Source organism: Shewanella sp. OMA3-2, from assembly GCF_021513195.1.
Classification (GTDB): Bacteria; Pseudomonadota; Gammaproteobacteria; order Enterobacterales; family Shewanellaceae; genus Shewanella.
On the sequence record NZ_CP090974.1, the window covers coordinates 2,047,813 to 2,105,483 of the forward strand.

Annotated in this window: 50 protein-coding genes and 2 pseudogenes (2 of these 52 only partly in view); 35 read left to right on the forward strand and 17 right to left on the reverse strand. The window is 40.3% G+C overall.

Annotation, left to right across the window (positions count from 1 at the left end; translation table 11 throughout):
• The 10 genes and pseudogenes from L0B17_RS09040 to L0B17_RS09085 all read left to right on the forward strand — a co-directional run.
• A pseudogene (locus L0B17_RS09040) lies at positions 1–1,168 on the forward strand (HD-GYP domain-containing protein); it begins 31 nt to the left of the window's first position.
• An 8-nt stretch (positions 1,169–1,176) separates the two neighbouring features.
• The gene (locus L0B17_RS09045; protein ID WP_235084222.1) at positions 1,177–1,983 is read left to right on the forward strand and encodes an SDR family oxidoreductase; all 807 of its coding nucleotides are present in this window, start codon (positions 1,177–1,179) and stop codon (positions 1,981–1,983) included.
• 61 nt (positions 1,984–2,044) lie between these two features.
• The gene (locus L0B17_RS09050) at positions 2,045–2,266 is read left to right on the forward strand and encodes an RNA-binding S4 domain-containing protein (protein WP_226414945.1); all 222 of its coding nucleotides are present in this window, start codon (positions 2,045–2,047) and stop codon (positions 2,264–2,266) included.
• Between the two features lie 10 nt (positions 2,267–2,276).
• Positions 2,277–2,663, forward strand: a complete 387-nt coding sequence (locus L0B17_RS09055; RefSeq protein ID WP_235084224.1) for a ribonuclease E inhibitor RraB — start codon at positions 2,277–2,279, stop codon at positions 2,661–2,663.
• A 311-nt stretch (positions 2,664–2,974) separates the two neighbouring features.
• Positions 2,975–3,736 carry a TSUP family transporter gene (locus L0B17_RS09060; RefSeq protein WP_235084229.1) on the forward strand — a complete coding sequence of 254 codons (762 nt, stop codon included), beginning with the start codon at positions 2,975–2,977 and terminating at the stop codon, positions 3,734–3,736.
• An 81-nt stretch (positions 3,737–3,817) separates the two neighbouring features.
• On the forward strand, positions 3,818–5,110 hold the full coding sequence (gene sbcD / locus L0B17_RS09065; RefSeq protein ID WP_235084231.1) for an exonuclease subunit SbcD: 1,293 nt from the start codon (positions 3,818–3,820) through the stop codon (positions 5,108–5,110).
• Positions 5,110–8,805 (forward strand): AAA family ATPase, encoded by a 3,696-nt coding sequence (locus tag L0B17_RS09070; RefSeq protein WP_235084234.1) that lies wholly within the window; start codon positions 5,110–5,112, stop codon positions 8,803–8,805. Before sbcD ends, L0B17_RS09070 begins: the two co-directional genes overlap by 1 nt.
• 308 nt (positions 8,806–9,113) lie before the next feature.
• Positions 9,114–10,388: a peptidoglycan DD-metalloendopeptidase family protein gene (locus L0B17_RS09075; RefSeq protein WP_235084237.1), complete on the forward strand. Its 1,275-nt coding sequence runs from the start codon at positions 9,114–9,116 to the stop codon at positions 10,386–10,388.
• A gap of 118 nt (positions 10,389–10,506) precedes the next feature.
• Positions 10,507–10,881 carry a VOC family protein gene (locus tag L0B17_RS09080; RefSeq protein ID WP_235084239.1) on the forward strand — a complete coding sequence of 125 codons (375 nt, stop codon included), beginning with the start codon at positions 10,507–10,509 and terminating at the stop codon, positions 10,879–10,881.
• A gap of 128 nt (positions 10,882–11,009) precedes the next feature.
• Positions 11,010–12,131, forward strand: coding sequence for a DUF481 domain-containing protein (locus L0B17_RS09085; protein ID WP_235084241.1), 1,122 nt, complete (start codon positions 11,010–11,012; stop codon positions 12,129–12,131).
• Positions 12,132–12,160: 29 nt separating this feature from the next.
• On the opposite strand, the gene L0B17_RS09090 is transcribed toward L0B17_RS09085, so the two are convergent.
• The 3 genes from L0B17_RS09090 to L0B17_RS09100 all read right to left on the reverse strand — a co-directional run bounded on the left by L0B17_RS09090 (position 12,161) and on the right by L0B17_RS09100 (position 14,750).
• On the reverse strand, positions 12,161–12,760 hold the full coding sequence (locus L0B17_RS09090; protein ID WP_235089702.1) for a YgjP-like metallopeptidase domain-containing protein: 600 nt from the start codon (positions 12,758–12,760) through the stop codon (positions 12,161–12,163).
• Between the two features lie 132 nt (positions 12,761–12,892).
• Entirely contained in the window at positions 12,893–13,330 is a 438-nt protein-coding gene (locus L0B17_RS09095; RefSeq protein WP_235084242.1) for a DUF3010 family protein, read from the reverse strand.
• 64 nt (positions 13,331–13,394) lie between these two features.
• Positions 13,395–14,750, reverse strand: a complete 1,356-nt coding sequence (locus tag L0B17_RS09100) for a DEAD/DEAH box helicase (protein WP_235084243.1) — start codon at positions 14,748–14,750, stop codon at positions 13,395–13,397.
• 148 nt (positions 14,751–14,898) lie between these two features.
• On the opposite strand from L0B17_RS09100, the gene rssA reads away from it, so the two are divergent.
• The 3 genes from rssA to nrdG all read left to right on the forward strand — a co-directional run bounded on the left by rssA (position 14,899) and on the right by nrdG (position 18,687).
• Positions 14,899–15,867: a patatin-like phospholipase RssA gene (gene rssA / locus L0B17_RS09105; protein WP_235084245.1), complete on the forward strand. Its 969-nt coding sequence runs from the start codon at positions 14,899–14,901 to the stop codon at positions 15,865–15,867.
• A 226-nt stretch (positions 15,868–16,093) separates the two neighbouring features.
• On the forward strand, positions 16,094–18,211 hold the full coding sequence (nrdD, locus tag L0B17_RS09110; protein WP_235084247.1) for an anaerobic ribonucleoside-triphosphate reductase: 2,118 nt from the start codon (positions 16,094–16,096) through the stop codon (positions 18,209–18,211).
• A complete protein-coding gene (nrdG, locus tag L0B17_RS09115) occupies positions 18,211–18,687 on the forward strand; it encodes an anaerobic ribonucleoside-triphosphate reductase-activating protein (protein WP_235084249.1) in 477 nt (158 codons plus the stop codon). Before nrdD ends, nrdG begins: the two co-directional genes overlap by 1 nt.
• On the opposite strand, the gene L0B17_RS18210 is transcribed toward nrdG, so the two are convergent.
• A complete protein-coding gene (locus tag L0B17_RS18210; RefSeq protein WP_336246463.1) occupies positions 18,684–19,097 on the reverse strand; it encodes a GGDEF domain-containing protein in 414 nt (137 codons plus the stop codon). The genes nrdG and L0B17_RS18210 overlap by 4 nt on opposite strands.
• The gene (locus L0B17_RS18215; RefSeq protein ID WP_336246464.1) at positions 19,055–19,573 is read right to left on the reverse strand and encodes a PAS domain-containing protein; all 519 of its coding nucleotides are present in this window, start codon (positions 19,571–19,573) and stop codon (positions 19,055–19,057) included. Before L0B17_RS18215 ends, L0B17_RS18210 begins: the two co-directional genes overlap by 43 nt.
• A gap of 813 nt (positions 19,574–20,386) precedes the next feature.
• Between L0B17_RS18215 and L0B17_RS09125 the strand changes: the two genes are divergently transcribed.
• The 6 genes from L0B17_RS09125 to L0B17_RS09150 all read left to right on the forward strand — a co-directional run bounded on the left by L0B17_RS09125 (position 20,387) and on the right by L0B17_RS09150 (position 29,808).
• Positions 20,387–23,530, forward strand: coding sequence for a glycosyl hydrolase family 18 protein (locus L0B17_RS09125; protein ID WP_235084250.1), 3,144 nt, complete (start codon positions 20,387–20,389; stop codon positions 23,528–23,530).
• A 73-nt stretch (positions 23,531–23,603) separates the two neighbouring features.
• The gene (locus L0B17_RS09130) at positions 23,604–25,211 is read left to right on the forward strand and encodes a lytic polysaccharide monooxygenase (RefSeq protein ID WP_235084251.1); all 1,608 of its coding nucleotides are present in this window, start codon (positions 23,604–23,606) and stop codon (positions 25,209–25,211) included.
• A 51-nt stretch (positions 25,212–25,262) separates the two neighbouring features.
• The gene (locus tag L0B17_RS09135) at positions 25,263–27,878 is read left to right on the forward strand and encodes a glycosyl hydrolase family 18 protein (protein WP_235084253.1); all 2,616 of its coding nucleotides are present in this window, start codon (positions 25,263–25,265) and stop codon (positions 27,876–27,878) included.
• 464 nt (positions 27,879–28,342) lie between these two features.
• Complete coding sequence (locus L0B17_RS09140; RefSeq protein WP_235084254.1) at positions 28,343–28,687, forward strand: septal ring lytic transglycosylase RlpA family protein; 345 nt, start codon at positions 28,343–28,345, stop codon at positions 28,685–28,687.
• Positions 28,688–29,105: 418 nt separating this feature from the next.
• Positions 29,106–29,420, forward strand: a complete 315-nt coding sequence (locus L0B17_RS09145; RefSeq protein ID WP_235084255.1) for a GlsB/YeaQ/YmgE family stress response membrane protein — start codon at positions 29,106–29,108, stop codon at positions 29,418–29,420.
• Positions 29,421–29,541: 121 nt separating this feature from the next.
• Positions 29,542–29,808 (forward strand): hypothetical protein, encoded by a 267-nt coding sequence (locus L0B17_RS09150; protein ID WP_235084256.1) that lies wholly within the window; start codon positions 29,542–29,544, stop codon positions 29,806–29,808.
• Between the two features lie 273 nt (positions 29,809–30,081).
• Here L0B17_RS09150 and L0B17_RS09155 read toward each other — a convergent pair whose 3' ends face one another.
• Complete coding sequence (locus L0B17_RS09155) at positions 30,082–30,249, reverse strand: hypothetical protein (protein WP_235084257.1); 168 nt, start codon at positions 30,247–30,249, stop codon at positions 30,082–30,084.
• 631 nt (positions 30,250–30,880) lie between these two features.
• Here L0B17_RS09155 and L0B17_RS09160 point away from each other — a divergent pair.
• On the forward strand, positions 30,881–31,072 hold the full coding sequence (locus tag L0B17_RS09160; RefSeq protein ID WP_235084258.1) for a DUF3185 family protein: 192 nt from the start codon (positions 30,881–30,883) through the stop codon (positions 31,070–31,072).
• A 121-nt stretch (positions 31,073–31,193) separates the two neighbouring features.
• Here L0B17_RS09160 and adhE read toward each other — a convergent pair whose 3' ends face one another.
• Complete coding sequence (gene adhE, locus L0B17_RS09165) at positions 31,194–33,806, reverse strand: bifunctional acetaldehyde-CoA/alcohol dehydrogenase (protein WP_235084260.1); 2,613 nt, start codon at positions 33,804–33,806, stop codon at positions 31,194–31,196.
• 290 nt (positions 33,807–34,096) lie between these two features.
• Positions 34,097–35,353 carry an NADH:flavin oxidoreductase/NADH oxidase family protein gene (locus L0B17_RS09170; RefSeq protein ID WP_235084262.1) on the reverse strand — a complete coding sequence of 419 codons (1,257 nt, stop codon included), beginning with the start codon at positions 35,351–35,353 and terminating at the stop codon, positions 34,097–34,099.
• 232 nt (positions 35,354–35,585) lie between these two features.
• Here L0B17_RS09170 and L0B17_RS09175 point away from each other — a divergent pair, with 232 nt between their 5' ends.
• The 3 genes from L0B17_RS09175 to L0B17_RS09185 all read left to right on the forward strand — a co-directional run bounded on the left by L0B17_RS09175 (position 35,586) and on the right by L0B17_RS09185 (position 37,616).
• Positions 35,586–35,942 (forward strand): YibL family ribosome-associated protein, encoded by a 357-nt coding sequence (locus L0B17_RS09175; RefSeq protein WP_235084265.1) that lies wholly within the window; start codon positions 35,586–35,588, stop codon positions 35,940–35,942.
• 170 nt (positions 35,943–36,112) lie between these two features.
• Positions 36,113–36,727, forward strand: a complete 615-nt coding sequence (gene ribA, locus L0B17_RS09180; protein ID WP_235084267.1) for a GTP cyclohydrolase II — start codon at positions 36,113–36,115, stop codon at positions 36,725–36,727.
• A gap of 34 nt (positions 36,728–36,761) precedes the next feature.
• Positions 36,762–37,616, forward strand: coding sequence for a hypothetical protein (locus tag L0B17_RS09185; RefSeq protein WP_235084269.1), 855 nt, complete (start codon positions 36,762–36,764; stop codon positions 37,614–37,616).
• A 59-nt stretch (positions 37,617–37,675) separates the two neighbouring features.
• On the opposite strand, the gene L0B17_RS09190 is transcribed toward L0B17_RS09185, so the two are convergent.
• From L0B17_RS09190 to suhB, 6 genes are all read right to left on the reverse strand, one after another.
• Positions 37,676–38,077 (reverse strand): VF530 family DNA-binding protein, encoded by a 402-nt coding sequence (locus tag L0B17_RS09190; protein WP_235084270.1) that lies wholly within the window; start codon positions 38,075–38,077, stop codon positions 37,676–37,678.
• Positions 38,078–38,155: 78 nt separating this feature from the next.
• Positions 38,156–38,497, reverse strand: coding sequence for a replication protein RepA (locus L0B17_RS09195; RefSeq protein WP_235084271.1), 342 nt, complete (start codon positions 38,495–38,497; stop codon positions 38,156–38,158).
• On the reverse strand, positions 38,484–39,152 hold the full coding sequence (locus tag L0B17_RS09200; protein WP_235084272.1) for an AAA family ATPase: 669 nt from the start codon (positions 39,150–39,152) through the stop codon (positions 38,484–38,486). Before L0B17_RS09200 ends, L0B17_RS09195 begins: the two co-directional genes overlap by 14 nt.
• A gap of 119 nt (positions 39,153–39,271) precedes the next feature.
• Positions 39,272–39,574 (reverse strand): PilZ domain-containing protein, encoded by a 303-nt coding sequence (locus L0B17_RS09205; protein WP_235084273.1) that lies wholly within the window; start codon positions 39,572–39,574, stop codon positions 39,272–39,274.
• Between the two features lie 123 nt (positions 39,575–39,697).
• Complete coding sequence (locus L0B17_RS09210) at positions 39,698–40,102, reverse strand: phosphate-starvation-inducible protein PsiE (protein WP_235084275.1); 405 nt, start codon at positions 40,100–40,102, stop codon at positions 39,698–39,700.
• 140 nt (positions 40,103–40,242) lie between these two features.
• A complete protein-coding gene (gene suhB, locus L0B17_RS09215; RefSeq protein ID WP_235084281.1) occupies positions 40,243–41,046 on the reverse strand; it encodes an inositol-1-monophosphatase in 804 nt (267 codons plus the stop codon).
• 148 nt (positions 41,047–41,194) lie between these two features.
• Here suhB and trmJ point away from each other — a divergent pair, with 148 nt between their 5' ends.
• The 11 genes from trmJ (at position 41,195) to L0B17_RS09270 (ending at position 52,689) form a co-directional block, all read left to right on the forward strand.
• On the forward strand, positions 41,195–41,914 hold the full coding sequence (gene trmJ, locus L0B17_RS09220; RefSeq protein WP_235084283.1) for a tRNA (cytosine(32)/uridine(32)-2'-O)-methyltransferase TrmJ: 720 nt from the start codon (positions 41,195–41,197) through the stop codon (positions 41,912–41,914).
• Between the two features lie 19 nt (positions 41,915–41,933).
• Positions 41,934–42,755, forward strand: coding sequence for a serine O-acetyltransferase (gene cysE, locus L0B17_RS09225; protein WP_235084285.1), 822 nt, complete (start codon positions 41,934–41,936; stop codon positions 42,753–42,755).
• Between the two features lie 284 nt (positions 42,756–43,039).
• Positions 43,040–43,501 (forward strand): Fe-S cluster assembly transcriptional regulator IscR, encoded by a 462-nt coding sequence (gene iscR / locus L0B17_RS09230; RefSeq protein WP_235084287.1) that lies wholly within the window; start codon positions 43,040–43,042, stop codon positions 43,499–43,501.
• A gap of 96 nt (positions 43,502–43,597) precedes the next feature.
• Positions 43,598–44,812, forward strand: coding sequence for an IscS subfamily cysteine desulfurase (locus L0B17_RS09235; protein ID WP_235084288.1), 1,215 nt, complete (start codon positions 43,598–43,600; stop codon positions 44,810–44,812).
• Positions 44,813–44,871: 59 nt separating this feature from the next.
• Positions 44,872–45,255: a Fe-S cluster assembly scaffold IscU gene (gene iscU / locus L0B17_RS09240; protein ID WP_226415036.1), complete on the forward strand. Its 384-nt coding sequence runs from the start codon at positions 44,872–44,874 to the stop codon at positions 45,253–45,255.
• Positions 45,256–45,270: 15 nt separating this feature from the next.
• Positions 45,271–45,594, forward strand: coding sequence for an iron-sulfur cluster assembly protein IscA (gene iscA / locus L0B17_RS09245; protein ID WP_235084289.1), 324 nt, complete (start codon positions 45,271–45,273; stop codon positions 45,592–45,594).
• A 47-nt stretch (positions 45,595–45,641) separates the two neighbouring features.
• Positions 45,642–46,166 carry a co-chaperone HscB gene (gene hscB / locus L0B17_RS09250; RefSeq protein WP_235084290.1) on the forward strand — a complete coding sequence of 175 codons (525 nt, stop codon included), beginning with the start codon at positions 45,642–45,644 and terminating at the stop codon, positions 46,164–46,166.
• A gap of 103 nt (positions 46,167–46,269) precedes the next feature.
• Positions 46,270–48,129 (forward strand): Fe-S protein assembly chaperone HscA, encoded by a 1,860-nt coding sequence (gene hscA, locus L0B17_RS09255; protein ID WP_235084291.1) that lies wholly within the window; start codon positions 46,270–46,272, stop codon positions 48,127–48,129.
• A gap of 8 nt (positions 48,130–48,137) precedes the next feature.
• Complete coding sequence (fdx, locus tag L0B17_RS09260; protein ID WP_226415044.1) at positions 48,138–48,473, forward strand: ISC system 2Fe-2S type ferredoxin; 336 nt, start codon at positions 48,138–48,140, stop codon at positions 48,471–48,473.
• Between the two features lie 250 nt (positions 48,474–48,723).
• On the forward strand, positions 48,724–49,155 hold the full coding sequence (gene ndk / locus L0B17_RS09265) for a nucleoside-diphosphate kinase (protein WP_226415046.1): 432 nt from the start codon (positions 48,724–48,726) through the stop codon (positions 49,153–49,155).
• A 777-nt stretch (positions 49,156–49,932) separates the two neighbouring features.
• A complete protein-coding gene (locus tag L0B17_RS09270; protein WP_235084292.1) occupies positions 49,933–52,689 on the forward strand; it encodes a TonB-dependent receptor in 2,757 nt (918 codons plus the stop codon).
• Between the two features lie 125 nt (positions 52,690–52,814).
• Here L0B17_RS09270 and L0B17_RS09275 read toward each other — a convergent pair whose 3' ends face one another.
• From L0B17_RS09275 to L0B17_RS09285, 3 genes are all read right to left on the reverse strand, one after another.
• Positions 52,815–53,636: a DUF2797 domain-containing protein gene (locus tag L0B17_RS09275; protein ID WP_235084293.1), complete on the reverse strand. Its 822-nt coding sequence runs from the start codon at positions 53,634–53,636 to the stop codon at positions 52,815–52,817.
• 130 nt (positions 53,637–53,766) lie between these two features.
• Positions 53,767–55,632 (reverse strand): GGDEF domain-containing protein, encoded by a 1,866-nt coding sequence (locus L0B17_RS09280; protein ID WP_235084294.1) that lies wholly within the window; start codon positions 55,630–55,632, stop codon positions 53,767–53,769.
• 417 nt (positions 55,633–56,049) lie between these two features.
• Complete coding sequence (locus L0B17_RS09285) at positions 56,050–56,556, reverse strand: glycine cleavage system protein R (protein ID WP_235084295.1); 507 nt, start codon at positions 56,554–56,556, stop codon at positions 56,050–56,052.
• Positions 56,557–56,749: 193 nt separating this feature from the next.
• On the opposite strand from L0B17_RS09285, the pseudogene L0B17_RS09290 reads away from it, so the two are divergent.
• Positions 56,750–57,671 (forward strand): annotated as a pseudogene (locus tag L0B17_RS09290) (ABC transporter permease subunit); it runs 1,330 nt beyond the window's last position.

The following is a 57,671-nucleotide window of genomic DNA, read 5'->3' on the forward strand; positions in this document are numbered from 1 at the left end:
TGTCTGAACTCATGTTAGGGCTGACTATTAAGCTGCCGTTACCGTGGACACAAAACCCTTTCTTTATTAATAAAATTAAGCTTGAACAACAAGCTCAAATCGAAATGATTAAAGAACTGGATATAGATTTTGTATACGTATTGGCCGGCCATGACTTGCTGCCCGCTGTTAGTGAAGTAGAAGAAGTACAAGAAAAAGTAGAAGAGGAGGTAGTTGAAGTTGATTATAAAGCGCTAGCCAAAAAGTCGATGCGTATTGGGCAAAAACGATTTATTAAAGCGATTAATGATAGCCATAATATATTTGGTCAAGTGGTCAGTGATCCTGAAGGCATGTACCGTGAATCAGCCACTTTAGTTGAAGATTTATTAGCACACTTGCTTGAAAGTGAAACTGTGTATTTGTCCTTGGTTGATCACGGCACAAAAGAAACCAGCCTGACTTCCCATGGTATTTCAATTGCCGTGCTGTCGATGGCGATTGCGCATTTAAATAACATGGATAAGTCAAAATTAAGGGATATTGCTTTAGGCAGTGTATTACATGATATAGGTAAGCTTAAAGTACCAGATGCTATTCGGCGCAAGCATGGTGATTTAACGCCTCACGAAGTTAACTTCATGAAAACCCACCCTAATTTAGGGTATGATCTAGTGAGTCGTTGTGGGCTATTTCCTGAAGCTGTGCTGGATATTATTTTACATCACCACGAGTTTATAGATGGATCAGGCTATCCAAATCATCTTACTGAGAAAAGCATTGCCGAAACTACGCAAATTGTTGCTTTGGCCAATGATTATCAAATGCTAATGCATCAGTACTATTCACCTCAGCTAGCGTTAGGCATATTGTTTAAGCAGCGCGCCGGTCAACATTCAGCACATTTAGTGTCACTATTGGTCAAAGTGTTGGGTATTTACCCCCTGGTACATTAGTTAAATTGTCTGATGATCAAGTCGCTAAGGTGATGATGACCACCCGTGAAGTTAAAAAGCCCCATGTTTGGTCGTGTAATATTAGTGGTGGCAATCCCAGCTTTCGTTTTTTAATTGACGGCGAAGTGGAAATTGTTGAAGTCATCAAAAAAGACAGTTTAAGTGATGGCGCGATAAAAACCTTACAAGCAGATAATCTTATTAATTTTTATTTTAATCACTTTTCCTACTAAGGTATTTTATGGCTTCAATTACCATCATTGGTTGTGGCTGGTTTGGCTTTCCATTGGCTCAATCACTTATAACGCAAGGGCACCAGGTTAAAGCGAATAAACGCAAACAATCAGATTTAATTGCCTTATCACAAGCTGGCATAGCGGCATATCAATTAGATCTTAGCGCTGAAATCGATTTAACGTCAACTAGCGAGTTACTTGATAGTGATATGCTTGTGGTTAATATTCCACCAGGTCTTAGGCGTGGTGAAACAGATTACATGGCCAATCTTAATGCGCTAAAGTCAGTTATAGGGGATAAACAATACCAACGAGTTATTTTTATCAGTACTTCAGGAGTTTACCCCAATGAAGATAACATGATGACTGAACAAGACGCCGCATCGCATAATTCAGTTAGTGATGTTTTGTTACAAGCTGAATCACTTTTTTCCTGTATGAGCAATGCTTGCATAGTGCGATTTTCAGGGCTGGTAGGACCCAAAAGACATCCAGGACGTTTTTTGGCTGGCAAAGATAATGTTAGTGGTGGCAATGCAGCGGTTAATTTGGTTCATCTTGATGATTGTGTCGCAGCAGTAAGCCTTATTCTTAATTCAGCTACAGTAGGTGCTGTTTATAATCTGTGCGCGCCAGACCATCCGACAAAGCACGCTTTTTATACTCAGGCTGCGCTTCATGCGGGAATGAGTGTACCAACATTTAATCAACAAATTGCACCAAGTAAAGTAATCGATGGTAACCTTATTTGTCAGCAGCTTGGCTTTACTTATCAGCAGCCGTATCTGTTAAAAATGCTTGATGCTTGCTAGGCCGCCATAGGGTATAATTTTCGTTTGATCTTATGAATTAGATAATCAAGGTGAAATCCCCATGGTAGATTTTCCATTATTACCTGGCGATGAGTTCGTTGAACTTTATAAAGTGCTCAAAGTACAAGGTTTAGTGAACGGCGGTGGTGAGGCAAAACATGTTATCACTGAAGGTCAAGTTACCGTTAATGGTGATGTTGACACCCGCAAACGTAAAAAATGTGTCGTTGATGATGTAATTTCATTCAACGGTCAAATGATTAAAATAGTGCCAACTGTTTAAGGAATATTCCATGCAATTCCCTGATGATGATAATGGACAAATGCTGGCTGCAATGGCTGAGTCTGGTATTGATCTAACCCTTGAGTTAGAAGTTGATTTCTTCCTTGTTTTTGAAGACAAACGTGATGCTGAATCAGCGCTTGAGGCGTTAAGCCAACAAGATGAAGAAGGTGAGTTAGAACTTAATTTTGATGAAGATACCAGTAAGTGGGAAGTCATTATCTGTACCAATATGGTGCCTGAGTATGATGCATTAGTGGCTAAAGAAATCCAATTAAATGACTTTGCTAAAGAGTTTGATGGCGTTTCAGATGGTTGGGGCGTAATGCAGCATCAAGATGGTGACGGTGATTTTGCCGATGACGATCATGTTCATGATGAGCATTGTCATCACTAAGACTGCATCCATATTTGTCAGTATAAGCGGTAGTTAGTTTAGATATAACTAACGATTAGAAACCACCTTAAATAGGTGGTTTTTTTATACCCGATGAAATGAACAAACTGCGACAGCACAAGGTTTTATTAATTGGTATGAGTCGCATTAAGCTTGTAAATAATGTGAACAATATCCATCGGAACTGTGTTTGCCTAATAGCCAATATCACTTGTTATTAAGGTTATTGTATTTTCTTGCCTTGATACTTTGTAATTCTGTTTTAAAGCGGGTTTAATACTGCCCTTCGTTAACATATTAATGAGTGATCTATGTTTGAATTAACCTTACAACTCGGGCTTATTCTTTTTGCCGTCGCAATGCTTGCTGGTTTTATTGATTCTATTGCCGGAGGCGGAGGGTTAATTACCATTCCAGCGTTAATGTGGGTGGGTTTACCTCCCGCAGCGGCACTCGGAACCAATAAGCTACAGGCCTGTGGTGGGAGTTTTTTTGCTAGCTTATATTTTATTCGTAAAGGTATGGTTGATCTAAAGGCCATCAAACTTTCATTAATATGCGCTTTTTTAGGCGCCGCAGCAGGCACCATTTTAGTTCAAATGATTGATGTTGAGGTGTTACAACTGGTACTGCCATTCTTAATTTTAGCCATTGGCTGTTATTTTTTATTCTCGAAAAAAATCGCCGAAGATGATCGTCATCAAGTGCTCACCCCAACTGTGTTTGCTTTTACGGCTGCGTTGAGCGTCGGTTTTTATGATGGTTTTTTTGGCCCAGGCACTGGAAGCTTTTTTGCACTGGCTTTTGTGTCATTAATGGGCTTTGGTTTAGCTAAAGCGACAGCACATGCGAAAGTACTGAATTTTTCAACCAATATTGCATCGTTAATATTTTTTGTCATTGGTGGGCAGGTTGTTGTGGTACTTGGCCTTATTATGTTGGTCGGCCAAGCTATAGGTGCCACCTTAGGTTCAAGGTTGGTGGTGACTAAAGGCGTGAAAATCATTAAACCCTTAGTTGTCGTTATGTCTTTTGCAATGAGTATAAAACTGCTGTGGTCGCAATATATGTAACTTCATATGTGATTTGTAACATCCGCATCCAGTACTTATTTCAATGAGTCGTATTGAAACCGAATTAGATTAAAGGTCATTATGCGCATTATTCATACTTCAGATTGGCATTTAGGCCAGCATTTTTTTGGCAAAAACCGTGCAGCAGAACATCAAGCTTTTATGACTTGGTTACTGGAGCAAATAGCACTACATCAAGTGGACGCCTTAATTATTGCCGGTGATATTTTTGATACTGGCACGCCGCCAAGTTATGCCCGAACCCTGTACAATCAATTTATTGTTCAGATGCAGCAATCTGGCTGTCAGTTGATTATTTTGGGGGGGAATCATGACTCTGTATCAATGCTTGGCGAGTCGAAAGAACTGCTCGCATGCCTCAATTCCTTAGTGATCCCAGGCGCATTATCTTCGCCTGAAGAACATGTTTTTGTGATTAACAATCGTCAAGGTCTGCCGGGCGCCATTATGTGTGGTTTGCCTTTTTTGCGTCCTAGAGAGTTAATTCAAAGCCAAGTAGATGAAAGCGCCAAAGATAAACAATTAAAACTTGGCAATGCCATCGCCCAATATTATCAAGCAAGCTTTGCGCAAGCACTGTGTTTGCAGGCGCAGCATAAAGAGGCGACAAATGAAAATTTACCGATTATCGCCACCGGCCATCTTACTACTGTTGGTGCCAGTACGTCTGAATCGGTGCGGGAGATTTATATCGGCAGTTTAGATGCTTTTAATGCCAATTTATTTCCCCCTGCGGACTACATAGCACTGGGCCATATTCATCGCTCGCAAAAAGTGGCTAAAACAGAGCACATTCGTTATTCAGGCTCGCCATTAGCATTGAGCTTTGACGAGTTAACTAAAGATAATCTAGCCAATAAAAGTGTGTTTTTAGTCCAGTTTCAAGCTCAATCCCCGCTACAGGTTGATGCACTTCATATTCCTATGTTCCAGCCTATGCAGTTTATCCGTGGCAATCTTGCTCACATTCAACAACAAATAGCCTCATTTAGTGACAGTGATGGCGATAACGTTTCTAGCGATTCTGATGTTTCAGGGCCATTAAAACAAACTTGGCTAAGTATCGAAGTCACCGAGCAAGATTACTTGTCTGACTTACAGTCAAGAATTGTTGATATGACTCAACATAAAGCCGTTGAAGTGCTGCAACTTAAACGTGCTCGCGCTAACCGTAAAGCAGCGATGCAAATTAGTCAAAATGAAACCCTGTCAGAATTATCTGTAAAAGAGGTATTTCAACGTCGGTTAATGCAGGAGCAGTTTGACGATCAAGCCGCGAAACAGCGAATTATTAAAAAGTTTGATCAGATACACCAAATGGTTGAGTTAGCCCAGCAAGGGGAAAATCAATAATGAAAATTTTAACGTTGCGATTTAAGAACATCAATTCACTTAAAAATGAGTGGAAGATTGATTTTACCGCCAGCCCATTTGCTGAAAACGGTTTATTTGCCATTATTGGCCCAACGGGGTCGGGAAAAACCACCATTTTAGATGCTATTTGTTTAGCGCTGTATCATCGAACTCCGCGCTTGGCGGTGATCTCAAAGTCAACCAATGAGCTGATGACTCGCGGCACCAGTGAATGTTTAGCTGAAGTTGAATTTGAGGTAAAAGGTGTGGGCTATCGGGCTTTTTGGAGCCAGCGCCGTGCTCGAGATAATGTCGATGGTAATTTACAAGATGCTCAGGTCGAGTTAGCCAAAATAGCTGACGGTAAAATAATTGCCAGTCAAATAAAATTAAAATCAGATGCTATTGAAAAAATCACCGGTTTAGATTTTGCTCGTTTCACTAAATCTATGATGTTATCTCAGGGCGAGTTTGCGGCATTTTTAAACGCCGATGCTAACGTTAGGGCTGAGTTACTTGAAGAGTTAACAGGAACCGAAATTTATGGCCAGATATCTGAGCGAGTGCATCAGGAGTTTAGCCAATCTAAGCAGCAATTACAGTTGCTTGAAGGTCAAATTAACCATGTTCAGGTATTAAGTGACGAACAAGTTGTTGAAAATGAAGCATTACAGCATGCATTAACCAGCGAGTTGACGGTATTGCATGGGAAAATTGAACATAAAAATGTGTTTTTGCAGTGGCATAAACAACTGACGCAATCCACCCAACACCATTTAGTCTGTCAACAAGCATTTGAGCAAGCAAAACAAGCAATTAATGAGCAACAAAGTGCATTGCAAAAACTAGCCAATAGTGAGCCTGCACAGCAGCTTAAACCGATATTTGAACAACAAGCTCAATTGGCTAAAAAACTGACTGATTTAACCGTGCAAATTGACAGTATTGGTCAGCAGTTGCAACAATCAAGTATTAAAGTTGCCCAGAATGAACAGGCTTATAGGGGTCAACAAATAGCAGTCGATGCGGTTAAAACCTTACACAAACAATTGTTGCTATTAATTGACCAGCAAATAATACCGTTAGATCATGATATTAAAGTGCTAAAACAGCAGATTGAGCGTGAACAGCAAATAATCGTCAAACAACAGCAGGATAGCCAGGCTGTTAGTAAATGCCTTGCCGATAGTCAAAACGGCATCGCGAACATTAATCAGAAACAGCATCATTTAACCGCTCTAGTGAGTCAGTTCCACCAGGGACAGGTTATAGGCCAACATATAGCATCCTGGAAAACCCAACATCAGCAATGGTTGTCTCAAGCTAAAAATCAACAGGAATATCGCGCCGAGATTGATGTACATAGTCACGCATCGGCTATGCTGCAACAGAAAATAGAGAAAGTACAAAAAACTCTTGCTGCCAATAGTGAACAAGTTGCCCTTTTGAATGGCGAACAACAAAACCTACGAGCTCGTATAAGCCAGTTGTTAGCGGGTAGAGCCGAAAGCGACTTGCAAAATGAATATCAACAGGTATTAGAACAGCAAAGTTTACGTGAGAAACTGGCACAACTTGTCCATGACTATGTCCAGGGGCGTCAAGCTTTAACTGATGGGCAGCAGGCTATTCATCAGCGCCAACTTGAAATAGCCGAAAAAGACAAGATGCTTACCCAAATACGGGGGCAGTGGAGCGATAAAAACCTGCAACTAAAAGATGTGCAGCAACTGCTCAAGCAAGAGTTACGCATTGCGGATTTAACCAGTGAACGGGCAAAACTGATTGAGGGGGAGCCATGTGCATTATGTGGCTCCACCGAGCACCCTTTAGTTTCCTCATATCAAGCGTTGGACTTATCGCACACAGAGCGTCGAGAAGCTGCACTGCTTGAAGAACTTGAACAATTAAAAAGGCAAGGTGAGCAGTACAAACAAGCGCTGGCTGAGTTGACTTATATGCAACAAAACCAACAAACCGCAGTGCAAGAGTGGCAAGGGAAACTGCAGCAATACCAGCAGCAAGCAATTGATTACTGTCAGGCGCTAGGCGTGAGTTTTGATTTGAATGATACTCAAAGCCAGCAAGCTATTGCTGATTATATTACTACTGTGGATGAACATAAAAAGCAGCTGTCAGATGTGATATTACAGCTTAAAACACTTAACGACTCAACCCGCCAATTGAATGAGCACCAAGCTCAACTGGAACAGATACAACACGCTGAAAATAGTCAGTTACAGTTGGCACAGCTTGAGCTGAAAACAGCTTTACAGTTAATCGATAAGCACACTCATCAAATTAACTTAATTGAGTTGAGCTTAAGCGAGACAAAACAGCAGTTAACCCAGCACATCAGCCAGTGTGATTTAACCTTGCCTGATTGGGCAGATGTTGCTTCATGGTTACACTCACTTGAGGCCGATATCTATCAATGGCTAGAGGCTCATAAAATGCTGGAGAACAACCGCCAGCAATTGGCATTATTGGCACAGGAGTCACAGCAATATCAGCAACAAGTCACTCAAATGACTGAGCAGATTACGCTTGCTCAAGTGGCCTTAAGTCAAACCCAAGATGATTTACAATTAAAGCTGCAGCAAAGAGCCGATTTATTTGCCGATAAGCAAGTCGATGAAGTCAAGCACCAAAGCGAGCATGATCTGATGCAGCAAGAAAGCAATTTGCAGGAAAAGTTTATTCAACTGCAAGATAGCAAGACTCAAACACACACCTTGGCAACTCAAAAGCAGGGATTAAGCCGTCAGTTTGAGTTAGAGAGTCAAGATCACCAACAGCTTGCTGAGCGTTGGCGGCAGGCATTAATGGCCAGTCCATTTGAAAATGAAGATGCTTATCATCAGGCATTGTTAGCACCAGAGGAACATCAAAGATTAACACTATTAAAACGCCAGCTTGATAATCAATTACAAGAGTCGCAGGTGTTGTTCACTCAAGCCGCTAAAAATATGCATGACTTACACCAGCTAGGCGTGTCGGATGGTTTTGATGTGTTGCAAATAGATGAGGTCACTTTAGAGCAGCAAACGCTACTAGAACGGCAGCACCTTCAGCAACAAGCATTATGGCAGAGCCAGCATGCCTTAAAACAAGATCTTGAGTTAAAAGCTCAACAGCAAACCTTGCTAAATCAATTTATGCTTGCCAAGCAAGATTATGATGACATTGCCTATTTACATTCATTGATTGGCTCGCAAAAGGGCGATAAATTCCGCCGTTTTGCGCAAGGTTTAACACTCGACCATTTGGTCGCCTTGGCCAATAGACAATTAGATAGATTACATGGTCGTTATCAACTTGAACGTAAAGATAGCGAAGCATTAGAATTGCAAGTACTCGATACATGGCAAGGCGATGCCATTAGAGATACGCGAACCTTGTCAGGGGGCGAAAGTTTCTTAGTCAGTTTGGCCTTAGCACTGGCGTTGTCCGATTTAGTTAGCCATAAAACCAGCATTGACTCGTTATTTCTTGATGAAGGATTTGGTACTTTAGACAGTCAAACATTAGATATTGCGTTAGATGCGTTAGATAACTTAAATGCATCAGGCAAAATGATCGGTGTGATTAGTCATATAGAAGCGATGAAAGAACGCATAGCGGTACAAATTAAAGTCAATAAAATGAATGGACTTGGTGTAAGTAAACTACAAAGTCAGTTTGCAATAGCTTGAAACAATTCAGAGCTTGATCTGACTCAAGCTCCTACTAAGAGTGTAATCTAGCGCAAAAAATATATTAAATCTGCTCAATATATATTTGTAATATGACAAATATTTGATATAACAGTGCACACGAAATTTATCCTTGCTTGAAAATGCAGCACTTGATGCAAGTAAGTGAAAAGTGTTTAAATCATTATTATTTATTTAACACATTGATAACACGCGATTAAAATTTACGATAAAAGTAAAAATATTAATAACGACAAATAATAACTAAAAACTTTTGGGTGGATTAAAAATTGCTAACGAGTAAATTTATGGGCTTCGAAAAGCCATCAGCAAGTTTATCAAACTTGCCAAACTTGCATAAGAGAGTGTTACTGGCGAGTGTTTTTATTGTAGGAGCGGCTTTATTATGGCCAACACAGCAAGAATTTTCATCTCAACGAATTCCTGTCACATTAGATCTTGAAGCACTTATTCCACATATTAACCAACCTATGAGATCAGGTAAGGTTTTTGAAGAACCGACTCCAATTCTTGAACATGTGATTACTAATGGCGATACCTTAAGTAAATTGTTTGAGATGGCAGGTATTGACCAAAAAACCATGTACAAAGTACTTGAGGCTGATTTAGACGTATTAGCATTAGATACTTTAATGCCGGGTAACCGTATCCAATTTTGGGATGATGGCCAAGGTAATCTAGCCAAGATGGAGTTGTACTTTAATCCTGCTCATCAAGTCGTTTTCAGCCGTTACGAAGATGGTACATACGAAGTCAAAGACATCAATCTTGAAGGGATTTGGCAAAATAGAATTGTCGGTGGTGAAATTAATGGCTCGTTTTATGTGTCGGCCAAAGCGGCTGGCTTAAGTGCTGCTGAAATTGCTAAAGTAGAGAATTTATTAAAAAGTAAATTAAACTTTTCGCGTGAATTACGTGCAGGAGATAGATTTTCAGTATTAATGAATGATCAATTTATTGCAGGGGAAACCACTGGTAATAGCAATCTAGAAGGCATACAAATTCATACCGGTCGTCGTGATATTACCGCGTTTCAACATTTAGATGGTAATTATTATGACGAAAAAGGCCAAAGTTTAGCGCCGGCCTTTCAGCGTGTTCCGTTGAGCAAAAATTACCGTATGACCTCACGCTTCAACCCTACACGTAAGCATCCTATTACCGGTCGAGTGCGACCACATAATGGTACAGACTATGCGACACCAGTTGGTACGCCTGTACTTGCACCAGGTGAAGGTGTTGTTACTTTAGTGGCTAATCATGCGTTTGCAGGCAAATATATCGTTATAGAACATGACAACAAAGTGCGCACTCGATATTTACATCTATCGGCTTTCAAGGTTAAAAAAGGCCAACGAGTTAAGCGAGGTCAGGTCATTGCCTTGTCAGGTAACACTGGGGCATCTACAGGGCCACATTTACACTATGAATTTCATGTGAAAGGTCGTCCAGTTGACTCGATGAAAGCTAATATTGCAGAAGCAAAAGTATTACCGAAGAAAGATTTATCTGAGTTTCAGTCAATTGTTCGCAGTCGTAAAATGATGATGGAACTCGGTTAACTTACTTAAGATCAAGTCAGCCTTACTTAATTAAAAACTGCAGCCAAATGGCTGCAGTTTTGTTTTACATAACCAATCATCATGACGTCATATCTCATTTACGTGATAAGGAAAACGGATGAATCTCAATCAAGTGACCTTACCCGTTATTAATATGCAAGATGCTGTCAGTTTTTACCAAACCTTGGGGTTTAGACTGATTGTTGATACACCTCATTACGCTCGCTTTTCATGTCCGATGGGAGAGAGCACATTTTCATTGTCACTTGAATCAGAATCCGGTATGAAAGGCGTGGTGATTTACTTTGAACATCCTCAACTTGATACCTGGGTAGATGAACTTGTGGTTAAAGGAATCGTTTTTGCTCAAATGCCCACCGATGAGCGATACCTATGGCGGGAGGCGATAGTATTTGATCCTAGTGGTAATAAAATAAAACTTTATTGGGCTGGTGACAGTCGTTTAAATCCTCCCTGGAAAGTGAGTGATTGAGATGAACCTGCTACTTAAGTGATAGCGGTTGTTTTACTTATTGCCAATCTCTAAAATGTTGCGCAGATAATTATTTAACTGTCCGTTTACCAATGTTTGGATAGTATTCTTTAAAGGAACGTTTGAATATGACCCGCTTTTTCAAACAAAAACTCACATTGAGTATGTTAGTTTTTGCTTTATGCCCTGGTTTAATTCGCTCTGCCGCTTTTGCACAAGGTCAATCTGAATCACCCCCTGGAACTGAATTTACCCCCATGCAGGTAAATGTGCCTGTTGGTGATAAATATGATTGGTTGCAGTTAAGTAGTAATGAATTACTTAAGGGGAAAATTAAAAACCTCTATGGTAATAAGCTAGAGTTTAAAAGTTCTCAGCTTAATACGCTCGTTGTAGACTGGGAGGATGTTATTGTATTACAAAGCCGTGGCGCGGTAAGTATTGGTTTTACAAATTTAACCACTCGCACAGGGCGTTTGCTGATCCAAAACGGTAAAGGTTATCTTGATGGCATAGCATTTAATGTTAATGACATTATGACGATTATTGCCGGTGAACAACATGAAGCTAATTACTGGTCGAGTACTGTGTCGTTGGGAGCTAACCTGCGGTCAGGCAATAATGAACAAATTGATTATTCAGCCAAAGCAAGAATGAGCCGCAGAACCACAGAGTCACGTTTTAGAACCGATTACCTGGGGAATTACAGTAAATCTGCTGGTGAAAATACTACTAATAATCACCGTGCAACCAGTTATTTCGATTGGTTTTTATCGAACCAGTTTTTCTTAAGACCTGTGTTTATTGAATATTACACCGATCCCTTTATGAATATTTCATCGCGTATCACTGTTGGTTCGGGTGTGGGTTATAGCATTATTGATACGGCTAAAACAGAGTGGAACATCAGTGGTGGTCCAGCTTATACCATTACCCACTTTGAACAGGTTGAATTAGGTGAGGATGATAATGAAAGTAGCGCCGCTTTGGTTGTTGACAGCACTTTTACCACAGAGCTAAGCGATTCAATTGATTTTAATGCGGATTATCGAATGCAGTTGGGTAACCAAAGCTCTGGTGGTTATACCCACCATACTGTTGCGGGTATTGTAGTTGAGTTAACCGATATATTTGATCTTGATCTGTCATTAGTTTGGGATAGAACCAATAGCCCTAAAGCCGAAACTGATGGTCAGACTCCTGAAAAAGATGACTTTCAGCTCATTATCGGCTTTGGTGTAGACATTTAAGGTTTGTACAGGTTACCGCTGATAACGCCTTAGTCGTAGGGCGTTTGTCCCACTTCTTCGGCAACCAGCCACACACGCATATCAAACTCTAGCTGATGATAATCAGCTAGCATAAAAGTACATAACTGATAAAAGGCTTTGTTATGTTCTTTTTCGCGTAAATGGGCCAATTCATGAACCACAACCATCTGCAATAATTCAAATGGCGTGTGTTTTAAGCGAGATGAAATACGAATTTCATTTTTTGCTTTCACCTTATGTCCTTGGCGACGATTAACGTAAGAATGAAGTCCAAGTGCATGATGACTTAGGTTAATTTTCTCGTCAAAAATGACTTTCGATAGGGGATCTGACTGGCGCATATGGGTATTTTTCAACGCTATTGCCATGTCATATAATGCTTTGTCGGTACGAATATCGTGCTTTTTAGGGTAGCGACTTAAAAAATGCTCACCGAGTTTATTGTCCTCAACTAATTCAGCAATTTGGCTGATAATGTGAGGGTCATAACCAGATAAATAACGCAGTGGACTACGCTCACTGTGTTGCAGTTTAATGTCAACGCTGGTAATAAGTGTGCTGGTGTCTATTTTAGGCTTTAATGCTTGGCTGGTAGACTTTAATGGCATTTTAGGTGGCGCGGTAGGTTTTTTTGATTTAGAGGTTGTCATAAGTGTTGTTAAGCGCTGCTATAGCGTTATCTCCATTAAGTGTGATGACAGATAACGCTAAAAGCTCAGCTCTAAAGGGTTAACTCTGAATTAAATTTTACCAAATATTAATCGGTTATGGTGTACATAAGCGACATCAAAGGCATTTAGCTGTACCCGTTTTAAGTCTAAAGAATCAAAGTCAACTTGAGGAGGATTACGCTTTAGCTGCTCTTTTACCGTCAGAGGTGAAATCATGACCACAGGCAGGTCGGTAATTTGAATAGCCGCTTCTAATTTAAAGCTGGTCGCACTGCCGGCAAACTTACCTTTTTGTTCACGTTCAATAATCGCGATTTGGTCAATTTTGTAGTCTTCCATTAGCTTATGGAAAGCAAAATGAAACTCACGCAGCGACTCTGTCGATGCTGAGTCTGATACAGCAAATGACACTTTACGACAACTTGGCACATTGAAGGTTTCACCTTCATAGCTAAGTAAACTGATAATGGCTTCGCCACCTTTTAATTCTACACCACAAACTTTCATGTTTATCCTTTCCGTATTTCAATGAGTGACCGCATGATATTTTAACCGGCGAGTCACTTAATAATTAGTCTTCACTGTCACTGATTTTCTGCTCAATAATCACAATGGGTTTCGCTTTGCGACGCATAGGCGCATCGCCAATATCGATACCGGTAATAAATGTTTTATCACGCTTAGGTGCCGCTTTGGGTTTTTGCTTAGCTTTAGCCTTAGCTGCGGCTTTGGCTTCAGGTTTATTCTTGGCCGTTTTAGTTTCAGCTTGCTGACTCAAGCCTGAAAACTTGGCTGGTAAACCATCAATCGTTTCAAAGTCAAAATTTTTGCGTAAAAAAGACTGCACTTGTAAAAAGCTTTGCCAATCTTTTGGACCCACTAGTGAAACTGCAATACCTTTGGCGCCAGCACGGCCGGTACGACCAATGCGGTGGACATATTCTTCAGCAAATTTTGGCATGTCAAAGTTAATAACTAATGACACGTTAACTAAATCTAGCCCTCGAGAGGCCACATCCGTGGTAATAAGAATTTGCTGCTGACCACGGCTAAATTGATCCATAATTTGGTTGCGCGCATTTTGTTTTAGTTCACCGCTTAATGCCGCGGTAGAAAATCCCTGTTCAGCTAATAGTGTGGCTAAACGGTCAGTGTCTGAGCGAGTCGCGGTAAATACAATAGTTTGTTTATGTTCTGGTTGCTTGAGCAAGTGGCTTAACAATGCTTGTTTATGATCTAAATGATCTGCAAACAGCATTTTTTGTTCGATGTCTTTGTGTTCAGCATAACTGGTGCCAATAGCCACATGGCTTGGATTCTTCAATAATGTGGCTGCTATATCGTTAATGCTTTGATGATCTAAAGTGGCTGAAAACATCAAGGTTTGGCGACGTTTATGATCCGCTGCTTCATTAATGGCTTTCAGTTGTGGCGCAAAACCTAAGTCCAACATGCGGTCAGCTTCATCAAGAACAAGTAATTCAAGACCATTTAAAAATAAGTGACGTTGCTGAAGATGATCAACAATTCGACCTGGTGTTGCCACAATAAAGTGTGGGTCACGGGACAAGCCTTTGGCCTGATCATTAAAGTTTTCACCGCCCAAAATACTGATTGCTTTGTATTGGGTATTGGCAACCAGTAACCTAAGTTGGCCATATACTTGCTGAGCAAGCTCACGAGTCGGCAATAAAATCAGCACGCGAGGATCTTTCTTTGACAGCGCTCTGCTGGAAATAATTCGCTGCATCGCAGGCAGTAAAAACGCTAAGGTTTTCCCTGAGCCAGTTTTCGATGATGCCATCAAATCTTTACCCGCTAGGGCAATAGGTAAGGCTTGTTCTTGGATCTCGGTTGGGTCAGTAATACCCATATGCTTCAAACTATCTAACAAGCGTTTATCAAGCGAAAAATCAGAAAACTGCAAAGGTGGATCCCCTAAAAAATAATAGCCCGATATTATAGCCGGATAAGCTTGCTATAGCCAATAATGACTTGCTTGTTTATGCTAATAAAGCACTTGGCCGGTAAAGCCAGATTATTAATGTTTAAAAGTGACCCTATGGAGTATATAAATGGCACCAATTCAAGCCTCACCACAGAAGAAACCCATTATTGGATTAGCATTAGGCAGCGGCGCTGCTAAAGGTTGGGCGCATATTGGCGTGCTTGAAGGTTTGGCTGAATTAGGTATTTATCCGGACAAAATAGCTGGTTGTTCTGTTGGTGCATTGGTTGGTGCGGCATATGCCAATGACAGCCTAGCTGAACTTAAAAGTTGGGTGTGTGGCTTTTCAAGTTGGGATGTTATTGGATTAATGGACATTAGTTGGCGTAAAGGTGGGCTTATTAGTGGTGAGAAAGTTTTTGATGTTATGTCTACTCGTATTGGTGCCGTTGATATTGAAAACTTGAAACGTCCTTATGCCGCAGTGGCAACGGATTTGTATTCTGGCCAAGAAATTTGGTTTAAAGAAGGATTACTGCGCAACGCTGTCAGAGCATCTTGCTCTATGCCAGGATTTTTACCGCCAGTACAACAAAATGGTCGTTGGTTAGTTGATGGTGCTGTGGTTAACCCTGTGCCAGTCTCATTGTGTCGCTCACTTGATGTTGATATTGTCATCGCTGTTGATTTGAATGGTTATTTACGCAAGCAAATGCAAGTGTTGCCCCAACAAGTCAGCAGCTCTGAGCCTGTATCTGATGAACATATAGATGCCGACGATGCAGAGCAGCATGAGTCAGGCTTTATGGATTTACTGGGTAAGGGCAAAGACTACATCACTAGCCTGAGTGACAAATTGTCGCTTGGCACTCGAACCCACCCAGGTATGCTCGCGGTAATGTCACAGTCGATGGATATTCTAGAGCAGCGTCATAAGCGCTCTCGATTAATGGGTGACCCACCGGACATTTGTATTATTCCCAATGTATCTGATATTGGCACCATGGAGTTTCATCGCGCAGACGAAGCAATTGCTGCAGGCAGGAAAGCGGTTGAAGATATCGCACATTTAATTCAAGCATCGCTTAAAAACTAACCTTAAAATGTTGCCCTAAGCTAGCTTGATACCTTTGGTCAAGCGCTAATAAGTCGATTGTTGGCGCCTAAAACATTAATTTACTTTGTTTTCCTTTAGCGTGAAAAATGATGATCTAGATCAACACGGTTAGTGACAACTTAACGCCTAATGCACTACATATAGTGTTTTTGTGTTTGTTGTATGCCGATATATAGATTTGGCAACGCTAAAGGAGAAGCTAGTTATGTTGGTTGTTATTAAGCGCGATGGATGTCGCACAGCATTTGATGCAAGTCGAATTAAAGAGGCCGTTATTGCTGCAATGCAGTCTGCTGGGCAATCAGATCATGACTATGCCAACACTTTGGCATCGGCAGTTGAACAAGAGTTTCAACAACAAGCAGAAGTGGATATTCACCACCTGCAAGATGCCGTTGAAAATAGGTTAATGTCAGGACCTTTTAAGACGGTAGCACGTCATTATATTGAATACCGGCATGATCGTGATGTTAGCCGCGAGACTAAAAGTAAGTTAAATCGTCAAATTCGCGGTTTAGTCGAACAAAGTGATAGCAGTTTGTTAAATGAAAATGCCAATAAAGACGCTAAGGTTATTCCAACACAACGCGATTTATTAGCGGGTATTGTGGCAAAACATTATGCTAAAACTCACTTACTACCCAAAGGTGTGGTTACCGCACATGAGCAGGGAGAACTGCATTATCACGATTTAGATTATGCGCCTTTTTTCCCGATGTTTAACTGTATGCTGATTGATTTAGCTGGCATGTTAACCCACGGATTTAAAATGGGTAATGCTGAAATCGAAACTCCAAAATCTATTTCAACAGCAACGGCCGTCACAGCGCAAATTATTGCCCAGGTGGCGAGTCATATTTATGGTGGCACCACCATTAATCGTATTGATGAAGTGTTAGCCGAATTTGTTCAAAAAAGTTATCAAAAGCACCTTGCGGTAGGCATTAAGTGGCAGGTTGCCGACGCTGCAGCCTTTGCTAAAGCGCAAACAGAAAAAGAATGTCACGATGCTTTTCAGTCACTTGAATATGAAGTGAATACTTTGCATACCGCCAATGGGCAAACACCCTTTGTGACCTTTGGGTTTGGTTTGGGCATTAGCTGGGAATCTCGTTTAATTCAGCAGTCAATATTAACTGTGCGAAAGGCTGGATTAGGTAAAAATCGTAAAACAGCGGTTTTCCCTAAATTGGTTTTTGCAATTAAAGATGGTGTTAACCATAAAGCAGCAGACATCAACTACGACATCAAACGTCAAGCGTTAGAGTGTTCGAGTTTGCGGATGTATCCTGATATTTTGAACTATGAGCAAGTGGTCAAAGCGACTGGATCATTCAAAACGCCTATGGGGTGTCGATCATTTTTAGGCATATTCGAGCAAGAGGGTCAGTTGATACATGAAGGTCGTAACAACCTTGGTGTAGTTAGCTTGAATTTGCCGCGTATTGCCATAGAAGCTCAAGGTGATGAAACTGAGTTTTATAATTTATTAGATAAGCGATTAGTGATAGCAAGATGCGCATTAGACACCCGTATTAGCAGGTTAGTGGGTGTTAAAGCCCGTGTTGCGCCAATTCTATATATGGAAGGAGCCTGTGGTGTGCGCCTTAAAGCCGATGATGACATTAGCGAGATATTTAAACATGGTCGTGCGTCAATTTCATTAGGTTACATCGGCTTACATGAAACCATTAATGCTTTATATGGTAATGCGCAACACGTATTTGATAATGTCTCTTTACGTCAAAAAGCGCTTGAAATAGTGGCTTACCTTAAGAAAAACACAGAGCAATGGAAACAAGAATCTGGCTATGGTTTTAGCTTATACAGCACCCCAAGTGAAAACCTTTGCAGTCGTTTTTGCAGTTTAGATGCGAAAGCATTCGGTGTAATAGCAGGGGTAACAGATAAAGGTTATTACACTAATAGTTTCCACCTAGATGTTGAAAAGCAAGTGAACCCATACGATAAAATAGATTTTGAACAGCCATATCCTGAGATAAGTAATGGCGGCTTTATTTGCTATGGCGAATATCCGAATATGCAGAATAATATTCAAGCCTTAGAAGACGTTTGGGATTACAGCTACAGCCGAGTACCTTATTATGGGACTAATACTCCTATTGATGAGTGTTATGACTGCGGTTTTATCGGCGAGTTTAATTGCACCAGCAAAGGCTTTGTGTGTCCTAAGTGTGGTAACCACGAACCTAGTCGAGTATCGGTTACACGTCGAGTGTGTGGTTATTTGGGTAGCCCAGATGCTAGACCGTTTAACTTCGGTAAGCAGGAAGAGGTTAAGCGCCGAGTGAAACACATTTAATGTTTTATAGTGCATATCACAGTGTTGATGTCGTTAACGGTGAAGGCACCCGCTGCACCTTGTTTGTCAGCGGCTGTGAGCATGCCTGTAAAGGCTGCTATAACCAATTAACCTGGCGAACTGATGCTGGGCATGTATTTACCCAAGCATTAGAAGACGCCATTATTGCCGATTTGAACGATAAGCGTATATATCGTAAAGGCTTATCTCTTAGCGGCGGTGACCCTTTGCATCCTGCAAATATTACCACAGTGCTTAAGTTGGTGACGCGAGTGAAAACTGAGTGTATGGGCAAAGATATTTGGTTGTGGACTGGCTATAAGCTAGCAAATTTAACGCTTGAACAACAAGCTATTATCGCACTGGTTGATGTGTTGATTGATGGTAAGTTTGAGCAGTCTTTGGCAGACCCTGCTTTAAAATGGCGAGGCAGTTCAAATCAGGTTGTTTATCAATTGAATAGCGACATTTTTTAGCATTTTTTAGCACCGTTTATTGTAAAATTGACACTATTTCCTCCGGCGCGTTTAGCTTGATACATAGCTTGATCAGCATGTTGTATTAATTGCTGCTCATCATCACCATTATCAGGGTAACGCGCTAAGCCAATGCTTGGAGATAACTGTAAAATTAACTCATCAAATTGATAAGGTTTATCGAGTTCGCAGCGAATATTTTCGGTGATAAGAAGCACTTTATCAAATGATTCAATATCATTTAATATCACCAAAAACTCATCACCACCAAAACGCCCGACAGTATCAGATTTACGCACACAGTCATGTAAACGCTGGGCAATACTCTTTAACAGTCTATCGCCGATAAGGTGACCATGATTATCATTTACATGCTTAAAGCCATCAATATCAATAAATAGAATTGACAAACATGTGCCTCCTGGCGCGCTAATCCTAAGGAAGCTTGTAGGCGTTCAAATAATAATGCTCTATTGGGCAATTGTGTTAAAGGATCATGTCCTGCAACATAATGAAGCTGTTGTTCCATTTGTTTACGTTCAGTAATGTCATGGGCAATTGCAATTCTAAATTGATGCTCTTCTGACCACCGTGCAGACCAAAGAATATCAACAATCTTACCGTCTTTACGTACCCAGCGATTTTCAAAACGACGTTGATTCTCGCCGCTAATAAGTTTATCGACAACGTTAAGCGTTTTTACGCCATCTTCAGGGTAAACAAAGTCGATCATTGGTTTATTGATGACTTCATTAGGGGAATATCCAAATATATCTTCAAATGCAGCGCTTACAAATACAAAGTATCCGTCTTTGTTAACCACACAAACTGCATCGAGCATTAAATCCATAACATCTTTAAGTGCAGTTAGATCAATGGTCTTCATAATATCTATCCCGAGAATTCGATTTTTTGTCACTGGTAGCTTTTGAGGTTTTGGTTGAAATTTTTTGATGTAAACCATTTACCTGAAGCTTTCTGAGTACGTATACGGTGACTTTATATTGTGTTGTTGCTTGTTCGTGTATGGCTAGCCGTTATGCGAAATATTCTGTACAAATCGCTGAAAAATCGACTTTCAGGATCAATAGGTACGGGTAGAAAATATATAATACTATTGGCCAAGATACTATATTAACTTGTGCTAATAATATTCATATCAGAAGCTTAACAAGTGAAGCAATATTATTAAATTATAGTGTACGAATTGAAGTTTTTCACCGTATGGTAAGTGAGCTGTCGATGGTATAAAAGTTCCGCTTCTTGTTAATCTAGATTAATTTATAAGTATTTAATCAACATTATTAATTTAGGTTATTTGGTTAGTCATCATTTTAATTTTTGATATATCATAGATCTAAACGGTATATGGAATGAATTTTAGTCTCTATGTTCTAGTTAAAACCCTATAGTGAATAGTCTGTTTTTATTTTATCTCATTGTTTTTGTTTGATAAATTAACTTAATATTTTAGTTTTAGTTCTATCTCATCTTTTACATTTCAATCGCTTTTATTGAGCCAATGATAATCAGGTTATTCTGTGTCATTTAGCTCAATAATCCATGTTGTATGCACATATGAGGCTTTTTATCAGCCTAAAAACACTATTGTGAATAAATATTGTGCAATTTAAAGATTGTGTTATTTTAAATTTAGATGTAACAAATGATTAACAATGTTGTGATAAAGGATGTGGACATGGAACATAGAGTTATTTTAAAACCCGCTGTGAATATTTGTGTTTTATCGCTGATATTTTTAGGCAGTGCAGTACAGGGGGCTGTCATTGATTGTAATGCTTTGGCTCAATGGCAAGCAGGGGCAACTTATACCGCAGGCCAAAAAGTCAAAACTCAGCTACAAGCATTTGAAGCTAAGTGGTGGAATCAAACCGATCCAATACAGCATTCAGGATCCTGGCAAGAATGGAAAAAACTGGGCGACTGCCAAAGTGGTGATGTCAATTTAGCGCCTACGGTGAGTTGGATTTCGCCAGCAAATAATACTTCTTTCACTGAAAATGACAGCGTTGTCATGTCTTTTTCAGCCCAAGATAGTGACGGTAGTATCAATCGTAGTGATGTTTTTCTCGATGGAAATTTGCTGACGACGCTAAGTTCTACCGCAAGCCAACTGACATGGTCAGCCGTTAAAGGGCAGCATAGTTTTTTAATTACGACTTATGATGATAAACAACAGGCTGCAAGTTCTACTGTATTGAATTTGACTGTAAATGAAAAAGATACTCCACCAGGCAATCAAGCACCTAGTGCAAATTTAACCGTTATCGACTCAGCGCTAGAAATTCATATTGGCGATCAAGTTCAATTTGGCTTAACGGCAACCGATGTTGATGGTGTGGTTACAGGGCTTGAATTATTCGCTAATGACAGCGCTGTATTTTCTTCAGTTACAGCCAGTGATAATTTCACTTGGCAGGCAACAGCTTTGGGGCAGGTCAAATTTACTTTGCAAGCCACTGATGATGATAATGCGGTTGGCACAAGTGCTGCTGTGATGATTAATGTTGTCGATGCTGACGCACCTGGCAGTGATAGAGACGCTTGCAAACCAAACGGTTTATATCAAACCCCTGAAACGAATACTCCTTATTGTACCGTTTACGATGCCAATGGCCGTGAAAAAATGGGTGCAGATCATCCACGCCGAGTTATTGGTTATTTCACTAGTTGGCGTAATGGTGCCAATAATCAACCTAGTTATTTAGTTAACGATATTCCGTGGGATAAAATTACTCATATTAATTACGCTTTCGCGCATATTGATGCCAATAATAAAGTGTCAATTGGCGATCCTAATAGTGTAAATAATCCAGCAACCAATATGGAATGGCCCGATGTTGTCGGTGCTGAGCTAGACACAAGTTTGAATTATAAAGGCCACTTTAATTTATTAACCAAATATAAAAAGCAGTATCCCCACGTTAAAACCTTGATATCAGTTGGTGGCTGGGCGGAAACCGGTGGCTTTTTTGATGAAACGGGCCAGGTTGCCAACGGTGGCTTCTATACCTTGACCACAAATGCTGACGGCAGCATTAATCATGCAGCGATAAAAACCTTTAGTGACAGTGCAGTTAGCTTTATCAAACAGTATGGTTTTGATGGTATTGATATCGATTATGAGTATCCATCTTCAATGTCTGATTCGGGCCATCCAGATGATTTCGAGTTTTCTAATCCTCGTCGTGCCGCCTTACATAAATCTTATTTAGTGTTAATGAAATCATTACGAGAAGCACTCGATAAAGCAGGGCAGACTGATGGGCAACACTATTTATTAACCATAGCGTCACCGTCATCAGGTTATTTATTACGTGGCATGGAAACCTTCCAAGCAACTCAATATTTAGATTACGTCAACATTATGTCCTATGACTTACACGGCGCGTGGAATTCCCATGTTGGACCTAATGCGGCGTTATTTGATACTGGTACTGATTCAGAACTTGCGGCTTGGGGCGTTTATGGTACAGCTGAATTTGAAGGTATTGGCTATCTAAATACTGACTGGGCGGTGCGTTATTTCCGTGGTGCCTTATCGGCAGGGCGGATAAATATTGGTATTCCTTATTATACCCGCGGCTTTAAAGATGTGGCTGGTGGCACCAATGGTTTATGGGGCCAAGCGGCATTGGCAGATCAAGCGGCTTGTCCAAAAGGTACGGGCAAAGGGGATAAAAACTCCTGTGGTAATGGGGCTGTCGGTATAGATAACTTATGGCATGACATTGAAAATGATAATGAAGTCGCTGCAGGTAGTAATCCACTATGGCATACAAAAAACCTGGAACAAGGTAAGTATGGCAGTTATATCAACGCCTACGGTTTAAATCCACAAACGGATCCTGAGGATAAGTTAGTGGGCAGTTATCAACGCCATTATGATGCAGTTGCGGTCGCGCCTTGGCTGTGGAATGACCAAAAAAAAGTCTTCCTGTCAATTGAAGATGAAGAGTCTATGACTCGTAAAGTCGATTATGTCATCAATAATGGATTAGGCGGGGTAATGTTTTGGGAACTGGCTGGTGACTTTGACTATGACCAAGTCAAGCAAGAGTATTACATGGGATCAACCATGACCACTATTGCTTACGATAGATTCCGTCAAAGTGGCACGGCTTATGATATTCACAAAGGTAACTCTGCTTTTGTGGTGCCAGAGACAATGGTTGATATTGATTTTGTTGCCAAAGACTTCCCCGTTGGTGATGACAATTATCCGATCAGTGCAAGCTTCTCTTTTACCAATAATTCACAACTGGATTTATCAGGCGCAAAAATTGCTTTTGATGTACCGGTATCAACCTCGGCAATTTTTAAATCTAACTGGAATTCACAGAAAAAACTAAAAATGGCCATTGAGGCTAATGCATCAAATGCAGCTGGTAATAATATTGGTGGCTTTGAAAATGAGTTTCACCGTTTTTCAATCACCTTGCTTAATGAGTTTGGTGGTGTTGTTGAATCATTTAAACCAGGTGAAACAGTTACTGCGCAAGTGATGTATTACATGCCAATTACCGGGCCAGCAAACTTTACCATAGAGAAAGGTGATAAAAGCTACGCATTTAAAGCTGAGTATCCAGGTTTACCTGAAGCTAAAAAAGATGTGGGCGGTGGTACAGGTCAAAGCTGTGATGGCGTTAATGTAACCGATATTCCTGTTTATCCTAATTTCCCTCAAAAGGATTGGCAAGGAAACCCTGATCATGCCAATGCAGGCGACATGATGCTCAGTAACCAAGTGGTTTGGAAAGCCAAGTGGTGGACTCGCACTGAACCTAGCAACGCAGATTGGCAACTAGTGTGTAGTTTATAACTGTCGTACCCCCCATATTCTGTGGGGGGAACAACATATTACTATCACGGTTAGTTATTAAGGACGATACATTATGAATAATACATCACTGCAAACTCTATTTACTTGCTCGCTAGTTGCCAGTGGGGTGCTTTTATCGATAACCAGTATGTTATTACCTACGACAACTTATGCCCATGGCTTTATGGAAAGCCCAAAAGCGCGCCAATCAATTTGTCAGGCTCAAGGCGGTTATTGGTGGCCAAGTGACGGCTCGAATATTCCTAATTTTGCCTGTCGAGCGGCTTTTATCGAATCTGGATATGTGCAGTTTGTTCAAGAACATGAAATTTCAGTTAACGTAGCTGACTATCATAATCAACAAGCTGTTGAGTCTGCGATACCGGACGGTAGCTTATGTTCTGCGGGCGTATTTGAAAAACGCGGATTAAACCTTGCTTCACCTGACTGGCAAAAAACCACGGTTACTCCCAATGGGCAAGGGAATATTCAAATTCGTTTTAATGCCACCACACCCCATAACCCAAGCTTTTGGAAGTTATATTTGTCTAAGCCTGGGTTTAATGCCAGTACAGATATGCTGCGCTGGCAAGATCTTGAACTGATACAAGAATATGGCAACATCGATTTTATTAAAACCCCCGATGGTAGCCGCTATTATGATATGGAAGTTAATATTCCTGCCGACCGCCACGGTGATGCCTTGTTATATAGTCGTTGGCAACGGGATGATGTGGTAGGCGAAGGGTTTTATAACTGTAGCGACATTAATATCGTCCGTGATGATATTGCCCCTGAGCAATGGCAACCTCTAGATTTCTTTGTTAAGCAAGGGCTAGTAGCAAGTGCCGGAGATCAAGTGTGGTTAAGGCTATTTGATGCTTCAGGGCAGGAGCTGATTAATCAACACTTTGAAGTTACCGCTAACAATGTTCAACAGTGGCAAGCTGATTTTGGTGCATTACTAAACACCATGCATGACCAATTGATCAAAATTGGCATTAAAACCGCCGCAGGCGAGATTAGCTTTGATGCCAATAACCTGCTTTCAAATAAAGTGTGGACGCTAGACAGTGACCATAGCTTTGTGTTGTCTGTTTTACCAAAATCTGAGAATACTGCGCCAATTGTTCACGAGTTATCACCGCTATACATGGATGAAAACAGCACAGCTAATGTGCATATTCATGCCTTTGATGATCAAAACGATCCACTCACATATCAATGGCAAGTGACACCCCCCTTAAGTTTTACCGGTACTGGTGCAGACATAAACCTATTTGCAGGTGAAGTGGAGCGTGATCAGCTTGTAACTGTATCTGTGGATGTTTCTGATGGGAAACTTACCACGAGTCAGTCATTTATCGTCAATATTACTCACCATGTTAGTCAACCCAATGTGCCGCTATGGCTAGCTGGACAACCCTATAGTGCCGGCGACGAGGTCACTTATCAAGGTAAGGTTTATCAAGCTAAGTGGTGGAATAAAAATGAAATACCCGCAACCAGTAATGCCTGGAAACCGGTAATGCCTGAAAGCGGTCAAACACCTAGTTGGAATAATCAAACGGCTTATCAAGGAGGAACACAAGTTATGCACAGTGGCAGTAAATATAGTGCTAAGTGGTGGACACAGGGCGATGAGCCTGGTGTTGCCAGTGTATGGCAAAAGAGTGAGTAACAAAGTCTGATTTATCAAAATAACCCTAATAAGAAAGAGAAGAGAATTACTATGAAAAGTACATTACTAACCGTTTTTGCACTCAGTGCAGCCGCTGCCTCTTGGCAAGCGGCGGCCGCAGCATCAAAACCTAGCATAGACTGGCAACCGCAAGATTATTCATTTGTCCAAGTTAATCTTGATGGTCAAGGTTCCTACAAAGATTTAGTGACGGCAAAAGATCAAGTCGACATCAGTATTAAATGGAATGCATGGAGCGGTACCGGAGGCAATAGTTATAAAGTTTACTTTGATGACATACTGGTGAATCAAGGCAATTTGGCCGCAGGCACAAAAAGTGGCGTGATTAATTTTGCTTACCATAAATCAGGACGTCATAATTTAACCGTTGCCCTGTGTGACAGTGCTGGTTGTAGTGTGAGTGACGGCAAAGCTATTGTTATTGCCGATACCGACGGTGGCCATTTACCACCTTTAGTCATGGATGTTAATCCTAACAATAAAGACTATCAACATCAGCAAGATACCGTAGTTGGTGCTTATTTTGTTGAGTGGGGGATTTATGGTCGTGACTTTGATGTATCCAATATTCCAGCCAAAAACTTAACCCATATACTTTATGGTTTTATTCCTATTTGTGGCGCTAATGAATCATTAAAAGAGATTGAAAATGGTAATAGCTGGCGAGCATTACAAAAAGCCTGTGAAGGCAGCGCAGATTATGAGGTGGTTATTCATGATCCTTGGGCGGCCATTCAAAAAACCTTACCAGGCATAAGCAACACAGATCCTATCCGTGGTACATATGCCCAATTAATGGCGTTAAAGCAACGTTATCCTGACCTAAAGATATTACCTTCTGTTGGTGGTTGGACTTTATCTGATCCCTTCCATTCTTTTACCAATAAAGCGAATCGTGACACTTTTGTGGCCTCAATGAAGACATTTCTGCAAACGTGGAAGTTTTATGATGGCGTCGACATTGATTGGGAATATCCAGGTGGAAGTGGACCCAATCCTAATTTAGGCGATCCAATTAATGATGGCCCTGCTTATGTCGCATTGATGCAAGAATTAAGAGCCATGCTTGACGGCTTAGAGGCTGATACGGGACGTGAATATCAACTGACGTCAGCGATAGGCGTAGGGTTTGATAAAATTGAAGATGTGGATTATGGCCAAGCTGCGCAATACATGGACTATATCTTTGCCATGAGTTATGACTTTTATGGTGGCTGGAACAATGTCACCGGACATCAAACCGGTATTTACTGTGGTGAACATTTAACCGCGGGAGAATGTAATGGTACTGGATTAGATGATGAAGGTAAACCGCGTAAAGGCCCAGCATATACTACAGATAACGGCATACAAAAGCTGCTGGCTCAAGGGGTTCCTGTATCTCAAATTGTGGTTGGCGCTGCAATGTATGGCAGAGGTTGGGAGGGTGTGATGCCTGCTAACACCATTGGTAATAATCCAATGACGGCAATGGGCACAGGCAAACTGACCGGTACAATTGCCAATGGAGTTTGGGAGCCGGGTATTCAAGACTATAAAGGCATGAAAAATGCCATGATTGGTCAATCGGGTAACGGTATCAATGGTTTTGAAACCTTTTATGATGAACAAGCACAGGCAGCGTATGTTTGGAATAAAAGCAGTGGTACTTTAGCTACCTATGACAGCCCTCGTTCAGTTAATGCTAAAGGTCAATATGTACGTAGTTTAGGTTTGGCAGGACTATTTGCCTGGGAAATCGATGCTGATAACGGTGATATCCTCAATGCTATGCATGAAGGGTTAGCGGGTGGTACACCTGTTAATAGTAAGCCTGTGATTCAGTTAATGGCGAGCCATAGCGTTCAAACGGGAAATTCACTTACTGTAGCAGCAACCGCTACAGACGCTGATAACGATCCATTAACCTATAGCTGGGCAGTTGATGCTTCATTTACCGCAACAGGTATCAATACTAATACGCTAGTGCTTAATGCCCCTAATGTGAGTCAAAACACAGATTATATTGCAACTCTAAGTGTATCTGATGGTACGACTACTGTAGCTAAGTCAACCACGGTCACTGTTCTTGCAAATGGTGTGATTAATCAGCCACCTGTGATTGCTGATATTGCCAATCTGAGTATTGATGAAAATAGCACAGCGACAGTCAGTGTAAATGCGACAGATGCCGACAACGATACGTTAACTTATAACTGGACTATTCCAGCGGGATTAACCTTACAAGGCAGTGGCGCAAATATTAGCTTACTGGCGGGTGAGGTTAGCCTGAACACCCTTTATACTGTCAGCGTAAGTGTGTCAGATGGCAAAAGTAATACGGCTAAAAGCTTTACAGTAACGGTTAACAATATCGAAGCTGGTGGTGATACCACATGGCTTGCCACGAAAATATATAACACTGGTGATAAGGTTACATATCAAGGTGTTGAATATAAAGCTAAATGGTGGACTCAAGGTGATATTCCCGATGCAGGTGGTGCTTGGGAAGTCGTCATTGCAGATGGTAGCCCGATAGGTAGTTGGAATACAGGGGCGACTTACAATGGTGGCGATAAAGTGCTCCATAACAATCAGCAATATCAGGCAAAATGGTGGACAAAGGGCGATGAGCCTGGCGTGAATAATGTTTGGCAAAAGCTATAGTCTTTAGAAATGGGTGAATAGCATTTGTTAATAAACGGCAAGAGAGTCTTCATGCTGTTAAACAGTATTTAGCCCACATCAAAGGATATTTTGGTTTTTTATAAAAGGCTTCTGAATATATTTAGAAGCCTTTTTATTAACTGTGCCAGTGTACGAATTTGTGAATGTTAGTTTAGCGCGGTTAAATAAAAGTAAACATGTAACATCAGTGAAACAATTTTGTTGGCTATATGGTTCTCTAGCCGTACCACAGCTCCTCATTTTCTAACATCAATCAGCAATATTTAGCTTAATTATCAATAAAAAAGCGGTTTCATTTGAATCACTATTCAAACTCAGTTAGTGTTCATAGCATGATTAAATTACAACATACTGGGTCATTCTATTGTCTCGTTATGTGAATACACTAAAAGATGAAAATGGTAGCTATTTCTCGAAAAATTCAATTTATAACGTTTTGCTGCATGCTAGCAGGGTGTTCTACTATTCAATCAGGCAGTAGTGGAGACAAGATAAACTTTACTGAGTCTGGTCAAGCTTCATATTATTCAGATAAACATCAAAATAGAAAAACAGCTAGTGGTGCTTTATATACCCACAGTCAAAAAACCGCAGCACACAGAAGTTTACCTTTTGGGTCGAATGTAAAAGTTATCAATACCAGTAATGGTAAAAGTGTGATCGTTAAAATCAATGATCGTGGCCCATTTGTTAAAGGCCGTATTATTGATCTTTCAAAATCAGCTTTTAGCAGTATTGGTAACATATCTAGTGGTTTAATTAACGTTAAAATTGAAGTAGTTCAATAACACACTACTAGCGAGTTGTGGGTTGCCTTATCGGTTAGAAACGGCGAAAGCTAATGGCTGGACATTTTAGATATCACTTCAATCCGGTTTGAGTCACGAGTATGACTGTTTATCTTGACTTAATCACTCTATAATAGCGTCTGCTTTGGCTATATTGATTAGATATAGCGGGTGTTTAAAAATGCCATTTTAAAGTAGCATGTCTTAAGTCAACGTTATTGTTTACTCAAGCAATAAGACCTTATTTTGTTGATTTTAAATACCTTTTAGGTTTGTTATGGGTCATGTGTTTTATGCCTGCTAGATAAGCTCAGTAAATGGGTATATCTCAATTAACTGGAGATAATGGGCCGTGATAAAATACCATCTGAAGCAAACTTGGAAGAATCAATCTTATTCCATCAAAAAATGAGCGATTATGCTAATCTTAAGCGTATTAGGATTTGGCGATTGTTTAAGTGCTTTTACAGAAGAGGTCATTATGGATATAACAGGGTTAATTATTTTCTTAGCAATTGGTGCTATAGCAGGTTGGTTGGCTGGCATTTTAGTCAAAGGTATTGGCTTTGGTTTACTCGGTAATATAGTTATCGGCGTGATTGGTGCCGTTGTTGGTGGTTATGTATTTGGGCTACTCGGAATTTCTGCTGGCGGATTAATTGGATCAATTATCACCGCAACAGTAGGAGCTGCTTTACTGTTATTTGTTGTTGGCATTATAAAGCGGGCATAATACCCTCAAGTCATTTACAGAGACGAATGACAAATAGTCGTTTTCTTTTGATGCATCATTTAACCCACAATAAGTTTTCACTTTTATTCGGGGACATTAACTTTCTAGGAATAACATATAAATGCAGGATAAAATTAACATCATACAAGAGTATCTAAACGAAACTAAGACCCGTTGTACATATAATGCAGCAGCTAAAGCGTTAGGTATTAAGCCTGCCGAACTCAAAAAACTATTAGGTGACCGTACACCGGAAAGCTCTTGGTTTGTCAACACTGGTGCTGGCGATCCAGTAGGCTATGCTGACAATGAAAAGCACCCTGAGCTTTACCGAACAAAACGTATTATCACATCCGCAGAAGTGTTAACCAGAAATCTGGATCTGTAAAAAGCTGCTCCCACTTTAATGCTAGACGAGTACAACAGACAATTACATTATTCAGCATATTTTAAGAGCGATTTAGATTAATAAAAGCTGTTTTTTACAAGAGCTGTTTTCGTCCATGCTATTAAATTAATCATCGAGTTAAGTCATTTACATTGCTGGCTAAGTTAGTATTTTACTATTTTAGCCAGCCCCTCTAATTTTTAGCTCTAGCCTATCAACTTTAAGCATTAACAAGCTGCCCCTAGAATATAGCATCCCTCGAATAGTCATTTTTTAATGCTTTCCGCCGCCACAACCACCACAACAACTACTTCCATTCTCTTGTTTTATAGCCGTTTTGTCTGTTTCCAATATTTTAGTTTTGTCGGTTTTCGGTGTCACTTTGGTTAATGACTCAGTTTGTTTGGCTGGTTTAAAAATACCGCTAATAGAAAAGCTCATGGTGATACCTCATGGTAGGATATTAAACATATATTTTATTTGCATGTTTAATTGTATAAGTTCTGCCAGCTTAGTCAAGTGCTTTGAGTTAAGGTCTGTTGATGTTTTTGCAGATAGCTTAGATGATATTGTTAAATACTAAATGTGCTTTATCATATTGGTGTTGCAAAGTAAGGTTAAGCGACTTCAAGAAAGCCGCTATTTTCGTTGGAAGAGATTGAAAGTGTAGGATTATTACTTCGATATTGTCGATGGCGAATTTAGCTTGATTTCAGCTTCACGTCGAAATCAACCTGGATAAAATTTAACTTAGAAAACATTTAGGGTCTGTTGATTTGTTAAAGTTTTTTTGCAGCTAACTGTTGGTTATTTGTACAATTAAGGTGCTTTATGGTGTAGTTATTCTACATAAAAAGTTGATAAGGCAGTCAAAATAGTCGTATAAAATGCTATTGTCTAGGCTAGTTTATTCTATCTTTGTCTTGCGGCGTTAACGAGTTATTGAAAAAACGGTAAGATTGTTAGCGTAATAATTCATGAATTATATTAATCTTGTGTAATCACAATGTGATGCAATGCCCTTTGAGGGTCTTAGTTAATTTACTAAACGTTATAAATATTGAGGATCACAATGAATAATAAAATTATAGGTATCATACTTATCGCAGCTGGTGTTGCATTCGCTATCTGGGGTTACAACGTTTATGACTCAGCAAGTTCTCAAGTGACTCGTGCTATCAATGGTGACACACCGATTGAGGCTTGGTTAGGTATGGTGGGTGGGGCTATTGCGGTTTTGATTGGTCTGACCAAGATAAAGTAACAGTACTCACGGAAGTCCTGCTGCAAAAAATAAAGGCGTTAATCTTTTGATTAACGCCTTTATGTTGTTTTCTAGCACCGCAACTGCCTGTTACACGATTAACTCAATATCATACCTTGGACTATTCATCTTGATAGTGCGTACCGTAAAAGCTATCTAACAGGATTTGCTTTAGCTCATTGATCAATGGGAAGCGTGGATTCGCGCCGGTACATTGATCATCAAATGCATGCTCTGCTAACTCATCCAATTTTGCTAAAAAGTCAGCTTCGTTGACACCGGCAGCTTGGATAGATACCGGTATGCCGATGGCCGTTTTTAGTTGATCTATTTTAGCAATCAATAATTCAACTTTTTTGTTATCCGTTGTTGCTTTTGCGACACCATCAAGCTTTAAGTGATCTGCAATCGCGGCATAACGACATAGTGCTTTAGGACGGTCATATTGGCTGAAAGAGGCCTGTTTAGTGGGCATGTCTGTGGCATTAAAACGAATAACATTACTGATAAGTAACGCATTAGCTAAGCCGTGGGCTAAGTGGAATTCAGCACCCAACTTATGCGCCATTGAGTGACAAATACCTAAGAATGCATTGGCAAAAGCAATACCCGCAATCGTTGCACCATTATGTACTTTCTCTCTTGCAACTGGCGCATTAGCACCCAGTTCATAGGCTGCAGGAAGATGTTCAACGAGTAAGTCTAATGCTTGCAACGCTTGACCATCACTGAATTCATTTGCCATAACACTTACATAAGCTTCAAGTGCGTGAGTAATGGCGTCAATACCCCCATATGCGGTTAATGATTTTGGCATATTCATTACAAGATTTGGGTCAACAATAGCGATATTGGGAGTGAGTTGATAATCGGCAATGGGGTATTTCATACCAGTGACTTCGTCAGTCACTACCGCAAATGGAGTGACCTCTGACCCTGTACCAGAGGTGGTAGGAATGGCGACCATTTGTGCTTTTACGCCCAATTTAGGGAATTTATAAATACGTTTACGAATATCCATAAAGCGGAGAGCTAAATCGGCAAAATCGACATCAGGATGCTCATACAATACCCAAATAATCTTCGCCGCATCCATAGGTGAACCACCACCTAATGCAATGATGACATCAGGTTGAAAACTTTGAGCCACTTTCGCGCCTTGCTTTACAATCGCTAGAGTGGGATCTGCTTCTACTTCATAGAAAACTTCCGTTTCTAATCCCTGGGCTTTTAGAATCTTAATTGTTTCATCGCAGTAACCATTATTGAACAAGTATTTGTCAGTAATGATAAGTGCGCGCTTCTTGGTTTCTAACTCTTCAAGTGCGATCGGAAGGCAGCCACGGCGGAAATAAATCGATGCAGGAAGTTTATGCCACAACATATTTTCAGCCCTTTTAGCGACAGTTTTTTTGTTAATTAAATGACTTGGGCCGACGTTTTCTGAGATTGAATTGCCGCCCCAAGATCCACATCCTAAAGTGAGTGATGGGGCGAGTTTAAAGTTATATAAGTCACCAATACCGCCTTGAGAAGCAGGGGTGTTGATCAAAATACGCGCTGTTTTCATTCTAAAACCAAATGCCTTGACGCGATCATTTTGACTATCTTGATTTGTGTATAAACCTGATGTGTGACCAATGCCGCCCAGGGTGACTAATGCTTCAGCTTTATCCATAGCATCATCAAAATCCGCAGCTCGGTACATACCTAATAGTGGTGATAGTTTCTCATGGGCAAAAGCTTCTGCATCGTTTATCTCAGTCACTTCACCAATTAATACCTTAGTCCAGCTTGGTACAGTAAACCCTGCCATTGCAGCAATTTTTTCTGCGCTTTGCCCTACAATATCGGCATTTAAATTACCCTTTTTTAGAATGATGTCTTGCATCAATGTCGTTTCAGTCGCTGATAATATATAGCCGCCATGGGTAGCAAAGCGCGCTTTGACTTGATCGTAAATGCTATCTACTACAACAACAGCCTGCTCAGATGCACATACCACTCCGTAGTCGAATGTTTTAGACATTAATATAGAACTCACGGCACGTTTTATGTCTGCGGTTTCATCAATAACAATGGGCGTATTACCTGCGCCAACGCCAATAGCTGGTTTACCCGATGAATAGGCCGCTTTCACCATACCAGGGCCGCCAGTGGCTAAAATAAGGTTAATTTTATCATGGGTCATTAGTTGATTAGATAATGCAACTGAAGGTTCGTCTATCCAACCAATAATGTCTTTAGGTGCACCTGCAGCAATGGCCGCATTTAACACAATTCTTGCCGCGGTTGTGGTTGATTGTTTTGCTCGGGGATGAGGCGAAAAAATAATACCATTACGTGTTTTAAGGCTAATTAATGCTTTGAATATTGCGGTAGAGGTTGGGTTGGTTGTTGGCACAATGCCACAGATGACTCCTACTGGTTCGGCAATGGTAATGGTGCCGAAGGTAATGTCTTCTGCAATGATGCCACAGGTTTTATCGTCTTTATATTTGTTATAAATGTATTCAGATGCGAAATGATTTTTAATGACTTTATCTTCAAGTAAGCCCATTTGAGTTTCAGTTGCCGCCATTTTAGCTAACAGAATACGTGCATCTGATGCCGCAAGTGCGGCGGCTCTAAATATTTTATCGACTTGTTGTTGGCTGAAATTAGCATATTGTTTTTGCGCGTTAGCCACTCTGTCGACTAATTGGTTAAGTTGCTCTGTGTTGGTGACAGTCATAATCACTTCCTTTAAAAAATAGTTAAATAAACTAGTTTTAGTTAACCATTTTCTGTGTAACAGCTATTTTATGGTTATAAAGTTACCTTTTTATCAGCTACTTTATTGTGATCATGTCCACAGATAGGTATGAAGTGTAATTTTATTACATTTCATAATAGTGAAGTGAAGTGGGCGTATTATGGACAGAGTTAAATTGAGCTTCCTTTAAAGCAGTAGAACATTCGCAAAAAAGCAGGTTAATGACTTAATCCATTATCCTACCTTAATTTACTCAGTTGCCAGCGTAACTAAAGTTGATTTCTTGCGGTTAAATATTGCGCCTGTAAATATTTCTTATATTTAGCTGTTCTGCGTTTAGTTTTTATTTGATCTAAGATTAAACTCCACAGTGGTGAATCGTTCAATTTGGGCTTATTGCCTCGGCTCATTCGACGTAATTGACGTTTAGTCATCGCCATTGTAGCGAGTGCCGCTAAGGTTTTATTTTCCCAACTGATTGGTTTAATGGTAATGGCCATATCCGGATTGGTTTGCCACTTATTGATAATGTCTGGTTGATAGGCAAGGGCAGTGGCTAGACCGCATAAACTAAAACCTGCATCAATCACTTTTTGGGCTATGGGTAACCTTTGAATACCACCAGTTAACATTAATGGGATAGGAGAGCGTTTAACTAATGACTCTGTAAAACTTAAAAAATAGGCCTCGCGGGCTAAAGTTCTCTCATCGGCGCTACGTCCTTGCATTGCTGGAGCTTCATAGTTTCCGCCCGATAACTCTACTAGGTTTACGTTATATTCTGCTAACCAGTTAATGACTTGTTCAGCATCATCAATATCAAAACCACCCCGTTGAAAGTCTGCTGAATTAAGCTTTACCGCCACGTCAAAATCATTACCACACGATTGCCTAACTTGTTTTATCACCTCAATTAATAACTTCGCCCGATTGAGTAAACTGCCGCCCCATTCATCACTGCGTTGGTTGGTTAGTGGCGATAAAAATTGTGCTAATAGATAGCCATGAGCAGCATGAATTTGTACACCATCAAAACCTGCAAGTTGTGCTTGATAAGCGCTTTGGCCAAATCGTTTAATCACATCTTGTATTTCATCTTCAATCATTGCTTGTGGTATTGAAAATAAGTTGGAATGCTTACCTAGGTCTAAGCTGATGGCTGAAGGAGCAAGACTTTTACCGCCCATAGCTTTAAACACTTGTCTACCAGGATGATTTAATTGCATCCATACTTTAGTGTTACGTGTTTTGGCCATGTTAGCCCATTGAATAAATGGCACCAAAGGTGTGTCATGCTCAAGAGCGACACCACCAGGACCTGTCATCGCCATTTTGTCTATCATGACATTACCAGTAATGATTAACCCAACGCCACCTTGGGCCCATTGTTGGTATAGGCGAAATAATTTTTCATCTGGCAGTTGTTGATGATTGGCTAAGTTCTCTTCCATTGCCGCTTTGACGAAACGGTTTTTGAGTGTTGTTTGTGGTGTTATTTGCACCGCACTAAAGAGATCTTGCGACATAATTAATTCGTCATAATGTGATAATTAAAAGTGAGCATAACGTTAAAGTCATCCTTTAAGCCACTAACTATTGATATTTTGGGCTGAAATTATTCACAAACCTGTGATTGATGTTCGCAAATTAGCAGGGTTTGGGTATATAATTCCCTCCTTAAATTATGACGTGGTTTTATATTGAATAGTGTCTATTCAATCCATGTTGTAATTGTCTGAATAGTTTAAAGGTAAAGTAATGAATTTAAAGCAAGAACTGCACACACTTAATGATAAATTAGATAAGTTTCGTCGTAAATTAGCCGCGGCTGAACAGCGCGGTGACGCAGCTATTATTCTGCAGTTCAAAAAAGAAATCACCGCAATGACTAAACGTATTGCTAATGTTAAAGGCCAACAAACTCGCCAGCTTAATAAAGAAGGTAGTGAAGTAAAGGATTTAACTTTTAAACGTGAACTAACCAAAGCAGAACAAGCTGATATGGGGCAATTAAAAAAGTCTGTAAAAGGCTTAGTGGTTGTTCATCCTATGACTGCGTTAGGACGTGAAATGGGCATTAAGACAGTAACGGGTTTTGCCCCAAGCAAGTTCTAATACCGTTTCAATTTTTTGCTTAGTTGATTGCAACTATAGTCGATCGCAGTTTTAAGTTGATTGCGGCTCTAAGTAGTGTGCTCAACGACTATTCTCAGGCAAGTAAGTCTCTGGAAATACGGTCTCATATTTAGGTCTCAGGGAATGAGTGTTGTTGTAAGGTCTATTTCATGTCGATAAAATATATCGCTACGTCTAAATTACCAACCCCTTGGGGTATATTTGCCATGCACGGTTTTGAAGATACTGAAACTGGAAAAGAGCATGTTGCATTAACTTTCGGTGAATTAAATGCCGGCTCAGCTATTTTAGGGCGTATTCATTCTGAATGTTTAACCGGTGATGCATTATTTAGTTTACGTTGTGATTGTGGCTTTCAATTACAAACCGCGATGCAAAATATTGCTGAACAGGGGCAAGGTTTTATCTTATACCTGCGCCAAGAAGGACGAGGTATTGGGTTATTAAATAAAATTCGAGCCTATGAGCTACAAGATGGTGGTGCTAATACTGTAGAGGCTAATGAGCGTTTAGGCTTTGAAGCTGATATGCGTCAATACGATATGATTAAGCCGATGCTTGAGCAAATCAATGTCTCTAAAGTCAGGTTAATGACCAATAATCCACGCAAAGTCAAAGCGATGGAAAATGAAGGTATTGAAGTGGTGGAAAGAGTACCATTACAAGTGGGCAAAAATCGTTACAATGAAGACTACTTAAAAACCAAATCAACCGAACTTGGGCATATGATGTCTGAACATCACTTTAATGATAAGCAAGACTAATCAAGTTTTAATGACGCTGCTATATTGTTCAAATATGGCAACATATTGCAAAGTCATCACGGTTGTTATGGCTTTGCAATATTCAATCCAGTCTGCCGCACAGGATATTCCTGAAACGGCAGAGACTTCTCCAGATGCATCACACTATGCTTTTGCAAATTATTTAGGCAGTGGTATTTATCGCACTTCAGGTCAAAGTGCTGCTGTTGCCAATATACCTATTGCAGTCGTTATCGACGAAGCTGAAGATCATTTAGTGAAATTACGCCTACCTATATCATTGGGTTTTTTCGATTATTCATTTAATAATTTACCTGGTGGCCAATTACCTAAAAGTGTCGGCACACTGACTGCGACACCTGGAATTGAGTATCATTGGTTTGTCGATGAACAATTGACACTCGAAAGCTATATGGATTTAGGTTATGGCTATAATTTCTCCAATGCAAGTAATGTTGGGATTTTATCGTTAGGGGTGTCTTCGCTTTACCAAATAGACATGCCTGCTTATAGACCTACCTGGGTTAATAGGCTGTATTTTGCTGGTTATCGCAGTAGTTTGAATGATAGCGCAGAAAGTTATTCTGTATTGCAAAGTGGTTTAGATTTTGGATTAGGCACGAGTTGGTTATGGGAAGATATTGAGGTAGAGCCGAGGTTGTTCTTTGCTGGCCGCTGGTTTTTCGACAAACTGACTTTCGTTAACCCTGTAGGTGCTGATGCGGTCACTAATCACACCTATGAAGTGGGTGCCACATTGAAGTTTTCTAAACCGGTAGGTTATGATGTTTTTGGTTGGAGTGGATTAAAAATAGACAGGTTTGGCTTAAGTTATCAGGTTGGGGGAGGGCTACAGGTGTGGCGATTAATCTTCGAATTCCCGTTGTAACCCTTTCTAGAAAACTATCATCTCAACAAAAAACATCTCAGTAATTATTAACTCATTGTTTAGTGGCTTCCGCCCCAAATATTCGCATTTACTGGCTTAGTATCTGAAGTGTTGTCTGATGCTGCTACACTTTGTACTTTTGTGTTAGTTGCCTTAGTGTTAGTTACCTTCGCACTAGCTTTTTTGTTAGCCGTTTTTTTGAATGGTGCTGTTGGCTGAATATCTTGCTCTTTTTTAATCGGCAATGGCAGCTTATTACACCTTAAATATAAGTATTCAACTTTATCACGCGCCCACGGGGTTTTACGTAAAAAGGTTAAACTTGATTTGATACTTGGATTGTCTTGAAAACAGCGAATGTTGATCCTAAGGGCTAAATCTTCCCAGCCATACTTGTCTACTAAATAAGTAATGATTGTTTCTAATTTTATGCCGTGAAGCGGATTGTTCTGCTGAGTCATAATAAAAAGTTAGGCCGATGATAAATTGATAGATCAAGATTATACGCTAAAATAGCAGCCTGCGGGGAGTAGCAGTAACTACTTTAAGCGCTTTTGTTGATCTGTTTTTGATAAATGATAGAAATCATCAATTAGAATTCGCAGCAGTTTTGATTTAGGTACATTGCTGCTTTTAGACAGTTTGTCTAATTGTGCAATACTCCGCTCTGTGAGTGTAAAAGTTGCATGACGATACATTTTGACACTTTTTTTATCCAAGCCATTTAAAAATGTTTGAGTCGATTGTTGCATTTGTGAATTTTCACCCACAATAGTTTGTTTACCCAAGGCATAATTATTGGCATCTTCAATAAAGTCATCAACCGAGACAGACTTCTTTTTTTGCTGCGGTTTTTTACGCTTAAGATCAGTTAAACTCATAGCTATTTTCTGGTGGTATAGCGAATAATTCATCGGCAATAGCCCTAATTTCAATCGCTGCTTTACCATCAGGCTCTATTTCTATAACCGATGAGCCGCTTTCCTCACTGTCATCATAGATATTACGGCTAAATGTGACTGAGTTTAATGCGCGAAGATTGAATGATTCGACCACTTCCTTGGCTTCTAAAATACGCTTAAATTGGGTTGGTAAAGAAGGGCATTGTGTCATCACAATTGCCGCAACCATCTTAGGATTAACCATTTTACAGGTGCTTAACATATCTTCCATGTGGGGCAGGGTTTTTAAGTCCTGGCGTTTTGATCTTAACGGGATCACAACATAAGTGGCGACTGACATTGCAGCACGCATGGCAAGATTATCTTGACCACCACAATCGACAATGACGTAGTCAAAGCGTTCATCTAAGCTGAGTAAGTCATTACGAATTTTACCGTAGAGTTGAATGCAATTAATTGGCGCAAGACTGGGATCGGTATTACGAGCTTGGATCCAATCGGATGTGGTGCGTTGCGGGTCACAATCTACCATCAGCACATTTGCAGCGAATTTTTGAGTAATATAAACGGCAAGGTTTTGCGCTAAACAGCTTTTGCCACTACCGCCTTTTTCGCCGCCCACTAGCAGTATCATACTCTTCTCCCATTACTGTATTTTTATTTAGCTTAATAAATTGAGTATAGAACATGTTTTTCGCTCTGGGTAAATACGTATGATACTTTGATAAAATTGAACACAGCGGCAAGCTGTCTTTAGAGCAATTGCAATGCAATATGGTAGCTATGTTGTGAACTTTGGCTACAGCGACAAACCTGACCCTTAATGGTATTTTGCTTATCGGTACCTGAGTTGAATGTAACTGCGATTAATTGCCCTAATTCAAAATCCTGACGGTAGTCAAGTAATATGCCTTTTCGAGCGAGGTCAATACAAACACCATTGTCTTCATTACTTTCACCAGTTTTATTAATCCAATGTAGCTTGATTCGCTCTGCTTCCATGTCGACGCGCAAGGAAGCACGTTTTTCATCAAAACCTGTCGGCTCTAGATCCATTTTTAACTCTCCTTAAGTGGGCCCGATACTTTAGTTTTAGCATATTGGCTTTTTTAAGCAATACCAAACGGTTATTAAAAACCAAAACGCCAAACAAAATGTCTGGCGTTGACTTGCTTATTGTTAACTGTCGTAATCTTGATTTTTGGGATAAGGCATTTTCAACTGTCCCCAGCGGATCACGATTACTGTCGATGCTAATAATATGGTTGAAAATGATATAGCTAAAATACGCCAATCATCCATGCCTTTCATATCTAAAATGAGGTATCGAGCCAAGGCAACAATAGCGATATATAGCGGCATGCGGATCGGCAATTTACCTGACTCAATGTAATTGACCACCATAGCCAAGACTTCAAGATAGATAAATAATAATAACAGATCGGCAAGTTCGACGGTTCTAATCGCGAACATATGCATTATTTCTTCACAAATGGCAAAAATAGTGGCCAAAGCAATAATGAAAAGGACTATGTATTCAATCGACTTTAAAGATTGTATGCTGGCATGTTTTATTCTGTGCATGTTGGCTCTACTATTTATGCTAGTGGGATCTTAATGATTTTATTATTCAGTAAAGTAAGCTGTTTGCCCAGAGATCTTAATCACAGACATAAAAAAACCGCTAATTAAATTAGCGGTTTTTTATTACTCGAAGTGTATGACTAACGCTTTAATGCTTCATTGAGTAAAGGGCGCATAATTTTGACTAATTGTGTGGTCACTTTTGGTGTGCCAGCAACAATGTTTCCCGAAATCAGATAATTATGACCGCCGGTGAAGTCTGTAACCGTACCGCCAGCTTCACGACAAATTAAGTCGCCTGCTGCGATATCCCAAGGTTTTAAACCAATCTCAAAAAATCCGTCTAGACGACCAGCAGCTACATAAGCTAAATCTAACGCGGCTGAACCAGCACGGCGTAGATCTGCACATTGCGGGAAGACTTCAGATAAAATTTTCATATAAGTTTCTGTATGCTGACGTGCTTTGAACGGAAATCCTGTACCTAGAATGGTACTGTCCAATTCACCCACGTTAGTTACACGCATACGGAAGTCGTTAAGTTTTGCACCTTTGCCACGAACCGCTGAAAACAGCTCTTCACGAACAGGATCATAAATAACCGCGACCTCGGTCACGCCTTTATATTGAAGGGCAATTGAAACAGCAAAATGAGGAATACCACGAACGAAGTTGTTGGTGCCATCCAAAGGATCGACTATCCAAACATAATCTTTATTTTCGCCACGGTTTTCACCGTCTTCTTCACCAATGATTGTGTGATCAGGGTAAGATTTACGAATTTGATATGTGATAGTTGCTTCTGCTTCCTTGTCTACACTAGTAACAAAGTCATTAATTCCTTTGGTACTTACCTCAACACGGTCGAGTTCAGTATAGGCGCGCATAATTGTTTGGCCAGCAGCGCGGGCAGCGCGCGTGGCAATAGTCATCATCGGATGCATAGCAATCCCCTGGATTTTAAAGAACGAATAAAACAGCGGCCGCATTATACCTTATTCAATAGTTATATCAAATGCAGATTTTCATATAACGTTATAAACAGGGCTTGTGATAACATATGGTCAATATTTTTTGAACGAAAGTGGTGTCATGTTAAGTAATATTCGTGTTGTGCTTGTGGGCACGTCTCACCCAGGAAACATTGGCTCGACTGCGCGTGCGATGAAAACCATGGGATTGTCTAATTTATATCTTGCTGAGCCAAGAGTTGAACCTGATGGTCAATCAATTGCACTGGCTGCTGGCGCTTCAGATATTTTAAAAAACCTTACAACAGTTAATTCATTAGATGATGCTATTGCGGGGTGTAGTTTAGTTATTGCGACAAGTGCACGTAGCCGAACATTAGATTGGCCTATGCTTGACCCGCGTCAAGCGGGCGAGAAGTTATCGCTTGAAAGTCTTAAAGGCCCGGTTGCGATTGTATTCGGTCGAGAAAATCATGGTCTAAGTAATGAAGAATTGCAAAAGTGTACTTATCATGTAGCTATACCAGCAAACCCTGAGTATAGCTCACTCAATTTAGCTCAAGCTGTGCAAATTATTTGTTATGAAACTCGCGTGGCTCACTTAGCTTTGGGTGAGCAGCCTGCACCAGAGGAAGAGTATCCTCTGGCTGAAGATTTAGAGCGTTTTTTTGTGCACTTAGAATCTACCTTGTCTGACACTGGCTTTGTGATTAAAAATCATCCTGGTAATGTGATGACCAAACTTCGCCGTTTATATAGCCGAGCTCGAATTGAAGCGCAAGAAATGAATATTTTGCGGGGTATTTTAACCTCGATTGATAAGAAGATAGATCAAAAGTAGTGGTGATAAGGGAGTTCACATGGGCGTGAGAGCAAGGCTAAAAGAAGATATTGAATCTATTTATCACCGTGATCCTGCGGCAAACAGTACCATTGAAATTTTACTCAATTATCCGGGTATGCATGCGATTTGGATACATAGGATTAGTCATAAGCTTTGGCGAGGTAATTGGCGGTTAACTGCACGTTGCTTGTCGACATTTTCACGCTGGTTAACTGGGGTTGAAATTCACCCCGGTGCGACATTAGGAAGACGTTTCTTTATCGATCATGGCATGGGTGTTGTGATCGGTGAAACGGCGGAAATTGGTGATGATTGTACCTTGTACCACTCTGTCACACTGGGTGGAACAACCTGGCAAGCGGGTAAACGCCACCCTACGTTAGGCAATAATGTGGTGATTGGTGCAGGGGCCAAAATATTAGGTCCAATTACTATGCATGATGGTGCTCGAGTCGGGTCGAATTCTGTAGTCGTTAAAGATGTGGAAGCCGACAATACCGTTGTGGGTATTCCAGGACGAGTCGTATCCTCACCAAGCTCGCAGTCAAAAGAGAAAGTTGAACGCCGCACTGAAATGGCCAAAAAGTATGGCTTTGATGCCTACGCTGTGTCGCCAGATAATCCAGATCCCGTTGCCAATGCAATTGGCCAGATGCTTGATCATATGCATTTGATGGATTCTAAAGTACAGGAGCTTTGCCAAGCCGTTCAAACTATGGGCGGGGAAGTGTGCACTGAAAAATTACCAGAGCTAAACGTGGGTGACTTTGACGAAGCTGAAAAAGCAGCAGCTAAAAAACGAAAACGTGAACTCACTGAGTTTGACCCAAGTATATAAATTGAACTTGGTAAGCTCATTACTCAACCAATATGAAGCCTTAAAAGTGTACCCTGAGCAAAAAATCGGGCCAGTAGGAGGGGATTCCCATATTGGCATTGAATTTTAAGCCGTAAAAAGGTTAAATGTCTCGGCAAAAATGAGGCTGTTTTTACGCTCCTGCATTCTAATACCTGAGTAAATTAGTCGGATTAATACTTGACTAAATTAGTCGGATTAATACTTGACTAAATTACTCGGGTATGATGAAATTACTGCATACTTTTTGGGAGCAGTCGCAAGTTATGAAACTTACATCAAAAGGTCGCTACGCAGTCACAGCTATGCTGGATGTTGCGATTCATTCTGGAACAGGACCTGTACCTTTAGCAGACATATCTGAAAGACAGGGTATTTCGTTGTCTTATCTTGAACAGCTATTTGCTAAATTACGAAAGCACGGTCTGGTATCTAGTGTGCGCGGACCTGGTGGCGGATACCGTTTAGGCTTAGAAGCTGATGCTATTTCCGTGGGCATGGTTGTACATGCAGTTGATGAATCTGTCGATGCTACGCGCTGTCAAGGACAAGGGAATTGCCAAAGTGGCACTCGATGTCTTACTCATTCCCTATGGGGTGATTTAAGTAAACAAATTTCAGATTTTTTAAATGGTATTTCACTTGCTGGTCTGATGAACAAAAGAGACGTGCAATTTATCTCTATTAAGCAAGATAAAATCCAGAAGGAACATCGTGTCATTTTGTAACGTATTGTTATTAAAAGCATGGTGTTGATTTAAATACAATTATTATTTGTACGTTGTATGTAGCCTCAGTTGAGACTGCTAAGTACGGAGTGAGTTATGAAACTTCCTATCTATCTAGATTATGCCGCAACAACCCCAGTCGACAAACGTGTCGCAGAGAAAATGGTTCAACATATGACTATGGACGGAGTGTTTGGTAATCCAGCCTCTCGTTCTCATCGTTATGGTTGGCAAGCCGAAGAAGCAATTGATATTGCTCGTAATCAAGTTGCTGACCTCATCAATGCTGACCATCGTGAAATCGTATTCACTTCAGGTGCAACAGAATCATCTAACCTTGCGATTAAAGGTATTGCTCACTTCTATCACAAGAAGGGTAAGCATATTATCACCAGTAAAACTGAGCATAAAGCCACGTTAGATACGTGTCGCCAGTTAGAACGTGAAGGTTATGAAGTGACTTATTTAGAACCTGAAGCTAACGGTATTATTCCTTTGGCGCGTCTTGAAACGGCCATGCGCGATGACACTATTCTTGTCAGCATTATGCACGTTAATAATGAAATTGGTGTGATACAAGATATCAATGCAATTGGTGAACTTTGCCGTGCTAAGGGTATTTTCTTTCATATGGATGCTGCACAAAGTGCAGGCAAAATACCGCTTGATGTACAGCAAACTAAAGTGGATTTGATTTCAATATCAGGCCATAAAATGTACGGACCTAAAGGTGTTGGTGCATTGTATGTTCGCCGTAAACCTCGTATTCGTTTAGAGTCTCAAATGCACGGTGGCGGCCATGAACGTGGTATGCGCAGTGGTACATTAGCAACTCATCAAATTGTTGGTTTAGGTGAAGCAGCTGTTATTGCAAAGCAAGACATGCAAGAAGATACAGTGCGCATTCGTCGCTTACGTGACAAGCTTTGGGCTGGTATTAATCACATTGAAGAAACTTATATCAATGGTGATTCAGAGCAGGGTTTCTGTGGCATTTTTAACGTTAGCTTTAACTTTGTTGAAGGTGAATCGTTAATGATGGCGCTTAAAGATTTAGCGGTTTCATCTGGTTCAGCTTGTACATCTGCAAGTCTAGAGCCTAGCTATGTGCTTCGTGCACTAGGCTTAAACGATGAAATGGCACACAGTTCAATTCGTTTCTCTATTGGGCGTTTTACTACCGATGAAGAAATTGAGCATGCAATTAACGTAATCACTGAATCTATAGATAAGTTACGTGAAATGTCGCCACTTTGGGAGATGTTTAAAGATGGTATCGATTTGAACCAAGTTCAATGGGCACATCACTAATTGGGTTATCTCACCAATTATACGAACTGATAAAATGACAGAGATTTTGGAGCAGTATCATGGCTTATAGCGAAAAAGTAATCGACCATTATGAAAATCCACGTAACGTGGGTTCATTTGACAAAAACGACCCTTCAGTAGTAACCGGTATGGTTGGCGCGCCAGCTTGTGGTGATGTAATGAAGCTGCAACTTAAAATTAATGCTGATGGCATTATTGAAGATGCTAAATTCAAAACATACGGTTGTGGCAGTGCTATTGCTTCTAGCTCGCTGGTAACAGAGTGGGTTAAAGGTAAAACAGTTGACCAAGCTGGTAGCATCAAAAATGCTGATATTGCCGCTGAGTTAGCGTTACCTCCAGTGAAAATTCATTGCTCTATTTTAGCTGAAGATGCTATTAAAGCGGCAATTGAAGAGTACAAGTCGAAACAGTCTAAGTAATACCTGGAGTTAAAGATGGCAATTTCAATGACCCCAGCTGCGGCTGACAGAGTAAGATCATTTCTTGCTAATCGCGGAGATGGCCTTGGTTTACGCCTTGGGTTGAGAACATCTGGCTGTTCAGGAATGGCTTATGTGCTTGAGTTTGTAGATGAACTTAATGACGATGATGAGTTATACACTATTGACGGTGTTAATATCATCATCGACGCGAAAAGCTTCATCTATTTGCAAGGCATCGAGTTAGACTTTATTAAAGAGGGCCTCAATGAGGGGTTCCAATTTAATAACCCTAACGCCAAAGGTGAGTGTGGTTGCGGTGAAAGCTTTACCGTGTAAATGATCATTTCACTGTGTTTTAAACATGCAAGTATGAATGTTATTAAATGAATTACTTCGAATTGTTTGATCTCGCTCCATCCTTCGATATTGACACCGCAAGTCTTGCAGAGCGCTATCGCGATCTGCAACGTGCGGTGCACCCCGATAAGTTTGCCAACGACACTGAACAACAGAAATTATTGTCTGTTCAGCGTACGGCGCAAGTCAATGATGGTTACCAAACCCTAAAGAGCCCACTAAGACGCGCAGAGCACATGCTCAGCTTGCGTGGCATTGAGCTCAGTCACGAAACAACGACGATTAAAGATACGGGTTTTTTAATGCAGCAAATGGAATGGCGAGAAATGTTGGAAGACATTAATGACTCTGCCGAACCACAAGGTATAATTGATGCCTTATACGATTCTTTTGCCACTTATGAAAAGTCATTGTTTACTTTATTGAGTCAGCAGCTGATAAGCGCTGGTGAAATTGATAATAAGCACGCTGCAGATCAAATTCGTAAATTAAAATTTATGGCAAAATTACACGATGAACTTGCACGTATCGAAGATGCATTACTTGACTAGGCTGAGTAATATATTTCCTTAGCTTACAAGCAGTCACCTATCGACTTCGCCCCGTAATTTCTTGATAAACCCTGTGGTTTATCTACAACAAAGTTGGAACACTATGGCACTGTTGCAAATTGCAGAACCTGGACAAAGCGCCGCGCCGCATCAACACCGCTTAGCTGTTGGCATTGATCTAGGCACCACAAATTCACTTGTTGCTGCAGTAAGAAGCGGCAAAGCAAGCACTTTATTCGACGAGCAAGGTCAGCACTCTTTGCCATCTGTGGTTCATTATGGCAAAGATGCTATTTTAGTTGGACACCAGGCTCAAGCACTGTCAGCAATTGACCCACAAAATACCATAGTGTCGGTTAAGCGTTTTATGGGCCGTAGTCTGCAAGATATTCAAAGCCGTGATGCTCACCATGCGTACCAATTTGAAGCCAGCGAGAACGGTTTACCTGTGTTTGTTACCCAACAAGCAAAGGTTAATCCTATTCAAGTGTCCGCTGAAATTTTAAAACCTTTAGTAGAGCGAGCTGAAAAAACCTTAGGCGGTGAATTACAAGGCATAGTGATTACTGTTCCTGCGTATTTTGACGATGCACAACGTCAAGGCACCAAAGATGCAGCTGAGCTGTTAGGGGTGAGAGTACTGCGTTTGCTTAATGAACCAACTGCCGCAGCTATAGCCTATGGCCTTGATTCTAAACAAGAAGGCGTGATTGCCATATATGACTTAGGTGGCGGTACATTTGATATTTCAATTCTGCGCCTAAACCGGGGGGTATTTGAAGTACTCGCTACCGGTGGCGATTCGGCCTTAGGTGGTGATGATTTTGATCATCTCTTAGTTGAGCATTTCAAGCAAGCCTGGCAATTGGAAGCATTGACAGCGCAAGAGTCTCGTCGATTATTAATTGAGGCACGTCGAGTCAAAGAAGCGTTAACCGATAATCAAAATGTAACTGCGACTTTATCATATGCTGACAAACAACTTGAGTTAGTTGTCACTAAAGCAGAGTTTGACAGTATAATTGCTGCGTTAGTTAAGAAAACAATCGGCAGTTGTCGTCGAACATTGCGTGATGCTGGTGTGAGCACCGATGAAGTGATCGAAACTGTTATGGTTGGCGGTTCTACACGTGTTCCTTTAGTTCGCGAACAAGTTGAAGCCTTTTTCAAGAAACCGCCTTTAACGTCAATTGACCCCGATCGCGTAGTGGCCATTGGCGCCGCTATTCAAGCTGATATTTTAGTCGGTAACAAGCCTGAATCAGATTTACTATTGTTAGATGTTATTCCGTTATCTCTAGGTATTGAAACCATGGGTGGCCTGGTAGAGAAAGTGGTTACTCGTAACACGACTATTCCTGTCGCGCGAGCTCAAGAGTTCACTACCTTTAAGGATGGCCAGACCGCAATGGCATTTCATGTCGTTCAGGGCGAACGTGAATTAGTCGATGATTGTCGCTCTCTAGCGCGCTTTACCTTGCAAGGCATACCGCCTTTAGCTGCGGGTGCTGCACATATTCGAGTGACATTTCAAGTCGATGCAGATGGCTTACTCAATGTCACTGCAATGGAAAAGTCGACCGAAGTGCAAACCAGTATTCAGGTTAAACCGTCCTTTGGTTTATCTGACACTGAAATTGCCACTATGCTTAAAGATTCGATGAAACATGCGAAAGAGGATATTACTCGTCGTATGCTTGCTGAACAAAAAGTTGAAGCGGCTAGAGTGATTGAGTCGTTAACAGCAGCACTGCAAAAAGACGGTGATTTACTTGAAGCCAATATGCGTTCACAGCTACAAACAGCTATCGAGTTATTAGCTGCTACCGCAGAAAAAAATGATGTTGATGCGATTGAAAAAGCGATCAACGATTTAGATGCCCAAACCCAAGACTTTGCGGCAAGACGTATGGATAATTCGATAAGAGCGGCATTTAAGGGCCGTTCTGTCGACAATATATAGGTGAGAACATGCCACAATTAGTTTTTTTACCCCATAGTGAGTTATGTCCTGACGGGGCTGTACTTGAGGCCGAAGTCGGTGAAACCATTTTAAACGTGGCTTTACGTAACGGTATTCATATTGAGCATGCTTGCGAAAAGTCATGTGCCTGTACTACATGTCATGTAGTTGTGCGTGAAGGCTTTAATCAGCTTGAGGCAAGTGATGAACTTGAAGATGACATGTTAGATAAAGCCTGGGGATTAGAGCCTGAGAGCCGCTTATCTTGTCAAGCTAAAGTGGTTGCATGTGATATGGTGATTGATATTCCTAAGTACACTGTCAATATGGTGAGTGAAGGCTAAATCAGTCATTGATTATTTTTGCATATTAAAAAAGGCAATATCCTAAAAGGTTATTGCCTTTTTTGTGTTTAATTAATGTTGCTGGTTTTTATGGGTAACTCTCACGCTTCGTGATCACAGTTGTATGGTTAGAAATGGTTCGTAAAGTAGCCATTTTCATTTAAAACAACACTTATGCTATGCATACAATATTAAATTACGTATAATCCGCGCGAATTTTATAAACTTGCTCACATTAAGGAAGCTAGTTATGGCGATCGAACGCACATTTTCTATTATCAAACCAGATGCAGTTGCTAACAACCACATCGGTGCTATTTATAACCGTTTTGAATCAGCAGGTCTTAAGATCGTTGCTTCTAAAATGGTTCATTTATCTAAAGAACAAGCTGAAGGTTTCTACGCTGAACACAGCGCACGTCCTTTCTTTGGTGCTTTAGTGTCTTTCATGACTTCTGGTCCAGTAATGGTTCAAGTGTTAGAAGGCGAAAACGCTGTTCTAGCTAACCGTGAAATCATGGGCGCAACTAACCCAGCAGAAGCTGCTCGTGGCACGCTACGTGGCGACTATGCAGCTAGCATTGATGAAAACGCAGTTCACGGTTCTGATGCACTTGAATCAGCCGCTCGTGAAATTGCTTACTTCTTTAGCGCTGATCAAGTGTGCCCACGCACTCGTTAATCTTTGCTAAGAAATGAGAAGGCGCTTAGGCGCCTTTTTTATTGTCGAAAAATTGATATTCAACCTATTAATGCTTATCCATTGCACTAAGACCAACTTATTATATTTGGCACTTTGATTGTCTTCAGTAACTATCGCACCAGGCTAAATTAATGGTTCATTTTCATATTGGTCTCAAATTATGTCAGCTAAGCATATTAAATAGCGACTAAACCAGTTTGTATATGGGCGGTTAATCGTTCCTTAATTAACCTAGTTGATGATGTTAATATATTTAAGCATATTTTATATGCAACATTTTCAATAGAAAAACTATTAATTACAACAAGATTAAAGTGAGTTTTATCACGAAAATGGTAAGGGAAAAGTAATTATATATAAGTTTTGATATTTATTTCATTAATTTAGTCTATTTTGTAATCATTTGAATTGTGTACTTAATGATGCATTTGTTTTTATTTTGTTTCATTGTTAATTGTTGTTTAATTCGGTGGTTTTTATTTGTTTTTTATTTGTTTTTTATCTTAGTGGTTTTTGTTTTATTTAAAGTTTAAATAAAAATTGATATTTTTATTTTTCTTTAAAATCAGTAAGTTGGTCTGTTTGTCCGTTTGTGATAATACAAAGGCACGCCTATTGTTTGTGAGATGTTGCCGTTGTTGACTAATCGTTTTTTATTTATTAATAATACTGCCCTGCAATTAGCGCTTGGCTAATTGCATTATAAAAAATATAACAACTTGATGTTTTTAAAACTAAGTTGCAGGGAGTTTTATTATGAGTTCAGTGTCATTAACTGCGAAAGCTATTCGTAGTAGTTTATTAGCAGTTGCCGCAACAAGTGTTGCATCTGTAAGCGTATTTTCAGCCTCTGCTGTTGCAGCAGAAGAGCAAGTTCAAAAAGTTGAGCGTATTGCTGTTACCGGTTCACGTATTAAACGTACCGATATGGAAACAGCAAGCCCAGTCAGTGTGATCGATGCTTCTGCTATTCTTGCATCAGGCGCAACTTCAATTGATGATGTATTACAAAAAATGACATCTTCAGGCGGTGCAATGACTAACGCTGCTGTTAACAATGGTTCTGGTGGTAATGCATCAATGAACCTACGTGGCTTAGGTTCAAACCGTACTCTAGTATTGGTAAACGGTCGTCGTATGATCGCATCTGGTACTGGCGCGGCATCAACGGTTGATTTAAACACCATTCCTGTTTCAATGATCCAACGTGTCGAAGTACTAAAAGATGGCGCTTCAGCTGTTTATGGTACCGATGCTATCGCTGGTGTGGTTAACGTTATCCTTAAGCGTGATTTCGATGGTTTCGAAATGAATGCTCAAACGGGTTTATCTGCACAAGGTGATGCTGATGAAACAAGCCTAGATATGACTTTAGGCAACACGTTTGACAAAGGCAACTTAGTCTTAAACGCCCAGTACACTAAGCGTGGTGAAGCGAGCCAAGCTGACCGTGATTTCTCTAATTGTCCTATTGCTGAAACCGGTGCCGCGGGCGCTAAAAAGCTTTACTGTGGTGGTAGTGGATATGCACAAGGTGGTCACGTCTGGGGTGATAATAACTTCGGTATTACAGCAACAGGCGCTGAAGGCGCTTATGCTATTGGTGATTCAGGTTTTTATGGCCAATACGTTGATGATGGTGAAGGTAATCCTGAATTTTCATATTTTGACGAAAATAACACTGAAGCGAATCTCAGTGGTCGTGGTGGCGAATATCATGACTATAGCTCAGAAGATGCTTACAACTATGCCAAAGACAGTTTCTTATCAACCCCAATGGAGCGTTTAAACCTAAGCTTTGCGGGTACTTATGAGCTATCAGATAGCATCATGTTCTTTACCGAAGCTATGTACACTAAGCGTTGGTCAGAGCAACAAATGGCTCCTCAGCCTATTTGGAATAATGATCCTTGGGTTTATGATTCATCATGGATGAACAAAGAACTGATTGGTAAAGTGCAAGAGGGTGAGGCTCTAAGCTACGGTCGTCGCATGGTTGAGTCTGGATCTCGTGACTTTAGTCAAACCGTAGATACTGTACGTATCGTTGTTGGTTTAGAAGGTGAGTTCGACAATGGTTGGGCATGGGATGCTTCTTACAACAAAGGTAAGAACGATTCAGTTGACACTTTAGCAAACCTACACAACATTGGTTCAATCAATGATGCTGTTGTTGCAAAGACATTTGATCCATTTACTCAGTCTTCTTGGGAAGGCGCAAGTATTGCACCATTCATTTACACCGAAGTTAACAGCGGTGGCAGTGAGTTAGATATCGTAGCGGCAAGCTTATCTGGCGCAATTATGGATTTACCTGCTGGTGAATTAGGTTTTGCAGCAGGTTATGAGAACCGTAAAGAGTCGGCACATTATACGCCTGATTCATTAACGGCTCAGGGCTTAGCCAACGATCCACGTGTTGAAGCTACCGCGGGTGAGTTCAGTGTTGATGAGGTTTATGCTGAATTAGCTATCCCATTGTTAGCCGACTTACCACTTGCACAGCAAGTTGATATGAGCGCTGCAGTGCGTTACTTCGACTATAGCACTTTTGGTAACGACACTACTTGGAAGTTAGGCCTAACATGGCGCTTATATGACGACCTAATGATACGTGGTGGCCGTTCTACAGCATTCCGCGCGCCAACAGTAAGTGAGTTATTTGGTGGTAAGTCACCATCATTTAACCAAATTGTTCACCCAGCTACAGATCAAACTCAAGCTGAAGTGACTGTGGGTGGTAACGAAATGTTAACCCCTGAAGAAGCTGATATCACCACTCTTGGTTTAGTTTATTCTCCAAGCTATGTTGAAGGATTATCTTTCACTGTTGATTATTTTGATATTGCGATAACTAATACAATTACTGCGGTTGATTCTAACTATGTTGCTAACCAGTGTTTAGATGCCGGTGGCAATAAAATCAATACCGGTACTTCACTATGTCAGTCATCAAATATTGAAATTGATAGCACAGGTCGTATCAAGTTTGACAATGGTTTACAAAACATTGGCGCAACGAATACTTCAGGTTATGACATTAACGTTGCCTATGTATTTGATGCATTAAACTTAAGCTGGAAAGCGGGTTTAGACTCATCAATTCTTTCTTCATATGAAGAGTTTGATCCAGATGGTAACGCAGTTGATTACCGTGGTTACATTACTGGTGGTGTAGGAGCTTATGCTAAGTTTAAATCAAACTTCAACATCACTGCAGCCGGCGATGATTGGAGTGCAACTTACGAAGCACGTTATATCGATGGTATGGATTCATTCGCTTGTAAAGCTGACACGACTAAGTGTTATGCACCAAGTGTAGATAGCATTGTATACCATGATTTATCAGGTTCTTATGACGTGACAAACACGGTTCGCATGTCAGCTGGTGTGAATAACATTTTTGATGAAGAACCTCCATATTTCACCGGTAACAACGATTCGAATACCGATCCATACACTTATGATGTACTAGGTCGTTACTTCTTCGTTCGTGCTAACGTGAAGTTCTAATATCGAGTATGTGTTAAGGCAGATCTTATGACTGGCTGAACGCAGTAAAAAAGCCCTAGACAATTGTCTAGGGCTTTTTTTATTCTTGTGTTTTTGTTCGAAAGGGGGCTTTTTGTGTGTGTTATTTACTTATGACTGACTTCAACTTCGTATGAGCTAAATTTACGGATATTGATCACTCCGGTATCAAATATCAAATATTGACCTTTTATACCCTGTAACGTCCCCGTCACCTCTGCTACTTTGTCAAAGTTGTGTGATTTCACTTTTAGCGGAAATTGCTCAATCGGATATTGAATTGCTTGAATGTTCGCGTCTAATCGCTCAATGATTATATCGCTATGTTCCGCGGCTATTTGTTGTAACTTTTCAGCGATTAAAGGGATCAGCTCAGCCGCTTGTGCAACCAAATCAACATCATCGTTATGGCTTTTAAGCATGGCTTGCCAATGGGTTTTATCATTGATAAATTTTGCTAATTCTATTTCAATTAATCCTGACATTTTACGGGTCGACACCTTAAAAATAGGCAAGCCTTGGGTCGCGCCTTGGTCAATCCAGCGAGTCGGGATTTGGTTGTGGCGAGTAATGCCAACTTTGATCCCTGAGGTATTTGATAAATAGACATAATGAGGAACAAAACAGTGGGTTTGCGCCCATTCTGGCTCGCGGCAAGTACCCTGATCAAAATGACAGGTTTCTGGCTTCATGATGCACATGTCGCAGCTAGCCAGTTTTTGCATACAAACATAACAATGGCCCTGAGAATAACTTTTTTTAGTTTTCTTACCACAATTACAGCAAAAAATATTGCCAGTATGCGTTAACGTCAGTGATTTACCAATTAAAGGATTAAGTGGAATAAGAGCGTCACCCACGGGGAGCTGATATTGCACTTCATCTGCTGAGTTAAGTGAAGTGTTGAGTTTTGATAGTGTGCCTAACATGTACGTTCCATTTATGAGCTTTTGCGGCATAGTTTAGCAGATGTGATAGCTAAACTATGCCGCAATTTAGTTCAATTGAACTTGTTCATACATTTTTGGCGGAGCTTAAGCAAAATAACGTATCACAGTGTTAAGCGCATTGTCTGGCTAGGTAGACTTTATTTTTACCCAAAAACTTTGCTTGATATAAGGCTTTATCAGCTTCTATCATCAAGTCTTGCATTGAGGTGGTTGATGCATTTAATTCGGCAAGACCTAAACTAATAGTGAAGTTTATTTTAATCTCATTAAAGATGAAGTCTTTTTCGGCAATGCTGTTTCTAAGCCGTTCTGAAATAGTCCAAGCATCTTGCTCGCTCGTTTTAGGTAGCACGATTAAAAACTCTTCTCCGCCAATTCTGCCTACGAGGTCATGCTTTTTAATGCAAGTTTGTGCTCTTTGTGCGAGCGCTTTAATGGCTAGGTCCCCAATATGATGGCCATACTTATCATTGATCTCTTTAAAGTTATCTATGTCAAAAATGATCACCGAGGCAGATTGTCGTAATTTTATTGCGCGTTTGATTAGCTGCTCACCTTTGATAAAGGTAAATCCTCGATTGGCAATTTTTGTTAGAAAATCTGTTTGTGAGCGTTTTTTATAAGTGTTTAGTGCAAAAAGCAGAAACAAGCCTAATGTGATAGTTAATAAAGCCACAATAGTTAATGTTAGCTCATGAATTTTTTCTTTATCTTGAATAGCAGTGAGCTTTAATTCATTAATGGCTAGTTTGTTGGCCAGGAGAATGTTCTCAAACTCAGCCACTTTTGCATGATGATTTAAAGCTGCGTTGATGACTTCAGGATTTAACATGTTCTGGTTATTTTTACGCTCATCATCAATTAATTGAAACAGTAAATTGATTGAAGCTAAGTAATCTTGTTTTGCAAATGCAATAATCGCATCAGCTTTGAGTATCATATCTTGTTTGTCTGTTCTGAAATGCTGATCTTGTTTAAATAACATCGCCATTTCGGCCGCTTCAGATGCTTGTCCATTACGCATGTAAGCTATCGCAAGAAATAGGTAACTACTCGTGGCAAAGTATTGCTCTTGGGTAGTCTCACGCAATTGAATGGCATTATTTAGGTTAGTTATTGCCGTTGGATAATCTTGCATCCCTAGGGCTACTCGCCCTGCATTTAAGTGCGCGAAAAAAGCAAAATCTTTGAATTGGACGCTGGACTCAGCAAGCTTAAACTGTGCATCCACACTGGCTTTTGCTTCAGGCCAATGACCTAATTTGATGCTTTGGCTTAACATGTTGTGCAGCATATTAAACATGTCTTGTTTATCATCAATGGCCGCCCAGGTTTGATAGGCTTTTTTAAAATTGTCATAGCTGCGCTGATGTAAGCCGACATTTCGGTAAAGACTGCCAGTGGCATTGTAAATTAAGGCTTTTCTATTGGTGTTGAGGGTTTCACTTTTATCGACAACATCCATAGCTTCATCAAGCAAAGCAATACCTATATGTATGGTACTGGCATCTTCATAACAAAAGGCATTTTGGGTCAACGTTTTGGCTAATAGCTCAGTATTATTTTGCTGTCTTGCGTATTCGAGGGCTTTATAACGATCGACACAATAAATAGCAGGGTCATTTGTTTGTAAGTACAGGGCAAAAGATCGTTCAAGATGGCTATCAATTAATGTGTCAGAAATGGGTAATGAGGCGACTAAATTGATGCTTTTATCATAACTGTCGATGGCTAAATCAAGCTGACGAGTTTTTTCATAAAGTTGACCGTATAAAAAATACAGTTTGGCTTTATTCTCATTGGCTAAAATGCTTGTGTCGATATCGAATTGGTTTAAACGTTGGAGGGTATCTTCTACTGAATGAGAGTCTGCATAGTCTTCAAAATATTTAACTGACTCGGTAGCAAGTCCATTTGAGCTATAAATAACCACTAGAAAATACATCAAAAGTATACAAACATTTGAAGAAGTCATATTCATCGGTGCCACAGTGCTAATTATCCTTTTAGTCTTATAAACGAAGGTTATCATAATTTTCAGTTATGTATACTCCTTTTAATTAATAGGTTTTATATAATCAAATACTTAACTTCTACGTTAAGTGAGGTTTTTTTATATAAAGTGACTACAAACTGTTGTACAAATTCTCAAAATAGAGAAAGCGATCCCGTGTGAAAAAGGTGTTCAGCTATGTAAATATTATTCTGGTAGGGTTAATAGTAGAGGTTAATTTTAAGGAAGTTTAAGCTAAATCAAACGGGAGTTTGGCAGTATGTTAATACTTCAGAAGTCTATGAGATTGAGGCCATCATTAAAAATGCACTATATTAACCCGAGTTAAGTTAAATAATGCATTTTTATCTGTGTTTTAGTGTGGCTAGATGCATACATTTAGTTGATTTTATTTACTTTATCTAGAACTACATCGTCGCCTAATTTATAAAATTGCTCAACGATTTGTTCTTCTTGAATCAATTCGGTCAAGCCTAAGCTCATATTTGCCCTGAATAAGGCTACGCCGGTATGGCTTGCGGTTTCATATTTGCTGCTAAACTGCTCAATATTGACCCCAAGTGCGTTAAGACTGTTTGAAATATGTAACACAAGTCCTGGGCGATCGTAAGCGACAAGCTGGTAGCTAATATGTTTAATCGGTTGTGCCGTTAGACTTGCTTGTGAGTAAGTTAATGATAAGCCATCAATACATTCGAGTGCATCGATAAATTCATCCCATTTATCGACCGGCATTTCTAATTGTAATATTGCAGCAAAAATACCGTCCAAATGACGCATTTCTGAATCTAACCAATTTCCATCTTGACGAGTTACTGCATTAGCGATCTGTTCAACTAAGCCTTTTCTATCAGGAGCTTGCAGGGTAACCAAATATCGCATCATAAAAACTTTCTCCTATATAAAACTAAAGTTTTGGTTGTAACACTACTGTCATCTTTACGTCATATAATGCCAACCACTTTAAGTTGGGTTAATAATGAAAGACACCTATTGTCATCATCATTTATTGTTAACACAGTAAATTACACAATCAAAGCGCTATTTTTTAGTGAATGATTAAATATAGAGGTTCTTAATGGAAAGTCAGGTAAATCAGCCTGGTTCTGCGGCTAAAAATCTACTTGTAGATCGCTATGCTACACGCAGAGCATTTAAGGATAAGGCAGCACAAATTGCTGTAACAGTCGGCGGCACTATGGTGTTTGTTGCATTATTACTGATATTTTTCTATCTGCTATACGTGATCAAACCTATTTTTGATGGTGCTGAAATTCAGCCTAGTACCAAGGTGAGTATGCTGCACACTGATGTGCCGACCTTGATGGTAGGCAGTGATGAACAAAATGAAGTGTTATTTCGCGTAGCAAAAGATGGCCAAGTCGATTTTTATTCTTCAGTGACTAACCAGCTTATCACCACCCATAGCATTAAGCTTCCAATCGGAACTACGGTGACGAGTAGTGCGAAATCAAGTCCGAACGAGCAACGCTTTGCATTAGGCTTAAGTAATGGTCAGGTGATAGTGCTTGGGATTGATTTTGAGGTCACTTATCCTGATAACCAGCGTTTAATTACCCCCAAAGTGCGTTATTTAAATCAACAGCCTTTAACGATTAATCCTAATGGTTCGGTACATCATTTAGCATTTGATTTTTCAGATAGCCGCATGAGTTTTGTGTTTCAAGACCAACAGGGCGTGTGGAATATCAATCGTCTTGATGGCGAAGAAAACATGATGACAGAAGAGGTTGAGTGGACCTCGTATCATTCTGTTATTGAAGAGGCGCCGTCTAAATCATTATTGCCATTAATGACCCCAGATCATCGTCAACTTATTCTCCCCGCTGCGAATAAGTTGTATGTATATGACATTCGCGATGCTGAAGCAGTTGAGTTACTACAAGTTATTGATGTTACAAAAGGCAATGCAAATGTTAATCAAGTAAACTTGCTTGCTGGTGCGAGTTCTATACTGGTGAGTTATGACACAGGTGTTG

Excerpts from the sequence above, each read along its gene's own strand:
- L0B17_RS09235 (WP_235084288.1), top strand. The coding sequence starts at position 43,598 with ATGAAACTTCCTATCTATCTAGATTATGCCGCAACAACCCCAGTCGAC.
- nrdG (WP_235084249.1), top strand. The coding sequence starts at position 18,211 with ATGTTTTATAGTGCATATCACAGTGTTGATGTCGTTAACGGTGAAGGC.
- L0B17_RS09090 (WP_235089702.1), bottom strand. The coding sequence starts at position 12,760 with ATGCCATTAAAGTCTACCAGCCAAGCATTAAAGCCTAAAATAGACACC.
- rssA (WP_235084245.1), top strand. The coding sequence starts at position 14,899 with ATGGCACCAATTCAAGCCTCACCACAGAAGAAACCCATTATTGGATTA.
- L0B17_RS09045 (WP_235084222.1), top strand. The coding sequence starts at position 1,177 with ATGGCTTCAATTACCATCATTGGTTGTGGCTGGTTTGGCTTTCCATTG.
- nrdD (WP_235084247.1), top strand. The coding sequence starts at position 16,094 with ATGTTGGTTGTTATTAAGCGCGATGGATGTCGCACAGCATTTGATGCA.
- L0B17_RS09125 (WP_235084250.1), top strand. The coding sequence starts at position 20,387 with ATGGAACATAGAGTTATTTTAAAACCCGCTGTGAATATTTGTGTTTTA.
- L0B17_RS09050 (WP_226414945.1), top strand. The coding sequence starts at position 2,045 with ATGGTAGATTTTCCATTATTACCTGGCGATGAGTTCGTTGAACTTTAT.
- L0B17_RS09210 (WP_235084275.1), bottom strand. The coding sequence starts at position 40,102 with ATGCACAGAATAAAACATGCCAGCATACAATCTTTAAAGTCGATTGAA.
- iscA (WP_235084289.1), top strand. The coding sequence starts at position 45,271 with ATGGCAATTTCAATGACCCCAGCTGCGGCTGACAGAGTAAGATCATTT.
- L0B17_RS09175 (WP_235084265.1), top strand. The coding sequence starts at position 35,586 with ATGAATTTAAAGCAAGAACTGCACACACTTAATGATAAATTAGATAAG.
- adhE (WP_235084260.1), bottom strand. The coding sequence starts at position 33,806 with ATGACTGTCACCAACACAGAGCAACTTAACCAATTAGTCGACAGAGTG.
- iscR (WP_235084287.1), top strand. The coding sequence starts at position 43,040 with ATGAAACTTACATCAAAAGGTCGCTACGCAGTCACAGCTATGCTGGAT.
- L0B17_RS09150 (WP_235084256.1), top strand. The coding sequence starts at position 29,542 with ATGCAGGATAAAATTAACATCATACAAGAGTATCTAAACGAAACTAAG.
- trmJ (WP_235084283.1), top strand. The coding sequence starts at position 41,195 with ATGTTAAGTAATATTCGTGTTGTGCTTGTGGGCACGTCTCACCCAGGA.
- L0B17_RS09080 (WP_235084239.1), top strand. The coding sequence starts at position 10,507 with ATGAATCTCAATCAAGTGACCTTACCCGTTATTAATATGCAAGATGCT.
- L0B17_RS09190 (WP_235084270.1), bottom strand. The coding sequence starts at position 38,077 with ATGACTCAGCAGAACAATCCGCTTCACGGCATAAAATTAGAAACAATC.
- L0B17_RS09085 (WP_235084241.1), top strand. The coding sequence starts at position 11,010 with ATGACCCGCTTTTTCAAACAAAAACTCACATTGAGTATGTTAGTTTTT.
- sbcD (WP_235084231.1), top strand. The coding sequence starts at position 3,818 with ATGCGCATTATTCATACTTCAGATTGGCATTTAGGCCAGCATTTTTTT.
- hscA (WP_235084291.1), top strand. The coding sequence starts at position 46,270 with ATGGCACTGTTGCAAATTGCAGAACCTGGACAAAGCGCCGCGCCGCAT.
- fdx (WP_226415044.1), top strand. The coding sequence starts at position 48,138 with ATGCCACAATTAGTTTTTTTACCCCATAGTGAGTTATGTCCTGACGGG.
- L0B17_RS09145 (WP_235084255.1), top strand. The coding sequence starts at position 29,106 with ATGCTAATCTTAAGCGTATTAGGATTTGGCGATTGTTTAAGTGCTTTT.
- L0B17_RS18215 (WP_336246464.1), bottom strand. The coding sequence starts at position 19,573 with ATGAAGACCATTGATCTAACTGCACTTAAAGATGTTATGGATTTAATG.
- L0B17_RS09200 (WP_235084272.1), bottom strand. The coding sequence starts at position 39,152 with ATGATACTGCTAGTGGGCGGCGAAAAAGGCGGTAGTGGCAAAAGCTGT.
- L0B17_RS09060 (WP_235084229.1), top strand. The coding sequence starts at position 2,975 with ATGTTTGAATTAACCTTACAACTCGGGCTTATTCTTTTTGCCGTCGCA.
- L0B17_RS09155 (WP_235084257.1), bottom strand. The coding sequence starts at position 30,249 with ATGAGCTTTTCTATTAGCGGTATTTTTAAACCAGCCAAACAAACTGAG.
- L0B17_RS09185 (WP_235084269.1), top strand. The coding sequence starts at position 36,762 with ATGGCAACATATTGCAAAGTCATCACGGTTGTTATGGCTTTGCAATAT.
- L0B17_RS09135 (WP_235084253.1), top strand. The coding sequence starts at position 25,263 with ATGAAAAGTACATTACTAACCGTTTTTGCACTCAGTGCAGCCGCTGCC.
- L0B17_RS09075 (WP_235084237.1), top strand. The coding sequence starts at position 9,114 with ATGGGCTTCGAAAAGCCATCAGCAAGTTTATCAAACTTGCCAAACTTG.
- suhB (WP_235084281.1), bottom strand. The coding sequence starts at position 41,046 with ATGCATCCGATGATGACTATTGCCACGCGCGCTGCCCGCGCTGCTGGC.
- L0B17_RS09055 (WP_235084224.1), top strand. The coding sequence starts at position 2,277 with ATGCAATTCCCTGATGATGATAATGGACAAATGCTGGCTGCAATGGCT.
- iscU (WP_226415036.1), top strand. The coding sequence starts at position 44,872 with ATGGCTTATAGCGAAAAAGTAATCGACCATTATGAAAATCCACGTAAC.
- L0B17_RS09270 (WP_235084292.1), top strand. The coding sequence starts at position 49,933 with ATGAGTTCAGTGTCATTAACTGCGAAAGCTATTCGTAGTAGTTTATTA.
- L0B17_RS09280 (WP_235084294.1), bottom strand. The coding sequence starts at position 55,632 with ATGACTTCTTCAAATGTTTGTATACTTTTGATGTATTTTCTAGTGGTT.
- L0B17_RS09160 (WP_235084258.1), top strand. The coding sequence starts at position 30,881 with ATGAATAATAAAATTATAGGTATCATACTTATCGCAGCTGGTGTTGCA.
- L0B17_RS09195 (WP_235084271.1), bottom strand. The coding sequence starts at position 38,497 with ATGAGTTTAACTGATCTTAAGCGTAAAAAACCGCAGCAAAAAAAGAAG.
- cysE (WP_235084285.1), top strand. The coding sequence starts at position 41,934 with ATGGGCGTGAGAGCAAGGCTAAAAGAAGATATTGAATCTATTTATCAC.
- hscB (WP_235084290.1), top strand. The coding sequence starts at position 45,642 with ATGAATTACTTCGAATTGTTTGATCTCGCTCCATCCTTCGATATTGAC.
- L0B17_RS09095 (WP_235084242.1), bottom strand. The coding sequence starts at position 13,330 with ATGAAAGTTTGTGGTGTAGAATTAAAAGGTGGCGAAGCCATTATCAGT.
- ndk (WP_226415046.1), top strand. The coding sequence starts at position 48,724 with ATGGCGATCGAACGCACATTTTCTATTATCAAACCAGATGCAGTTGCT.
- L0B17_RS09140 (WP_235084254.1), top strand. The coding sequence starts at position 28,343 with ATGCTAGCAGGGTGTTCTACTATTCAATCAGGCAGTAGTGGAGACAAG.
- L0B17_RS09130 (WP_235084251.1), top strand. The coding sequence starts at position 23,604 with ATGAATAATACATCACTGCAAACTCTATTTACTTGCTCGCTAGTTGCC.
- L0B17_RS09070 (WP_235084234.1), top strand. The coding sequence starts at position 5,110 with ATGAAAATTTTAACGTTGCGATTTAAGAACATCAATTCACTTAAAAAT.
- L0B17_RS09205 (WP_235084273.1), bottom strand. The coding sequence starts at position 39,574 with ATGGATCTAGAGCCGACAGGTTTTGATGAAAAACGTGCTTCCTTGCGC.
- L0B17_RS09170 (WP_235084262.1), bottom strand. The coding sequence starts at position 35,353 with ATGTCGCAAGATCTCTTTAGTGCGGTGCAAATAACACCACAAACAACA.
- L0B17_RS09275 (WP_235084293.1), bottom strand. The coding sequence starts at position 53,636 with ATGTTAGGCACACTATCAAAACTCAACACTTCACTTAACTCAGCAGAT.
- L0B17_RS09285 (WP_235084295.1), bottom strand. The coding sequence starts at position 56,556 with ATGATGCGATATTTGGTTACCCTGCAAGCTCCTGATAGAAAAGGCTTA.
- ribA (WP_235084267.1), top strand. The coding sequence starts at position 36,113 with ATGTCGATAAAATATATCGCTACGTCTAAATTACCAACCCCTTGGGGT.